The organism is Streptomyces sp. NPDC005266 (genome assembly GCF_040607655.1).
GTDB lineage: Bacteria > Actinomycetota > Actinomycetes > Streptomycetales > Streptomycetaceae > Streptomyces.
In genome coordinates this window covers 363,245-420,915 of sequence record NZ_JBEXHC010000001.1, presented here as the reverse complement: position 1 = coordinate 420,915, position 57,671 = coordinate 363,245, and the positions used below count along the sequence as shown (strand labels likewise).

Sequence of the window (57,671 nt, the reverse complement as noted above, 5' to 3'; positions counted from 1 at the left end):
GCCACCGCTGTGGCCTGCTCGGGCCCCGGACCGCTCGGCGGCCCCGGCGAGCTGCTGCTGGTCGCCGAGGAGCTGGGCGTCGGGCTCGGCGCGCGCTACGCGGGCATCCCCGGACCCGACCCGGGGCCCGGGATGCGGGTCGACAAGCCGCCGCACGTCAAGGTGCTGGCCGCCGGGCGGCCCACCCCGCTGTGGCATGTCGAGGGCACCCCGGACGACCGCGCGGTCTTCGCGGGCGAGGCGTGCGGGCTGTGGTTGTGGGCGATCGTCTGGCCCGAGCAGACCGGACTGCTGATGTACGACGAGATGGTGCTGACCGATCTGCGGGACGCGGGGGCCGAGGTGGACCTGGTGCCGTGCGGGGCGCTGTCGCCGCGGCTGCTGTCCTGACCTTCCGGCCGCGGTGGCCGCCCTCCCCCTGACGCGGGCATGCCCGAAGCTCCGGTTACCCTGGAGCGTCCCGTTCGTTGACCCGATCGCAGTGAGGAGTCCGTGTCGTGCGCATCGATCTGCACACCCACTCCACTGCCTCGGACGGCACGGACACCCCCGCGGAGCTGGTGCGGAACGCCGCGGCGGCCGGTCTTGACGTCGTCGCGCTCACCGACCACGACACGGTCGGCGGCTACGCGGAGGCGATCCGGGCGCTGCCCGCCGGGCTGACCCTGGTCACCGGCGCCGAGTTGTCCTGCCGGCTGAACGGCGTGAGCCTGCACATGCTGGCGTACCTCTTCGACCCGGCCGAGCCCGAGCTGTCCCGCGAGCGCGAGCTGGTGCGCGACGACCGGGTGCCGCGCGCGAAGGCCATGGTCGGGAAGTTGCGCGAGCTGGGCGTGCCGGTCAGTTGGGAGCGGGTCGCGGAGATCGCCGGGGACGGGGCCGTCGGGCGGCCGCACATCGCCACCGCGATGGTCGAGCTGGGCGTCGTCGACAGCGTCTCGGACGCGTTCGACTCGGAGTGGCTGTCCAATGGCGGCCGTGCCTATGTAGAGAAGCACGAGCTGGACCCCTTTGAGGCGATACGGCTGGTCAAGGGCGCGGGCGGGGTCACCGTCTTCGCGCATCCGCAGGCCGTCAAGCGTGGCCGGTGCGTACCGGAGAGCGCGATGGGCGAGCTCGCCGCCGCCGGCCTCGACGGCATCGAGGTCGACCATATGGACCACGACGAGCCCACGCGGGTGCGGCTGCGCGCCCTCGCCGCCGACCACGGGCTGCTGACCACCGGCTCCAGCGACTACCACGGCAGCCGGAAGACCTGCCGGCTCGGCGAGAACACGACCGATCCCGAGATCTACGGCGAGATCGTGCGCCGGGCGACCGGGGCGTTCCCGGTGCCGGGCGCGGGCGGCTGACACTCCCGTCCCGCGAGCCCACCCCTCCCTCGCCTTTCCGCGCCTTCCCTCACCCCCTCGTACCGCTCGCTCTCCTCCGCAAGGCCATCATCGTGTTCGACGCCGCTGTTTTCGGATCCCTTTTTCTCACCCTCTTTGTGATCATGGACCCGCCGGGCATCACGCCCATCTTCCTCGCGCTGACCTCCGGCCGCCCGGTCAGGGTCCAGCGCCGGATGGCCGGTCAGGCGGCGGCCGTCTCCTTCGGGGTCATCGCCGTCTTCGGCGTCGGCGGCCAGCAGATCCTCGACTATCTGCATGTCTCGGTCCCCGCGCTGATGATCGCGGGCGGGCTGCTGCTTCTGCTGATCGCGCTCGACCTGCTCACCGGCAAGAGCGACGAGCCGACCCAGACCAAGGACGTCAATGTCGCGCTCGTCCCGCTGGGCATGCCGCTGCTCGCCGGGCCGGGCGCCATCGTCTCGGTGATCCTCGCCGTACAGCACGCGCGCGGGGTCGAGGACCAGGTCGCGGTGTGGGTGGCGATCGCCGCCATGCATGTGGCGCTGTGGCTGACCATGCGCTACTCGCTGCTGATCATTCGCCTGATCAAGGAGGGGGGAGTGGTGCTGGTCACGCGTCTGTCCGGGATGATGCTCTCCGCGCTGGCGGTGCAGCAGATCATCAATGGGGTCATTCAGGTGGTGCACAGCACCTGAGCGACGCGAAGCGCCCCCGTACGGACCGTACGGGGGCGCTTCGCGTCGCTGAGCTGGGAGATGCCTCGCGGCACTACCGGGCTGCGGTGTCGGCTGGACGGATGTAGATGCGCTGGCCGATCGCGGCGGCCTGCTGCACGATCCGGTTGACGGAGGCGGCGTCCACAACGGTGCTGTCCACGGCGGTGCCGTCGACATCGTCGAGGCGCATGATCTCGAAGCGCAAGGCTTCTCCCTTCGTCTGATCCTCCTGAGGAGAACTGATGTGTACGGAGCGACTCGGCCTCGCTGCCGTGTGCTCCTGTACTTCTTCAACGACAGTGTCCCTCGAAAACATTCCCTACGCTAATGAAATTTTTTGCCAGTCTAAGTATCCGCTGGTAGCAGGTCCGGTTGTGCCCCTCACGCAGCCGCCCGGAGAATGAACCGCGTATGAGTGAAGCCATGCCTCCGGGCCAACCAGATCTCGCCTCGATCGTCGTGGGGATCGAGCGCACCAACGAGCTGCTGCAGCGCGTGCTCGCCGAGGTCGCGACCACACCGTCCACCCACGCGATCTTCGTCGACGCGGGGTACGTCTACGCCGCGGCCGGCCGGCTCGTCACCGGAACGGAGGATCGCCGGGCCTTCGAGCTCGACGCCGAGGGGCTCATCGAGGCGTTTATCGACAAGGCGCGGACGATCTTCCCGGACAGCAGGCTGCTGCGCGTCTACTGGTTCGACGGCGCCCGGCGCCGTATCCACACCCCGGAGCAGCAGAGCATCGCGGAGCTGCCCGACGTCAAGGTCCGGCTCGGCAACCTCAACGCCAACAACCAGCAGAAGGGCGTCGACTCACTCATCCGCTCCGATCTGGAGTCCCTCGCCCGGCACCGCGCCATCGGCGACGCCGTGCTGATCGGCGGGGACGAGGACCTCGTGTCCGCCGTCGAGGCGGCCCAGGGCTACGGGGCGCGCGTCCACCTGTGGGGCATCGAGGCCCTCGACGGCCGCAATCAGGCCGAGCCGCTGCTGTGGGAGGTCGACAGCCAGCGCACCTTCGACCTCGACTTCTGCAAGCCGTACGTCACCCGGCGGGCGACCGGCTACGAGCCGAACGGCGAGACGGCGCTGTGCGGGCCCGCGCCGACCCGGGAGGAGGTGCGCTTCGTCGGCGCGCGGATCGCCGCCCAGTGGCTCTCCTCGCGCGGCCGGGAGACCCTCGCGGAGCTGCTCCCGGGCCACCCCTACCTGCCCGGCTCGGTCGACCAGGAGCTCTTGATCGACGCGGAGGGCATGCTGCGGCTCTCGCTGCGCGCCCACGCGGATCTCAGGCGGGCGCTGCGGGACGGCTTCTGGGAGCATCTCCAGGCCCAGTACTGAGCCCTGCCGGAAGGTTTCTGCCCGGGGTGGGCGGACCCGGGGGTTTCAGCCCAGGCTCCGCCAGAAGGCGGTCAGCTCCTCGGCCGTGGCCCGCGGCTCCTCGGCGTTGGGGGAGTGCCCGGCGCCACGGATCACGGTCCGGTGGGCGGACAGCCGCTCAGCCATCTCGTCCATCAGCGACACCGGCCAGGCGTAGTCCACCTCGCCGGAGAGCACATGGATGCGCATCCGCACCCGCGCCAGCTCCCCGACCCGGTCCGGCTCGCCGTTCAGCTGCCGCCCCGTCGCGATCAGCTGTTCGGGTACGGTGCCGAGCCAGCGCCGACGGAGGAAATCCCGGACCCCGGGCGGGGTGGCCTCGTCGGCCGCCTCGGGCGGATCCAGCTCGCGCATCGCCTGCCAGACGGACTCCATGTCCATGACGGTCAGCGCGTCGATCAGCAGCTTGGTCCGGGCCTGCTGCGAGGCCGAGATGGCCGCCGGGCCCGAACTCATGATCGTCAGCGAGGCGAAGGCCCCCGGGTCGCGGATCACCGCGGACCGAGCGATCAGTCCGCCGAGCGAGTGACCGAGCAGATGGACGGGGCCCTCGGTCGCGGCGGTGAGCGCGGTGGCCTGCGCGAGCGCGTCCTTGGCCAGCTCGTCCTGCCGGTACGCCGCCTCCGTGCGGGGGCCGGGGGTCTCGTACTGCCCGCGCCCGTCCACGGCCACCGCCCGGAAGCCCGCCGCGGCGATCGGCTCCAGCAGCGCGACGAAGTCCTCCTTGCTCCCGGTGAACCCCGGCAGCAGGAGTACGGTCCCGCGCGCGGCCGCGGCGGGCCGCACTTCGTGCACGGCGAACTCCCCGCGCGTGGTCCTGAGGCGGTGCGCGCGGGCGCCCGCGGGCAGTGTGAGAAACGGCGGCCTGCTCATGGAGATGAGGCTATACAGCCCATGGCGAACGGCACGTGAACCGCCCGGGGCCCGATCCGGTTCTTTTCGCGGATCGGGCCCCGGGGCCGTGAGGTGGTGCGCTCAGCCCTCGGGCGTGGCCTCGGACCGGGCCGCCGCGCGGGTGCGCCGGCGGCGGACCGGCTTGGCCTCGCCCTCGGCGGGCGCCTCAGCCGTGGTCACCTGCGTCGCCTCGGCTGTCTCGGCTGCCTTGGCGCGGGTGCGGCGGCGCGGCTTGGCGGGGGCCTCGGCGGCCTCCTGCTGCGCCGGGACGGCCTCGGCCGTCTCGACCGTCTCCGTGGCCTTGGCCCGGGTGCGGCGACGGGGCTTCGCCGCGGCGGCCTCTGCCGTCTCCGTGCTGCCCTCGGCCGTCGCCACGGCCGCCTCGGCGGCGGTGGCGGCCTCGGCCGGGGCCTCGGTGGTCTTGGCGGCGCCGCGGGTGCGCCGGCGACGGGGCTTGGCGGGGGCGGTGGCCTCAGGGGTTTCCGGGGCTTCCGCCTCCGGCTGCGCCGCCTCCGCGGTGTCGACAGCGGCGGCGGGAGCCGCCTCGGCTCCGGTGGCCGCACCGCCACGCGTACGGCGCCGGCGGCGGGGCTGGCGCGGCGCGGTCGCGTCCTCGGCGGTCTCGACTGCGGACTCGGCCGCCGTCGGCGCGCCCGCCTCGTCCAGGGGTGCACCGCCGCGGGTACGGCGCCGCGTCCGGGGGGTGCGGGTGCGCGCGGGGCGCTCCTCGGTCTGGGCGGCGGCCTTGCGGCCACGGCCGCCACGGCCTCCGGTCTCGCCCAGGTCCTCCACCTCCTCGGCGGCCAGCCCGGCCCGGGTGCGCTCGGCGCGCGGCAGCACGCCGGTGGTGCCCTCCGGGATGTTGAGCAGCTCGTAGAGGTGTTCGGAGGTGGAGTACGTCTCCTCCGGGTCGCTGAACGGCAGGTCCAGCGCCTTGTTGATCAGCTGCCAGCGCGGGATGTCGTCCCAGTCGACCAGGGTGACGGCCGTACCCGACGCGCCCGCGCGGCCCGTACGGCCGATGCGGTGCAGATAGGTCTTCTCGTCCTCGGGCGACTGGTAGTTGATCACGTGGGTGACGCCCTCGACGTCGATGCCGCGCGCGGCGACATCGGTGCAGACCAGCACGTCGACCTTGCCGTTACGGAAGGCGCGCAGCGCCTGCTCGCGCGCCCCCTGGCCGAGGTCGCCGTGGACCGCGCCGGAGGCGAAGCCGCGGCGGGCGAGCTGATCGGCGATGTCGGCGGCGGTCCGCTTCGTACGGCAGAAGATCATCACGAGCCCGCGGCCCTCGGCCTGCAGCATGCGCGACACGACCTCCGGCTTGTCCATCGAGTGGGCGCGGAAGACATGCTGGGTGATGTTGGCCACGGTCGCGCCCTCGTCGTCCGGCGAGGTGGCGCTGATGTGCGTGGGCTGCGACATGTAGCGGCGGGCCAGGCCGATGACGGCGCCCGGCATGGTGGCCGAGAACAGCATGGTCTGGCGCTTGGCCGGAAGCATATTGATGATCTTCTCGACGTCGGGCAGGAAGCCCAGGTCGAGCATCTCGTCGGCCTCGTCGAGGACGAGTGCCTTGACGGAGGAGAGCCGCAGCTTCTTCTGGCCTGCCAGGTCGAGGAGCCGGCCCGGGGTGCCGACGACCACGTCGACGCCCTTCTTCAGGGCCTCGACCTGCGGCTCGTACGCGCGGCCGCCGTAGATCGACAGGACGCGGACGGCACGGACCTTGCCGGCGGTCAGCAGATCATTGGTGACCTGCTGGCAGAGCTCGCGGGTGGGGACGACCACGAGCGCCTGCGGAGCGTCGGTGAGCTGCTCGGGCTTGGCCCGGCCCGCCTCGACGTCCGCGGGGACGACGACGCGCTCCAGCAGGGGGAGGCCGAAGCCCAGCGTCTTGCCGGTGCCGGTCTTGGCCTGACCGATGACGTCGGAGCCGGCGAGGGCCACCGGAAGCGTCATCTCCTGGATGGGAAACGGGGACATGATGCCGACGGCCTCGAGGGCCTCGGCCGTCTCGGGAAGGATCCCGAGTTCGCGGAAAGTGGACAGGATGTTTGCCTCTTCTGTGAGACGCGGCGAGAGGCGGCGAAGGGGATCGCACAGCGCCCGGGTGCACCGGCCTGGGGACGGCCGGTTCGGCGCGGGACCACTGCCCTCGCTCGAGCGCACACGCCGCGAGCGGGTCCCTCCTGCCGCGCGCACGTGAGGCGCACGCCGCGTGGAGGGCGGTCGGTTTGGAGCCGATCGGGCCACCGACCGGGCATCCGCATTAGTGAACGACCCGCCGATACTCGGCGGGCGCGAATACCACTGTACCCCGGAAGTGCGCATCTGTGACCTGGCACCGGATACGGGGCGTCGCCGGTCCGGGCTGACCAGGGCCTTCCCCGGGGCGCGGAGCGGGCTATTGTGCGCTCCATGGAGACGTCTGACACGCCTGACACATCCGGGAAGCTCGCCGCCACCGCCGAGGACCACGCCGGGGAGAGCGGCGAGAAGAAGACCGCGGCGCCCACCGGGATCGCCGCCCAGGACTGGGAGCAGGCCGCCGCCGACCCGCAGTACCGGGCCGCCGTGGTGGATCTGCTCGGTGCCCTCGCCTATGGCGAGCTCGCCGCCTTCGAGCGGCTGGCGGAGGACGCCAAGCTGGCGCCCACGCTGGAGGACAAGGCGGAGCTGGCGAAGATGGCCTCCGCCGAGTTCCACCACTTCGAGCGGTTGCGGGACCGGCTGTCCGCGGTCGGCGAGGAGCCGACGGCGGCCATGGAGCCGTTCGCCGCGGCGCTGGACGGGTTCCACCGCCAGACCGCGCCGTCCGACTGGCTGGAGGGCCTGGTCAAGGCGTACGTGGGCGACTCGATCGCCAGCGACTTCTACCGTGAGGTGGCCGCCCGGCTGGACTCCGACACCCGCGCTCTGGTGCTCCAGGTGCTCGACGACACGGGCCACGCGAGCTTCGCGGTCGAGAAGGTGCGGGCCGCGATCGACGCCGACCCACGGGTCGGCGGGCGGCTGGCTCTGTGGGCGCGGCGGCTGATGGGCGAGGCGCTGTCCCAGGCGCAGCGGGTGGTCGCGGACCGCGACGCGCTCTCCACGATGCTGGTGGGCGGCCTGGCCGACGGCTTCGACCTGGCGGAGGTCGGCCGGATGTTTTCGCGGATCACCGAGGCGCACACCAAGCGGATGGCGGCGCTGGGCCTGGCCGCGTAGGCCCCGGGGCAGACGGCAGGGCTCCGGCGCCGGGTGCGCCGGAGCCCTGCCGCCTGTAGCGGGAGGGATTGCGCCGCCGGCCGGACCGAGCGCCTTACGCCGGGACCGAGCGCCTTACGCCGGGACCGAGCGCCGGCGGCGGGTCCTGGCGGCCGGGCGGATGAGCAGGGACAGCAGGGCCGCCGCGAAGCCCAGGGCGACGGTCAGCACGGCCACCGCATGGCCGGAGCCCAGCACCGTGTGGGCGATCAGGGCGCCGAAGAGCGCCGCGCCCGGGCCGGTGGACAGCACAAGGGTCCGTGCGGGCAGCCTGTGCGGGCGCCAGCGGTTCGCCCCGTACGCGACGGCGAGACCGATCAGTACCGAGCCGAGCGCTTCCCAAATGACCATGGCGCGTCCTTCCCGTGAGCGGATCGGGACCGAAGCGTGATCACGCCCCGGTCGTGCCGGTCTTACCCGGGCCCATGCGGGGGCAATCCTTTTGGCAGGAGCGGTCCGGGGCGGGACGGGTTCCCTGCCGGGCGCGGTGGCCAAACACGGCGGCGGGGCCCGGTGGAGAGCTGAGAGCGTCCACCGGGCCCCGCCGTCATTGCGAGCGGACCGCTCAGAGCGCGCCGAAACCGACCTTGCGGGTGGTCGGCTCACCGAGCTCGACGTAGGCGAGCCGGTCGGACGGAACCAGGACCTTGCGGCCGTGGTCGTCCACCAGGGACAGCACCTGAGCCTTGCCACCGAGCGCGTCGGCCACCGCGCGCTCGACCTCCTCGGCAGACTGCCCGCTCTCCAAGATGATCTCGCGGGGCGCGTGCTGCACGCCGATCTTGACCTCCACGGCTTTGTCCCTCCGACGGTCAGTTGGGTGCGCGGCCAGCCGCGCTGTACGCAGCACACATTAGCCGGGGACGGAGACCGTCAGGGGACCACGGGCGCACGCCCGCAGCGAACACGCGCTCTCCGGACGCCAGATGGCGCCGGGGGCTCAGTGTCCGGCCTGTCCGGCCTGTCCGCCCTGTCCGGCCTCGGCCCCGTGCAGCGGGAAGCCCGCGATGCCCCGCCAGGTGAGCGAGGTGAGCAACTGCACCGCGGTGTCCCGCGGGACCGTGCTCCCGCTGGAGAGCCAGTAGCGCGCGACCACCTGGGAGACCCCGCCGAGCCCGACGGCCAGCAGCATCGATTCGTCCTTGGACAGCCCGGTGTCCTCGGCGATCACCTCGCTGATCGCCTCGGCGCACTCGAGCGAGACCCGGTCCACGCGCTCGCGCACGGCGGGCTCGTTGGTCAGATCGGACTCGAAGACGAGCCGGAAGGCGCCGCCCTCCTCCTCGACGTACGCGAAGTACGCGTCCATGGTGGCGGCGACCCGCTGCTTGTTCTCGCTCGTGGAGGCGAGCGCGGTGCGCACCGCCTGCAGCAGGGCCTCGCAGTGCTGGTCGAGCAGGGCCAGGTACAGTTCGAGCTTTCCCGGGAAGTGCTGGTAGAGCACGGGCTTGCTGACTCCCGCGCGCTCGGCGATGTCATCCATCGCGGCCGCGTGGTAGCCCTGGGCGACGAAGACCTCCTGGGCGGCCCCCAGGAGCTGATTGCGTCGGGCTCGGCGCGGCAGACGCGTCCCTCGCGGGCGCGCCTCGGTCTCCTCGATGGCTGTCACGCCGCCTCCCAATGAATCTTCTGTGCACGGTGTCCACCGCGCCCGCCATCGTACTTTTGGGTAACAGGGGCGTGCGCCGTCCGTGCGGAGAATTTCACGGACCCGACTCTATGAAAAGCCCACAAATGGTACCGGTCACCGGTAGTCCTCCTCGTTCTCGTTCACCTCGACAACGCGGGCCTGCTCCGCGCGATCGGCCTCGTTCGCCTCCATCAGCTGGTTCTCGGTGACGGGCTCGTCGCGGTGGGGGCGCAGCTCGTAGTGCTGTTCGGCGGCGTCCGCCTCGGGGGCCTCGACGCTGAATTCGGCGGATTCGTCGATGTTCGCCAGGGCGTCCTCGAAGACGTCGTCGACGTCCTTCTCGAAGGGCTCGGGGTGGTTCCGGTCGGCTGACATGTACTCCCCTTTCCCAAGGGCCAGGTGATCGCCCCTGTGGTTTACGAGCCTAGGAGAGGTCACTTTCGGACGCTACGTGGTCTGTGAGGGCGAACACACGGTCGTGTGTGTGATCGTCTCGTAACATTGCCGCATGTCTTCGACCGAGCCGCCGAAAGCCCGCATCGTTGCCGCGGTACCGCCCGCGCGGTCCGTGCGGGTCGGGGCCGGCGAAAGACTGCGGACTACCAGTCTGCCCGGTCTCACCATGACCGTGCGGTCACGCCCGCCGACCGCCCCCGATGTGTCCCCCGCGCTCTTCGTCCACGGGCTCGGCGGCTCCTCGCAGAACTGGTCCGCGCTGATGGAACAGCTCGCCGACCGGGTGGACGGCGAGGCCCTCGATCTGCCCGGCTTCGGCGACTCCCCGCCCCCGGACGACGGCGACTACTCCATAAACGGCCATGCGCGCGCCGTCATCCGCCACCTCGACGCGAGCGGCCGCGGCCCCGTCCATCTCGTCGGCAACTCGATGGGCGGCGCGATCACCACGCGCGTCGCCGCGGCGCGGCCCGATCTGGTGCGCACCCTCACCCTGGTCTCGCCCGCGCTGCCCGAGCTGCGCCCGCAGCGCACCGCGGTGCCCACCGGGCTGCTCGCGGTGCCCGGAGTGACCCGGCTCTTCACCCGCATGACCAGGGACTGGGACGCGGAGCGGCGCACCCGCGAGGTGATGGTGCTCACCTACGGCGACCCGAGGCGGGTCAGCAAGGCGGACTTCGCGCTGGCCGTGGAGGAGTTCGAGCGCCGGCTCGCGCTGCCGTACTTCTGGGACGCTCTCGCCCGCTCGGCGCGCGGCGTCGTCGACTCCTACACCCTGGGTGGCCAGCACTCCCTGTGGCGGCAGGCCGAGCGCGTGCTCGCGCCGACGCTGCTCGTCTACGGCGGGCGCGACCAGCTGGTGTCCATCCGGATGGCGCGGCGGGCGAGCGCCACCTTCCGCGACTCGCGTCTGTTGACCCTGTTGGACGCCGGGCATGTCGCGATGATGGAGTATCCCGAAGCAGTGGCGCGCGGGATGCGCGAGCTGCTTGAGGATGTGGACGGTCGACAGGACCGGGACAGCCGGGAGGCACGGGCCGCCATACCGGCGCCCGGCGCGGACGGGAGCGGTGCGGCGCGTGGGTAAGCACAGCGCACGTGGCAGCCAGGAGGGCCGGGACGGCCGGTCCGCCACCGCGGGCTCGGGCCCGGGTCCCGATTCCGGCCCCGGCTCCGGCTCCGGCTCGGTGGAGTACCTCGCGCCCGGCGGGCCCAATATGGCCGACGGAGTGCCGGGGACGGGCCGTCGGCGGCGCGGCGGGCAGGGCGCCGCGGACCCCCAGGTGACGCCGCCGCATGGCCTGCCGCGCGTGCCGCACGGCCCCGGCACGCCCACGGCCCACACCAGGGGCGGCCACCCCGAGCACCGCGAACCGGGCGGCGGCTGGGGTGCCTTCGGCGGCCAGGCCACCGGTCCCGGCGGCCCGCGGACGTCCTCGGGCATGCGGACCATGGACGCGCCGCTGCGCCCCATGGCGGGCGGCGCGTCCGGTCTGATGCCCGGCCCGCGCAAGGAGTACCTGGAGGCGTTCGAGGCCCCCGACGCCGTGGACCGCGACGGTGGCGACGACGACGTATTCGCCGCCGGGGCGCCGGGTGCTGTCGTGCCCCCGCCGCGCCGCAAGGACCACGCCGCCACGCGCTCCGACGGCATCGGCGGCGGCGACGCCGGCCGGGGTGCCGGCCCGTACGGAGACGGGGGCGACGGCGACCCCGCGGGCAAGGGCACACACGGAGTCGCCAAGGGCGGCAAGGGGCGGACCTTCACCGGTGTCGCCGCCGCGGCCGTGACCACCGTGCTGGCCGTCGTGGTGGCCGGGCAGGTGGCGAGCGGGCCGCAGGACGGCGGCAAGGCGCAGGCCAAGGGCGGCACCGAGCGCGGCGGCGGCGACAATGTCGGCGTACCCGACGACGCACGCCCCCCGGCGCTCGGCTCCACGGCCTCGGTGGCCCCCGTCGCCTACGCCGAGAAGATGGCGGCGGTGTTCCCGCTGGAGCCGAAGCTGCGCGGGTCCGGCACGTTCGAGACCGTGGGCGGGCGCGACAAGGCGCCCGGCCAGGGCCGGCTGCTGCGCTACCGCGTGGACGTGGAGAAGGGGCTGCCGCTCGACGGCGGGCTGTTCGCCGAGGCCGTGCACAAGACGCTCAACGACGAGCGCAGTTGGGGGCATGGCGGCCGTCGCACGTTCGAGCGGGTCTCGTCCGGGCACGCCGACTTCGTGATCACCCTCGCGAGCCCCGGGACCACCGCGGTGTGGTGCGGGAAGTCCGGTCTCGACACCACCGAGGACAACGTCTCGTGCGACTCGGCTTCGACCGAGCGCGTCATGATCAACGCCTATCGGTGGGCGCAGGGCGCGAGGACCTTCGGCGACGACAAGATGCACTCCTACCGCCAGATGCTCATCAACCACGAGGTCGGCCACCGGCTCGGGCTCAACCACGAGACCTGCAAGAAGCAGGGCGCCCTCGCGCCGGTGATGATGCAGCAGACGAAGTTCCTGTCGACCGACGGGGTCAGCTGCCGGCCGAACGCCTGGCCGTACCCCGAGGGCGGATCCGGCGATCCGGCCCGCCCGTAACAGGTCGTACGGCGCTCAACAACGCCTGAAGTGCCAATAGGTCACGGGCGTTCACCCCTTTTGGTGGTGCGACGGACAACCGTCCGTCGCGCTATGGCCATGCGCGCATAACGTGCTGCCGCTGCCTGACGGCGGCCGCCGCCGATGACGGCGGCGGGACGGACGGCCCACTGGAAAGATCGGGGGTGCGCTCATGCGCGTGGGAATGCTTACGGAGGGTGGGTACCCGTACGCGATCGGTGACGCTCGGGTGTGGTGTGACCGGCTCGTGCGGGGACTCGCCCAGCACGAGTTCGAGGTCTACGCGCTGAGCCGGAGCGCCCGCCAGGAAGGCGGCGGCTGGGTCGAACTCCCCGAGCAGGTGCGCCGGGTGCACGCCGCGCCGCTGTGGGGCGAGCCGGCGGGCCGGGCGGGGCGCAGCGGCCACAGGGGCCCGGGCGGCCGTCGGCAGCGGCGCCGGTTCGCCGGGCACTTCGGGGAGCTGGCGGCGGCGATCAGCGCGCCCGACGGATCCGGGGCGACGGAGGGCTCCGCCCCTCAGGCGGACCGTTTCGCCAATGGTCTCTACGGCCTTGCCGAACTCGCCCGTGAGCACGGTGGGCTGCCCGCCGCGCTCCGGTCCGAGGAGGCCGTCCGCACGCTGGAGCGCGCCTGTCACACCCCCGGCGCGCCGCGCGGCGCGCACCAGGCGCGGGTCGCCGACCTGCTGGCCGTGACCGAGGCGCTGGAACGCGCGCTGCGCCCGCTGTCACTGGACTGGTACGGCGGTGACGGAAGCGATCCGGGGCTGTCGGCGGTGGACCTGTGCCATGCCGGCTCCGGTGGCACCGCCGCGCTCCCCGGGCTCCTGGCCAAGCGTTTCTTCGGCACGCCGCTGCTGGTCACCGAGTACGGCGTCCGGCTGCGCGAGCACTACCGGCAGTCCACGGCGGAGGCGGGGGCGACCGGGCCCGTACGCACCCTGCTGGCCGGCTTCCAGCGCCTGCTGGCCGCCGAGGCGTACGCCCAGTCCGCCCTCATCACCCCCGGCAACACCCACGCGCGGCGCTGGCAGGAGCGGTGCGGCGCCGACCGCGAGCGGCTGCGCACCGTCTATCCGGGCATGGACGCGGCCCGCTTCGCCGAGGTCGGCGAGGGCGCGGTCGCCGGCGGCGACGACCGGACGCTGGTGTGGGTGGGCCGTATCGAGCCCGCCAAGGACGTCATCGCCCTGTTGCACGCCTTCGCGGAGGTGCGGCGGTGGCAGCCGGACGCGCGGCTGCGCGTCGTCGAGACCCGGCGCGCCACGGACCCGGACGCGGACGGCTACCCGGACCACTGCCGGGCGCTCGCCGATCACCTCTTCCCCGACGAGGCGGCGAACGCCCACACCGCCGGTGACAACCCGGTCTCCTTCGAACGGATCGGCGACCCCGAGGTGTCGTCGCTGCCGGAGGCGTACGCGGCGGGCAGCGTCGTGGTGCTGTCCAGCGTGGTGGAGGGCTTTCCGGTCGGACTCGTCGAGGCCATGTTCTGCGGGCGGGCCACGGTCTCGACGGATGTCGGCGCGGTGTGCGAGGCCATCGGCGGCACCGGTCTCGTGGTGCCCCCGCGCAACCCGCGGGCGCTCGCAGACGCCTGCCTCGCGCTGTTGCGCGACCCCGCGCGCCGAGCGCGCCTGGGCGCCGCGGCACGCGCCCGGGCGCTGGAGCTCTTCACCGTCGAGCAGAACGTCGCGGCCTTCCGCTCCATCTATCTGGAGCTCATGTCGCACTGCCCGGTGCGGCGCGAGGAGGTCGGCGAGGGCGGCGAACCGCTGCCCTTCGCCCGCCCGCCCGAGGCCCATATTCCGGGCCGCTGGACCGTCGGTCGGCTCCCCGGCCCGGCGGACTCCCGACCCGCCGCCGACCACACCCCCACGTGGGCGGCCCCCCGTCCCTCGGCCACCACGGCGCCACGCGAGCCGCTGGGCGTGGGGCCGCAGGGCGTGGGGCCGCAGGGCGTGGGACCCCAGACCCAGGTGCCCGAGGAGGGAGCATGACCAGGTCCGAGCCGCCGGCGGGCCCCGCCCGCCGCGACACTCCCCGGAGCCCCGCCTCACCCGGCGGCTGGAACCCCCGCTCCCGCGAGCTCCTCGCCGCGCGGCGCCCGGACGAGCCGGCCCCTCCGGACGGTGCCACCGCGGGCCCGGTGCGGCGGGGGCCGGTGGATCCGGTGCGCGGGCTGATGCACCGGCACCGGAAGCTGTGCGCGCGGGCCGTCGACCCGCTGGAGATCGCCGCCGGGCTGGAGGCCCACGGGGTGACGGACCGCACCGCCGCCCGCTTCCGGCACCGGGATGTGTTCTCGCTCGCCGAGGAGCTGTACGCCCGCGTGCCGCGCGCCGAGGAGCCCGCACCCCCGGCCCCCGCGCCGACCGGGACGGCGGCGCGGCGGATGGCTCGGGGGGCGCTGCGGCTGCTGCCCGGGGCGCTGTGTACGGCGACCGTATACGCCTTGGTCAGGACCGAGGCCGGGATCCGTATGGCCGTCGGGGTGGCAGGTGCCGTCCTGGTGGCGGTCGCGCTGTGGCGATGCCTGTGCCGAGGGCCCTTGCGGGTCCGCGGGCGTGGGAGCGGGCGACGAGCGCGGCTCGCGGGGCCCCTGTGCACCGGCTGGCTCCTGTCGTACGCCGCCTGCGGCGACTGGCTGCTCACCGGGCTCCTGGAGGGCACGCCGGGGCCGTACGCCGCCGCGCCCGCCGCCGAGGCCGCCGTCGTCCTCGCCCTCGCCGTGGCGCCCGCTGCGTGGTGCGCCCGCTGGTTCGCCGTACTTGCGCGGCGCAGGCTGGCGGCGAGCCGTGGGCTGGCGGAGTTCGCGGCGGGGGCGCGGCCGCTGTGCGTGGGCGCCGTGGCGGCCTTCCTCCTCGGCCTGGTGGTGCTGGTGCCCGTGGCCCGGCTCACCCTGTCCGAGCCGCCGGCGGGCCCGGTCACGACGGCCGAGGCGGCCGTCGCCGCGCTGGGCGCGCTGCTCTTCCTCGCCCGGCTGCTCGCCGTCCACGGCTTTCGCCGGGCCGCGCTCACCGGCACCGCCGTGGCCTGGGCCGCCGAGGCGACGGCGCTCGCGGCCGCCCTGGCCGCCCGGCTGCCGGGCGGATCGCCGCTCGGCGAGCCCCTGGCGCGGCTGACCGCCGCCCATGGCACGGCCACCGTCCCCGCGGTCGCCGGCGGCGCCGCCGCGCTCGGGCTGCTGACGTACGCGATCGGCGCCCTGTCCCGCGCCTCCGCCCACACCGGCCCCCGTACGCACCACACCCCCACCGCGCCTCCCCGCGAGGCGCCCCAGTGAACCCGCCACCCCCCGCCGCCCCACTCCCATCCTTACGAGGAGCAACCACATGAGCGACGACATGACCGATCCGCGCGCCCTCACGGGGAGGCGTGCCCGATGAGAGTCCTGTTGCTCGGATCCGGTGGATATCTCGGCCGCTATGTCGCCGAACACCTGCTCGCCGACCCCGCCGTCCAGCTCACCGCGCTCGGCCGCGGCGACGACGCCGATGTGCGGTTCGACCTCTCCACCGGCAGCCCCGGTGCGCTCACCCGCTTCCTGAACGCGGTCCACCCCGGCGTCGTGATCAACTGCGCGGGCGCGACCCGCGGCGGCGCCCGCGAGCTCACCAGGCACAACACCGTCGCCGTCGCGACCGTCTGCGAGTCGCTGCGTCGCAGCGGCTGCGGTGCCCGCCTCGTCCAGCTGGGCTGCTCCTCGGAGTACGGGCCCTCGCAGCCCGGCTCGTCGACCGCCGAGGACGCCGTGCCGCGCCCCGGCGGTCCGTACGGGGTGAGCAAGCTCGCCGCGACCGAGCTGGTGCTGGGCTCCGGGCTGGACGCCGTCGTCCTGCGCGTCTTCTCGCCGGTCGGGCCCGGCACCCCGGCCGGTTCGCCGCTGGGCCGGCTGGCCGAGGCGATGCGGCGCGCCATGCAGTCCGGGGAGAGCGAACTGAAGCTGAGCGGGCTGGCGGTGCAGCGGGACTTCGTGGACGTACGGGACGTGGCCCGCGCGGTGCACGCGGCCGCGCTCTCGGCCGCGCAGGGCGTCGTCAACATCGGCACCGGGCGGGCCGTCCGGCTGCGTGAGGCGGCCACCGTCCTGGCCCGGGTGGCCGGCTTCGGCGGCACCCTGCACGAGATCGACGCCCCGCCGGGGCGCGGGGCGCTGCACCACACCCCGGTCGCCGCGATGCCCCATGTCCCGGCCCCGGCCCCTCCGCCCTCGCACGGCCCCGGTCCGGGCCATGGCCTTGGCCATCCGGCGGGGGCGGCCGAGCACGGCGCGGGCGGCAGCGCGGCCACCTACCCGTACCCCGACGGCTGCGGCAGCTGGCAGCAGGCGGATGTGCGCACCGCGCGCGACCGCCTCGGCTGGCGCTCCAGGATCCCGCTGGAGGAGTCGCTGGCCGACATCTGGATGGAGGCGGCATGTCGCATCTGATCTCCGAGGGGTCCCCACGCGGGGCCCCGGTGGCCGCCGCCGGGCTGGGCTTCGGAGTGCCGGGCCATGCCCACCCCCTGGTCGCCCCCACCGAGTGGGCCGAGCTCACCCGCCCCGACACCCCCCTGCACTGGGCGGTCCTCAATGTGGCGCGCGGCCCCGGCGCGCGCCGGGACCCGCACTGCCTCACGGCGGCGGCCCGGCTGCGGGCCGCGGGGGTGCGGATGCTGGGCCACCTGGACCTGCGGTGCGGCACCCGCCCGTTCGGTGAGCTGGTCGGTGACGCGGACCGCTTTCTGGACTGGTACCGGGTGGACGGCTTCTATCTGGACCGCTGCCCGGTGGACCGGCCGGATCTGCCGGAGACCGCCCGTACGGTCACCACGCTGCGGGCGATGCTCGCCGGGGCGTATGTCGTGCTCGGCCAGGGTGCCCATCCGTATCGGGGCTATATGGAGATCGCCGATCAGCTGGTGACCTTCCGTGGCGCGTGGGCGGACTACCGTTGGTCCCAGGTGGCGGAGTGGACGGCGGGGTATCCGCCCGAACGGTTCTGCCATCTGGTGCACGGGGTTCCCCGTGCGCATCTGGAAGAAGCACTGCGCATCGCCCGCTGGCAGGGCGCGGGAACGATCTATTTCACGGACCATACGGACCACCCGGGGCAGCGCACGAGCGCGGCGGCCCCGTGGGAGACGCTGCCCGGCTACTGGGACGAAATCGTCTCGCGCATCGGACCACGTGTCATGGAATGAGATGGGGCGTGGCAGTGTTACGAGAAGAAAACCTCCCCGCTCGCGCGGGGTGCGTTCCGTCTGCTCCCTTCCCTTACGGAGTCCCCGTGTCGCTGCCACCCCTGGTCGAGCCGGCTGCCGAGCTCACCGTCGACGAGGTCCGCAGGTATTCACGCCATCTGATCATCCCGGATGTCGGGATGGACGGGCAGAAGCGGCTGAAGAACGCCAAGGTGCTCTGTGTGGGCGCGGGCGGCCTCGGCTCGCCTGCCCTGATGTACCTCGCCGCGGCCGGCGTGGGCACCCTCGGCATCGTGGAGTTCGACGAGGTCGACGAGTCGAACCTGCAGCGCCAGATCATCCACAGCCAGGCGGACATCGGCCGCTCCAAGGCCGAGTCGGCCCGCGACTCGGTGCTGGGCATCAACCCGTATGTCAACGTCGTGCTGCACGAGGGGCGCCTCGAGGCCGACAACGTCATGGAGATCTTCTCCCAGTACGACCTGATCGTGGACGGCACGGACAACTTCGCCACCCGCTATCTGGTCAATGACGCGTGCGTGCTGCTGAACAAGCCGTACGTCTGGGGTTCGATCTACCGCTTCGACGGCCAGGCGTCCGTCTTCTGGTCCGAGCACGGCCCCTGCTACCGCTGCCTGTACCCGGAGCCCCCGCCGCCCGGCATGGTCCCCTCCTGCGCCGAGGGCGGCGTGCTCGGCGTGCTGTGCGCCTCCATCGGCTCGATCCAGGTCACCGAGGCCATCAAGGTGCTCACCGGCGCGGGCGACCCGCTGGTCGGCCGGCTGATGATCTACGACGCCCTGGAGATGACCTACCGGCAGGTCAAGGTCCGCAAGGACCCGGACTGCGCGGTCTGCGGCCCGAACCCGACCGTCACCGAGCTGATCGACTACGAGGCGTTCTGCGGCGTGGTGTCGGAGGAGGCCCAGGAGGCGGCGGCCGGTTCGACGATCACTCCCAAGCAGCTCAAGGAGTGGATCGACGACGGCGAGAACATCGACATCATCGATGTCCGCGAGCCGAACGAGTACGAGATCGTCTCCATCCCCGGCGCCCGGCTGATCCCGAAGAACGAGTTCCTGATGGGCGGCGCCCTCCAGGACCTTCCGCAGGACAAGAAGATCGTCTTGCATTGCAAGACGGGTGTCCGATCCGCGGAAGTTCTGGCGGTCCTGAAGTCCGCGGGCTTCTCCGACGCCGTCCACGTCGGCGGCGGGGTGATCGGATGGATCAATCAGATCGAGCCCGAGAAGCCGGTCTACTGACACATCCTTCGCGCAGGGGGCCGGACCGCCGTCGTGACGGCGGTCCGGCCCCCTCGCGCGTGCCCTATGCGCAGGTGGTGCCGCTCGCCGGCACCTTTCCGTCGAGCAGATAGGCGTTCACGGTCTTCGTCATGCAGGCGTTGCCGCTGTTGTACGCGCCATGGCCCTGCCCCTTGAAGGTGACCTCGACGCCCACGCCCTTGCCCAGCTCCTCGACCATCTTCCGCGCTCCCGCGTACGGAGTGGCCGGGTCGCCGGTGTTGCCCACGACCAGGATCGGCGCCGAGCCCTCGGCGCCGACGTCCGGCGTGTCGGTCCGGCCGGCCACCGGCCAGCCGGTGCAGCTGAGCATGCCCCAGGCCAGATATTCGCCGAAGACCGGCGACGCCTTGCGAAAGCGCGGCAGCTGGGCCTTCACATCGGTGAGGGTGTAACGCTGTTTGTCGTCCACGCAGTTGATGGCCACATTGGCGGGGTTGATATTGCTGTAGTGGCCGTCCTCGTCACGGCCGGACAAGGAATCCGACATCGCGAGGAGCAGATTGCCCTTGCCGAGGTTCATCGCCTCCTGAAGCCCCAGCGTCAGGTATCTCCAGCTCTCCCGGTCGTACAGCGCGGCGGCGATACCGCTCAGCGCCCCGTCCTGGGTGAGTTCGCGGCCGCTCTCGGTGGACAGCGGCTTCTTGTCGAGCCGCTTCAGGAACGAGACGATCCGCTCGGTGCCCTTCGCCGGGTCGCCGCCCGTCGGGCAGGCCGGACCCTTCTTGGCGCAGTCCTTCAGATAGTTGTCGAGCGCCAGCTGGAACCCCTTGGCCTGGCCGTAGGAGCCCTGCTCGGGGTCCTCGGCCGGGTCGACGACGGCGTCCAGGACCGCGCGTCCGACGTGCCGGGGGTAGAGATGGGCGTAGACGCCGCCGAGCTCGGTGCCGTACGAGATCCCGAAGTACGAGAGCTTGCGGTCGCCGAGCACCTGCCGCATCAGATCCATGTCCCGGGCCGCGCTGACGGTGTCCACATGCGGCAGGACCGCACCGGAATGCTTCTTGCAGGCGGCGATGAATGTCCTGGCGTCGGCCGTCGCCGCCTTGATCTCGGCGTCGTCGTCCGGGGTGCCGTCGACGGCGTCGGACGCGTCGGTCTCCTTGTCGCTCAGGCATTTCACCCCCGCGCTTTCGCCGACTCCGCGCGGATCGAAGCTCACCAGGTCATAGCGTGAGCGCAGCTTCGCGTAGTCCCCGGCGAAACCGGGGAGCGAGGCGACGCCGGAGCCGCCGGGGCCACCGAAGTTGAACACCAGGGAGCCGATCCGCTTGCCGGGGCCGGTGGCCTTGGCGCGGATCATGGCCAGATCGATCGTTTCTCCCTTCGGCTTGGCGTAGTCCAGCGGCGCTTTGAGCGTGGCGCATTCCCATTCGCTCCCCGGCTTGTCACCGGTGCCCTGCGTGGCGGTCGGTGCCGGGCAGGAGGCCCAGTCAGGCTTCTGGCCGGTGAGCGAGGCCGGCAGGCCGGGGCCCGACGGACCGGAGTCCGACGGACCGGCCGGAGCCGGTGCCGAGGGACTGGACGACGCCTTGCCCCGCTCCTTTCCGCCGTCGCCGTCGCAGCCCGCGACGGTGACAAGGGCGACCACGACGGTCGCGGAGACCAGCGCCCTGGTCCGTATGGTGCGTGGGGAACTCGACATAGCCGGTGATCCTATGAGGACGGAATGCGGGGAGTGTCCGCGCAAGTTCTCAATGCCGTCACGATTCCCCCGGATCTAGCTGCACACTTTGCCCTTTTCCGGCACTTTCCCGTTCAGCAGATAGGCGTTGGCGGTGTTGCGTACGCAACCGCTTCCGCTGTCGTACGCCCCATGGCCCTCGCCCTTGTAGGTGAGCTCCACCCCGACCCCGGGCCCCAGCTCCTCCGCCATCCGCCGCGCCCCCGAGTACGGCGTGGCCGGATCCCCGGTGTTGCCGATGACCAGGATCGGCGCGGCGCCCGGGGCGCTGACGTCGGGCGTCGTCCAGGTGCCGCGGACCGGCCAGTCGGTGCACTGGGTGAGGCTCCAGCCCATGAAGTCACCGAAGACCGGGGACGCCCGGCGGAAAGTGGGCAGCTTCCGCTCGATGTGCCGGACGGTATAGCGCTCTGTGTAGTCGGCGCAGGTGATGGCGGTCAGCGAGGACTGAAGGGTGCTGTAGTCGCCGTCGGGGTCGCGTCCGTTCATGGCGTCGCCGAGGGCCAGCAGGATCCTGCCGTCGCCCTGCTCGGCGCCTGCGACGCCCTGGGTGAGGTACTGCCAGTAGTCGCGTGAGTAGAGGGCCTGAGCGATGCCCGCGGCGGCCAGTGACTGGGTCAGCTTCCGGCCGCCGATGCCGGGCACCGGATGGGTGTCGAGCCGCTTCAGCAGCCTGAGGATCTCGGCCTGAGTGGGACAGGTGGCGTCGGCGCTCTTGTGACATGACTTCAGGTAGTCGCCCAGCGCGAGTTGAAACCCCTTGGCCTGCCCGAGCGCGCCCTGTTCGGGCGTCTGCTGGGGGTCGACGACACCGTCGAAGAGCGCACGCCCGACGTGCTGGGGGTAGAGGTGGGCGTAGACGCCGCCGAGTTCGGTGCCGTAGGAGATGCCGAAGTAGTGCATCTTCTTGTCCCCGAGGACGCGGCGCATGAGGTCCATGTCGCGGGCGGCGTTGGTGGTGCCGACATGGGGGAGGGCCTTCCCGGAGTGCTGCTCGCAGCCGGTGACATAGGTCTTGAGCCGGCGGATCAGCCCCTTCACCTCCGAGCCGTCGTCCGGGGTGGCGTCGGCGGCGTAGTAGGCGTCGAGCTGCCGGTCGCCCAGACAGCGCACCCCGCTGCTGCGGCCGACCCCGCGCGGATCGAAGCTGACCAGGTCGTAGCGGGTGCGCAGGTGCTGGTAGCTGGTGGCCAGGGCCGGAAGGGTGGCCACGCCCGAGCCGCCGGGGCCGCCGAAGTTGAAGATCAGCGAGCCGATGCGATGACGGCGGTCGGTGGCCTTCGCGCGGATCATGGCGATGCCGATGACGTCGCCGTCCGGCTTCCGGTAGTCGAGCGGGACATGGAGCGTCGCGCACTCCCACTCCCTGCCCGGGGGCCTGGTGGCGGCCCCGTCCTCGCTGTCGGAGGGGGTGGGGCAGGCGGCCCAGTCGAGCTTCTGGTGGGCGGAGGTGTCCGGCCTGCCGTCGCCCCCGCCGCACCCGGCGGCGGAGGCGGCCAGCAACAGGGCGGCGGCGGACAGCGCACCGGTGCGCAGAGGTCGGGACACGGCGGCTCTCCCGGGATGGCGGCGTACCGCCATCCTCAGGGCCGTGACGGCAGCCCGCGCGCACAGCGCGGACGTACGGGTGAGGGGGGACCGCCCACGGTCCCGCCCGGCTCGCCGGGGTACCGAGGGGCCCGGTGGCGCCTGCAGCGGCCCTACAGCGCCTCTTCGCGGGTGAGGTGGGTGAAGGCCAGCCAGCCGGGCAGCACCGGCAGCCAGAAGACCATCAGCCGGAAGAGCAGCACCGCGGGCGCGGCGGTCTCGTACGGCAGCCCGGCGAAGGTCAGACCGGCGATCAGGGCGGCCTCGACCGCGCCGACGCCGCCGGGGGTGGGCGCGGCCGACCCCAGGGCGTTGCCCGCGAGGAAGACGACCGCGATGCTCGCGTAGCTCAGCTCGCCGCCGAACGCCCGGATCGACGCGTCGAGGCACATCACGTTCGCGGCGGTCAGCAGCAGCATGCCGCCGATGCCGACGAGCAGCTTCTTGGGCCGCTGCAGGACGTCCAGCATGCGCGGCACGACGCCCGCGAACAGCGACCGCACCCGGGTGGAAACGAACTTCCGCAGGACGGGAACGGCGGCCACCACCAGCGCCAGTACGGCGGCCGTCAGCAGCCCGGCGATCACGGTCCGGGACGGCGAGAGCGTCGGGGTGCGCTCGGTGCCGGTGATATAGCCGAAGGTCAGCAGCAGCACGATATGGCTGGCGAGCCCGAACAGCTGGGAGGCGCCGACACTGGCCACCGCGAGCCCCGGCCGGACCCCCGCCCGCTGCAGGAAGCGCGTGTTGAGCGCGACGCCACCGACCGCGGCGGGCGCCACCAGCTTCACGAACGAGGCGGCGACCTGCGCCAGCACCGTACGCCAGAAGGGCACCTTCTCCGGGACGAAGCCCAGCAGGCTCATGGCCGCGGCCACATAGGTCAGCGCCGAGAAGGCGAGCGCGAAGACCACCCAGATCCAGTTGGCCTCGCCGACCACGGCGCCCAGCTTGATATGGGTGAACTGGGAGAGCAGGAAGTACGCGGCGAAGGCGCCCGCGCAGAAGCTGACCAGGGTGCGCGGCCTGATCCGCTCCAGCCGTACCGGCTCTATCGGCGCCTGCGGTCGCACCAGCAGCACCTGCTGCCGGATCTGGGCGAGCAGATCCTCCTCGCGGGCCTCCTCCAGGGCCTCCTCGATCGCCCGCTTCTCCGCCTGCTTCTCGGCCTTCTGGATCTTGCGGCCGCTGGTGGCCGCATCCACCTGCCGGGCCTCCGCGGCCTGTCTGGCCTCCGCCTCGCGCCCCTCCTTGGCCTCCTTGGCGGCCCGCGACGCCTCCAGGACGGCTTCCCGCTGACGCTGGGCCCGCTCCCGCGCCAGCTGGCGCAGGGTCGCCCGGGTGCCGCGGCCGAGCGCGAGGGGCTGCAGCAGCGGAAGGCTGTCGGCGACCGCGTCCGGGCCGAGGACCGCGACCGCGGCGGCCACCGAACGCTCGGCGCCCACGCGCAGCCCGAGCGTGGTGAGCAACTGCGCGACGTCCATCCGCAGCACCAGATCGCCGGCCGCGATCTCACCGCCGCGCAGATCGGTCAGGACGACCCGGCCGGAGCGGTCGACCAGCAGGGCGTCGCTGTCCAGCCGCCGATGGGCGATCCGCCGCGACTGGAGCGCCTGCACCTGGTGCCAGGCCCCAGCCAGCAACTCATCGGTGATCGCCTCGTCCGGCACGGCAGGCAGCGGACGGCCGCCGATGTGCTCGTAGACGAGCATCACGGCGTCCGGGCCGAGCTCGGAGGTGGCGATCAGCTTGGGCGCGTTGGCGCCGGCCGCGATGGCCGCGTAGGCGAGCAGCGCCTCCTGCTCGAGCGCCTGGCGCAGCGACTGGAGACTGCGGGGCGGGGTGATCGTCCGCAGCGTCAGCCGCTGCCAGACGCTGTAGAAGAACCCCTGGGCCTGCTGTTCGCGGTCGACGACGGTGACGTCCAGCGGCGGGCCGTTCTCCAGGGTGACCAGATAGCGGCGGCCCCGCTCGCCCTGGTTGCCGTGGTCGTCCGCGGGCTCCTCGGCGCGCGCCGCGCTGACCGGGTTGAAGCCGACCCGGCGCAGCCCGGCGAGCAGATTCTGACCGGTGGGCCGGACATTGGGGGAGCCGACGGCGTAGAGCGTGCCGTAGGCGACCGTCCAGCCGATCAGCACGGTGATGGCGATCGAGAACGGGGTGGTGTAGCCGCCGACCAGCACCGCGAAGGCGTCGAGCAGCAGCACGCCCCACATGGCCACCCGCCAGCGCGGGCGCCGTGCCATGCCGACGGCGGTCATATAGGCGATGACGGGGGCGAGATAGCCGTGCACGGGGTCGCTCAGGGTGCCGCCGGGCGCGGTCTGGGTGAGCGCCTCGCGGATCGAGGGGGGCGCGCCGCGCGCGACCCACAGATCGGTGGCGAGGGAGACGCCGTGGGCGAGGACCGCGGCCAGCACGCCGTCGGCGATGCGCAGCCCGTCCCGTTTGATCAGGCGCTCGAAGGCGAAGGCCACCGGGAGGACCAGGACGGCGACGCTGGCCGTGAGCCCGGCGAGGTCGATCAGCAGTGGGGGCGCCTGGTTGGCGCCGTGGCCGATGTCCTTCTCCAGGCCCGCGGTGGTGCCGTGCGCGAAGGCCGCGATGGCCAGGACGACGCCGATGCCGAGGACGCCGAGCAGCAGCCGCAGCAGATCGGCGGGGCGGTGGACGCGGGCGGGCAGCAGCGGCTCGTCGCCCGAGACCCGGTCGACTTGGCCCTGGCTTCCACCGTTGGGTTCGTCACAGTCGCCGGAGCCCCGCGCGTCGTCGCGGGCGTCGTCGCGGGCGTCCGGCTTCCGGGTCTCGCCGGGGCCGTCCGGCTTCCCGGCGTCGTCGGGGGCGTCGGGGGCGCCGGGCGGGGCGTCGGGGCGCGACAACGCCTCAGGGGTGCGTGCCTCCTTTTCCGGAGGCTGCGCACCCTGCTGCTCGGCTGTCTCTTCTTGGTCTCGTATCACCAGTCACCGCCCGGAAGATGGTGGCATGCCCGGGCTGTGCAGGAGGGCATCAGGGTGCATTTCTGGGGGCGTGAGCCTTGGATCGTACGCCCCGTACTGGATTCCCGCACTCAGCGTGATCGAACCCAGCCACCGCCCGGAAATCCTCGGTCGGCACCGTTGACGGGCCTCTGGGCACCGTTGACGGGCCTCTGGGCGGGGTTCACGGGCCTCTGGGCGGGATCGTCGGCGGGGTGCGGCAGGATGGTTCGGATGAGCGGGGAGAGCCAGGAGCCGGGAGCCGAGGACAGGGCTGCCGAGCTGCCCGCCTACGCGGAGCGAGTGCTGGAGGTGGCCGAGCTGATTCCGGCCGGCCGCGTGATGACCTACGGGGACGTCGCCGAGTGGCTGGAGGAGGGCGGGCCGCGCCAGGTGGGCCGGGTGATGGCGCTCTACGGGGGCGCCGTGCCCTGGTGGCGCGTGGTGCGCGCGGACGGGGCGCTGCTGCCCGGCCATGAGCTGCGCGCCCTCGGTCACTACCGCGAGGAGGGCACTCCGCTGCGCTCGGCGGCCCGCTCGGCCGAGGGCCATCTGCCGCGGATCGACATGGCCAGGGCGCGCTGGTCCGGCGGTGACCTCGGCCCCTAGGGAGGGTCCGCGGAGCCGTCCACAGCCATTCGGGTGACGCCCCGCGTCACATGAGAGGCTGTCCCGCACCCAGCCAACCCACCAGGACCGGCGATCCACGTGAGCACCTCCTCCTCGTCCCTTCCCCGGCAGCGGCGGGCGCGGCAGCCGACCTCACGGCAGCCGTCCCCGGGCGTCTACCGCCTGCTCCGGCGGCGGCCGGCGCCCGGCGCCCTTCCTGTGCTGGACGCACGGCAGCGCGCCGTGGTTGAGCACCGGGGCGGTCCTTTGCTGGTGCTCGCCGGTCCTGGCACGGGCAAGACGACCACGCTCGTGGAGGCGGTTGCCCGGCGGGTGCGCGAGGGCGGGGACCCGGAGCGAATCCTGGTCCTCACCTTCAGCCGTAAGGCGGCCGTCGAGCTGCGCGACCGGATGGCCGCGCGGCTGGGCGGCGCGGCCGCGCCGCAGGCCACGACCTTCCACTCGTTCTGCTACGCACTGGTCCGCGCCCACCAGGACGTCGATCTCTTCGCCGATCCACTGCGGCTGCTCTCCGGACCCGAGCAGGACGTCGTCGTCCGCGAACTGCTCGCGGGCCAGGCCGAGCTCGCGCGCGAGGGGCGCGCCTTCGCCCGCTGGCCGGACGAGCTGCGTGCCTGCCTGACCACCCGCGGCTTCGCCGACGAGGTCCGCGCCGTGCTCGCCCGCAGCCGGGAACTGGGCCTCGGGCCACGGGCACTGGGGGACTTCGCGGCGCGCACCGGGCGCCCCGACTGGGGCGCGGCGGCCGCCTTCCTCGCCGAGTACCTCGACGTCCTGGATGCCCAGGGGGTGCTGGACTACGCGGAGCTGGTGCACCGCGCGGTGCTGCTCGCCGAGCGGCCCGGCACGGCGGCGGAGCTCGCCGCGCGCTACGACGCCGTGTTCGTGGACGAGTACCAGGACACGGACGCGGCCCAGACGCGGCTGCTGCGCGCGCTGGCGGGCTTCGACGGCGCGGGGCGATCCACACCGCCTCCAGGCGGCGGCCGGGCGGCGGGTGGGCGCACCCTCGTGGCCTTCGGTGACCCCGACCAGTCGATCTACGCCTTCCGCGGCGCCGACGTGGGCGGCATCCTCGGCTTCCCCGACGCGTTCCCGCGGGCGGACGGCAGACCGGCGTCCGTGGCGGTCCTGACCACCTCCCGCCGCTCGGGCGCCGGCCTGCTCGCGGCGACCCGGCTGATCGCCCGCCGGATGCCGCTCACCCGGCTGCCCGCCGACGCCGTTCGCGCGCACCGGGAGCTGTCGGCGATCCGCGACGGGGGGCGTGTCGAGGTGAACACGTATCCGACCCCGGGCGCCGAGCTCGACAACATCGCCGACATCCTGCGCCGTGCCCATCTGGAGGACGGGGTGCCCTGGGGTGAGATGGCTGTCCTGGTGCGCGCCGGGGGGCGCTCGATCCCCGGCGCGCGCCGGGCGCTCACCTCCGCCGGGGTTCCCGTCGAGGTGGACGGCGACGACATCCCGCTGCGCCAGGAGCCCGCGGTGGCCCCCCTGCTGACGGCGCTGCGCGCCGCCGCCACGGCCGCGTTGCCGGACGGCGGAGGGCTTGCCCTGGACGTCGAGACCGCGCTCACCCTGCTCACCTCGCCACTCGGCGGCATGGACGCCGCCGATCTGCGCCGCCTGGGCCGCGCGCTGCGCGAGGAGGAGCGGTCCGCCGGACGCGCCGTGCCGCGCCCCTCGGACGAGCTGCTCGCCGAGGCGCTGGCCGAGCCCGAGCGGCTGGCCGTCCACGACCCGTCGTATGCGCGCGGAGCCCAGCGCCTTGGCCTGCTGCTGCGCACCGCGCACCAGACCCTGGCCAGGGGCGGGACCGCCGAACAGGCGCTGTGGGAGCTGTGGGACGGAACCCCCTGGCCCGCCCGGCTGGAGCGGGCGGCAGAGCGTGGCGGGGCCGCCGGGCGGAACGCGGACCGGGACCTGGACGCGGTGTGCGCGCTGTTCGAGATCGCCGCGCGCGCGGAGGAGCGCACCGGCGGCCGCGGCGCGCTCAACTTCCTGGAGGAGATCGAGGCCCAGGACATCGCCGCCGACACCCTCTCGGGCCGGGCGGTCCGCCCCGACGCCGTACGGCTGATGACCGCCCACCGCTCCAAGGGGCTGGAGTGGCGGCTGGTGGTGGTCGCGGGCGTGCAGGAGGGGCTGTGGCCCGATCTGCGGCGGCGCGGCTCGCTGCTGGAGGCCGACCGGATCGGCCGGGACGGGCTGGCCGAGCCGCTGCCGCCGGGCGCGCTGCTCGCCGAGGAGCGGCGGCTGTTCTATGTGGCGGCGACCCGGGCGAGGGAGCGACTGGTGGTAACCGCCGTCAAGGCCGCCTCCGAGGACGGGGACCAGCCCTCCCGCTTCCTGGCCGAGCTGGGCGTCCCGCCGGTCGATGTCACCCAGCGGCCGCGCCGCCCGCTGTCCGTCGCCGCACTCGTCGCCGAGCTGCGCGCCACCACCGTCGACCCGGACGCCTCCGAGGCGCTGCGGGACGCCGCCGCGCGGCGCCTGGCACGGCTCGCGGCGCTGCGCGACGAGGACGGCCAGCCGCTCGTCCCGGCGGCCCACCCCTACCGCTGGTGGGGGCTGTACGAGCCGACGCACAGTGCGGTACCGCTGCGCGACCGCGACCAGCCCGTGGCCCTGTCCGGCAGCGCGCTCGACCAGCTCGTGAACACCTGCTCGCTCCAGTGGTTCCTGGGACGTGAGGTGAAGGCGGACGCCCCCTCGACGGCCGCCCAGGGCTTCGGCAACGTGGTCCATGTCCTGGCCGATGAGGTCGCCTCCGGCCGCACCCCGGCCGATCTCGCGGTCCTGATGGAGCGGCTGGACTCGGTATGGGACGCGCTCGCCTTCGACGCCCCCTGGAAGTCACGGCAGGAGAAGGAGCACGCACGGGCGGCGCTGGAGCGCTTTCTGCGCTGGCATGTGATGGAGCGCGGCGGCCGCACCCCGGTCGCCACGGAGCACGGCTTCGACGTCACGCTCGATGCGGACGCCTATAAGGTGCGCATCCGCGGCAGTATGGACCGCGTCGAGCGGGACGGCGAGAGCCGTGCGTACGTCGTCGACTTCAAGACCGGCAAGCAGTCCGTGACCCGTGGCGACGTCGAACGCCACCCCCAGCTCGCGGTCTATCAGCTGGCGGTGCGCGAGGGCGCCGTCGACGAGCTCTTCGACGGCGCCAGGCCCGAGCCGGGCGGCGCGGAGCTGGTCCAGCTGCGGCAGGGCGCCGCCAAGAAGGACGGCGGCGACACCGTGCCCAAGGTCCAGGCCCAGGACCCGCCGGACGGCGACTGGGTCGGCGAGCTGCTCGCCACGGCGGCCGGGCGCGTCCTCGACGAGCGGTTCACCCCGAGCACGGGGGAACACTGCAACCGCTGTGCCTTCCGCGGCTCGTGCAGCGCCCGCGCGGAGGGCCGTCACGTGGTGGACTGAGCCCGACAAGGCGGCGCCGGGGAAGGGGCCGGGGGCCGCTGTCGGTGGGCACCGATAGCCTCACTGGGGTGTCAGCACGCATCACCGATCCCCAAGAGCTCAAGGAGCTTCTCGGGGTCCCGTTCACCCCGGAGCAGATGGCGTGCATCACCGCGCCGCTCGCCCCACAGGTGATCGTCGCCGGAGCCGGCTCCGGCAAGACCACGGTGATGGCCGCGCGCGTCGTCTGGCTGGTGGGCACCGGACAGGTCGCGCCCGAGCGGGTGCTCGGCCTCACCTTCACCAACAAGGCCGCCGGGGAGCTGGCGGAGCGGGTGCGCAAGGCCCTGGTCACGGCAGGTGTCGTGGACACGGACCCAGCCCCCGGCCCGGATCCGGGCGCCGATGGCCAGGGCGAGCCCAGCATCTCCACTTACCACGCCTTCGCCGGACAGCTGCTGAAGGAGCACGGGCTGCGCATCGGCCTGGAGCCGAGCACCCGGCTGCTCGCCGACGCCACCCGCTTCCAGCTCGCCGCGCGCGTGCTGCGCTCGGCCCCCGGCCCGTATCCGGCGCTCGTGCGCCCCTTCGCCGACCTGGTCACCGATCTGCTCGCGCTCGACGCCGAGCTCGCCGAGCACCTCGTTCCCACCAAGCGGCTGCGCACGTACGACACCGAGCTGCTGCGCACGCTGGACGGGGTGCGGCTGAGCAACGAAGCGCTGCGCAAGGTGCCGGAGGCCGCCCGCGCCCGGCTGGAGCTGCTGGGCGTGGTGGAGGCGTACCGCGAGGAGAAGCGGCGCCGCGATCTGCTCGACTTCGGCGACCAGATCGCCTACGCGGCCACCCTCGCCCTCAGCAGTACGGAGGTCGGCCGGATCCTGCGCGAGCAGTTCGCGGTCGTCCTCCTCGACGAGTACCAGGACACCTCCGTCGCCCAGCGGCTGATGCTGTCCGGCCTCTTCGGCGGCGGCACCGGCCACCCCGTCACCGCCGTCGGCGACCCCTGCCAGGCCATCTACGGCTGGCGCGGCGCCTCCGTGGCCAACCTCGACGACTTCCCCGAGCACTTCCCGCACGCCGACGGCCACCCCGCGCACCGCTTCGCGCTCAGCGAGAACCGGCGCAGCGGCGGCCGCCTCCTGGACCTCGCCAACGGGCTGGCCGCCCCGCTGCGCGCCCTGCACGAGGGCGTCGAGGCGCTGCGCCCCGCCCCGAGGGCCGAGCGGGACGGGATGGTGCGCTGCGCGCTGCTGCCCACCCATGGCGAGGAGCTGACCTGGCTCGCCGACTCGATCGCCCATCTGGTGCGCACCGGCACCCCGCCCGGGGAGATCGCGGTCCTGTGCCGTACGGCCGGTGACTTCGCCCAGATCCAGGGCGCGCTGGTGGAACGCGATGTTCCGGTGGAGGTCGTGGGGCTTTCGGGGCTGCTGCACCTGCCGGAGATCGCCGATCTCGTGGCCGTCTGCGAGGTCCTCCAGGACCCGGGGGCCAACGCCGCGCTGGTCCGGCTGCTCACCGGGCCGCGCTGGCGGATCGGCCCCCGCGATCTGGCGCTGCTCGGCCGCCGCGCCCGCGCGCTGGTCTCCCACGGCGGCCCCGGTGACGACGGGGACGATCCGGACCGCCGGCTCGCCGAGGCCGTCGAGGGCGTCGACCCGGCCGAGGTGATCTCGCTCGCCGACGCGCTCGACACCTTCCTCGAGGCGGGCGGCGGCCCGGACGACGGGCTGCCCTTCTCGGCCGAGGCCCGGGTGCGGTTCGCCCGGCTCGCCGCCGAGCTGCGCGAGCTGCGCCGATCGCTGGCCGATCCGCTCATGGACGTCCTCCACCGGGTGCTGGCCACCACCGGTCTGGAGGTCGAGCTGTCCGCCTCGCCGCACGCCCTGGCCGCCCGCCGCCGCGAGACGCTGAGCAACTTTCTGGACGTCGCCGCCGCCTTCGCCGGCCGACCGGGCGCCGCCGTGGAGGGCGAGGCCACACTCCAGGGCTTCCTCGGCTTTCTGCGCACGGCCGAGCAGTACGAGAAAGGGCTCGACAACTCCCTGCCCGGCGGGGAGAACACGGTCAAGGTGCTCACCGCGCACAAGTCCAAGGGGCTGGAGTGGGACGTGGTGGCGGTTCCCGGACTGGTCGCCAAACAGTTCCCGAGCGAGCAGGCCCGCGAGTCCTGGACGGCGAACGCCAGAGTCCTGCCGCATGAGCTGCGCGGCGACGCGGAGACCCTGCCGGACGTCCCGGACTGGGACAGCAAGGGGATCGCCGCCTTCAAGGACGCCATGAAGGAGCATCAGCGGACCGAGGAACTCCGGCTGGGCTATGTCACCTTCACCCGGCCCCGCTCCCTGCTGCTCGGCTCCGGCCACTGGTGGGGCCCGACCCAGAAGCGGCCGCGCGGCCCCTCCGCCTTTCTGGACGCGCTGCGCGTCCACTGTGAGCAGGGATACGGCGAGGTCGAGGCGTGGGCCGAGGCGCCGGAGGAGGACGCGGAGAATCCAGCCTTGCGGGAGGCGTCCGCCGACCGGGCCTGGCCGCTGCCGCTCGACCCCACCTCCCTGGCCCGCCGCCGCCGCGCCGCCGATGTGGTCCTCGGCCATCTGGCGCGCATCGAGGCGGAGGACCAGGGCCCGGTGGAGGAGGACGCGGATGCCGTGAACGGGCCGTCCGGGCACGACGCCGATCACCCCTCGGCCGGACGGGGCCGGGCTCCGGCGCCCGCGGCCGACCCGGAGTGGCCCGAGCCGCCCGACGAGCCGTACGAGGATCCGTACTACGGCAGCCACGACGGCCCGGACCTCGACGGCCCGGACCTCGACGAGCCGGACCTCGACGAGCCGGACCCGGACGAGCCGGACCCGGACGAGCCGGACCTCGACGAGCCGGACCCCGACGAGCCGTCCGTCCCGGATCCGTACGGGGACGCGTACGAGGCTGCGTCCAAGGACCCGGGCAACGGCTCCTACGGCGAGCCGGAGCCCGCCCCGGCGCCGGACGGCGGTCTGCTGCCCGAGGAGGCACGCCTGGCCGCCTCCTGGGACCGCGATCTCGACGCGCTCGCCGGAGAGCTGCGCCGCGCCCGCGCGACCGTGCACGAGGTGCCCGTGCCGCACACCCTGAGCGCCTCACAGCTGCTGCGGCTGGCCGCTGACCCGGACGGCTTCGCACGGGAGCTGGCCCGCCCCATGCCACGGCCGCCGCGACCCGCGGCACGCCGCGGCACCCGCTTCCACGCCTGGGTCGAATCGCGCTTCGAGGAGCTGCCGCTCCCGTTCCTCGGCCCGGACGAGCTGCCGGGCGGCGAGGACGAAGAGGCGGAGATCGCGGACGAGCGGGATCTGGCCGCGCTCAAGGAGGCGTTCACGCGCACGCCGTACGCCCGGCGCACCCCGCATCGCGTCGAGGCGCCGTTCCAGCTCACCCTCGCAGGCCGTACCATCCGTGGCCGGATCGATGCCGTGTATCGCGAGCCGGCGGTGGCGGGCGCCGAGGGCGGGCGGGGCGGCGGATACGAGATCGTCGACTGGAAGACGGGCCGCTCCCAGGACGCCGACCCGCTCCAGCTGGCCGTCTACCGCCTCGCCTGGGCCGAGCAGCAGGATCTGCCCCTGTCGGCGGTCACGGCGGCCTTTGTGTACGTGCGCAGCGGTGAGGTCGTCCGCCCGGCCGCGCTGCCCGGCCGTGCCGAGCTTGAGCGCATCCTGCTCGGCGAGAGCGGCGCGGAGACGGAAATCGACAACAACAACGACAACAACGGCCACAACGGCAACAACGGCAACAACGACAAGAGCGCCGCCGATTCGCTGACTGAGAGCGAGCGCACATGAGCGCTGCGGAGCCCCCGGCTCTCGTTTCCGCGCGGGCCGGATAGGCTCACATGCATGAGCAACACCCCGGATGCGGACAATGCTGTCCGCGCCTTTGTGGACGGTCATCGCGCCGGCTTCCTCGACGATCTCTCCGAGTGGCTGCGCATCCCCTCCGTATCCGCCGACCCCGCGCGCGCCGATGACGTCCGCCGCAGCGCCCGGTGGCTGACGGAGCACCTCACCGCGACGGGGTTTCCGGTGGCCGAGATCTGGGAGACCGCCGGGGCCCCGGCGGTCTTCGCCGAATGGCCGTCCGGTGATCCGGACGCCCCCACGGTGCTCGTCTACGGCCATCACGACGTCCAGCCCGCGGCTCGCGAGGACGGCTGGCACACCGATCCGTTCGAGCCCGTCATCAAGGACGGCAGGCTCTACGCCCGCGGCGCCGCCGACGACAAGGGGCAGGTCCTCTTCCACACCCTGGGGATACGCGCCCATCTGGCCGCGACCGGACGCGGCGCGCCCGCCGTGAACCTCAAGCTGCTGATCGAGGGCGAGGAGGAGTCCGGCTCCCCGCACTTCCCCGAGCTGCTGCGGGCCCATGCCGGCCGGCTCACCTGCGACACCGTGATCGTCTCCGACACCGGTATGTGGTCCGAGGACACCCCGACCGTCTGCACCGGCATGCGGGGCCTCACCGACTGCCAGATCGATCTCCGCGGCCCCGACCAGGACATCCACTCCGGCTCCTTCGGCGGCGCGGTCCCCAACCCGGCCACCGAGGCCGCCCGGCTGGCCGCCGCCCTCCACGACGACGACCGCCGGGTGGCGATTCCGGGCTTCTACGACGGCGTCGTGGAGCTGACCGACCGCGAGCGCGAGCTCTTCGCCGAGCTGCCCTTCGACGAGGCGGGCTGGCTGCGCACCGCGCATTCGCACGCCACGCTCGGCGAGGCGGCGTACTCCACCCTCGAGCGGATCTGGGCCCGGCCGACGGCCGAGGTCAACGGGATCGCCGGGGGATATCAGGGCCCGGGCGGGAAGACCATCGTGCCCTCGGCAGCCCGGCTGAAGCTGTCCTTCCGGCTGGTGGCGGGCCAGGACGCGGAGAAGGTCCAGGCCGCCGTGCGGGGCTGGGTGGCCGACCGGCTCCCGGCCGGTATCCGCCACGAGATCATCTTCTGGGGCGCGACGCGCCCCTGTCTGACCCCGCTGGACCACCCCGCCCTCCAGTCGGTCGTACGGGCCATGGGGCGCGCCTTCGGCCAGAAGATCCGCTTCACCCGCGAGGGCGGCTCGGGGCCCGCCGCCGATCTGCAGGACGTCCTGGACGCACCGGTGCTCTTCGTGGGCATCTCGGTGCCGTCCGACGGCTGGCACGCGCCGAACGAGAAGGTCGAGCTCGACCTTCTGATGAAGGGCGCCGAGACGGCCGCCTACCTCTTGGGCGATCTGGCGGAGAATGGCCGGGTATAGCCGCCCATGTATGTAAAACCACCCGTTTCGCAGGGGGAGTTGGAAGCAGCCGTGACCACCTGGACCGACCACACCGCCGACCGGCCGATCGCGCTCAGCGCCGCGAGCGGTATCGACCGCGCGGCTCACCACCGCTTGGACGAGGCGTGGCTGGCCGCGGCGTGGAGCCACCCGACGACGCGCGTCTTCGTGGTCTCCGGTGGCCAGGCCCTGGTCGACGACACCCCGGACGGCCGGACCGAGCTGGTCATGACTCCGTCCTTCGAGGCCCCGCCCACCGAGACGCACCGCTACTTCCTGGGCACCGACCAGGACGGTGTGCGCTATTTCGCCCTCCAGAAGGACTCCCTGCCGGGACGGATGGACCAGTCCGCGCGCCCCGCGGGGCTGCGCGAGGCGGGCGCGCTGCTGTCGGAGCGGGACGCGGGGCTGCTGGTGCACGCGGTGGCGCTGGAGAACTGGCAGCGGCTGCATCGCTTCTGCTCACGCTGCGGTGAGCGCACCGTGATCGCGGCGGCGGGCCATATCCGCCGCTGCCCGGCGTGCGGCGCCGAGCACTACCCGCGGACCGACCCGGCCGTGATCATGCTGGTGACGGACGAGCTGGACCGGGCGCTGCTGGGTCGGCAGGTGCACTGGCCGGAGGGGCGCTTCTCGACGCTCGCGGGCTTCGTGGAGCCGGGCGAGTCGATCGAGCAGGCCGTGATCCGCGAGGTGGCGGAGGAGGCGGGCGTCCAGGTCGGCGACGTCGAGTACGTGGCAAGCCAGCCGTGGCCGTTCCCGTCCAGCCTGATGCTCGGCTTCATGGCGCGCGCCACGTCCTCCCGGATCCAGGTCGACGGGGAGGAGATCCACGAGGCGCGCTGGTTCTCGCGGGACGAGCTGCGGGCCGCGATCGAGTCCGGGGAGGTCCTGCCTCCGTCCGGTATCTCGATCGCGGCCCGGCTGATCGAGCTCTGGTACGGCAAGCCGCTGACGCGGGGCTGACTCAACCCCCGATCTTCGCCTTGACCTGGGCGAGGCGAGGGTTGGTCAGGGTGAAGCCGTCGGGGAAGAGGGCAGTCGGGCACGGTCTGCGGCGTTCCCTCCATGCGGGAGCGGCCGGGGAGAGCTGCGTGAGTAAGTGCCACATCCCGGTAACCCTGGTACTTCGCGAGTCGGTCGGCAGACAGCCGGTCACCGCCGATGAACGCGCGGTCGGGCGTGTAGCGCATGCGGTACACGTCGCTTTCTCGCATTCCGGGTCTCCCGGCAGCTTCCGCAACGGTGCGCCCACGGCTTCCCGCTCACGTCGACAGTCCTTGCTGCGTTCGATGCTTCTGGCCTTCGGCCAGCACGGTCAAGATCCCCGGCTTTCCAGACACGGTCAGGATCCCCGGCTTTCCGAAACAGGAAAGACCCCGGAGTACACAAAACCCCCGATCAGCTCCAGGCCGATCAGGGGTTGTGCGTCACGCCGGTCAGACGCCGAGCGCCTGCTTCACCTGGGCAAGGCTCGGGTTCGTCATGACGACCTCAGCGCCACCACTGGAGGGAACTACCTGAACAGTGGGCACGGTCTGGTTGCCGCCGTTCGCCTTCTTCACGAAGGCCGCCGACTCCGGGTCCTGCTCGATGTTGATCTCGGTGTAGGCGATCCCCTCGCGGTCCATCTGCCCCTTGAGGCGGCGGCAGTAGCCGCACCAGGTGGTGCTGTACATCGTCACAGTGCCGGACATCGGTCTTCGCTCTCCTCGAGGCTCGGTGGGATGGGCAGAGGAAGAACGCTTACCCCCGCTCGGGTCATTCCCGGAGCGCCGAGCCGGATTCGTACGACCGGTCGGGCACGGCTGTGGACAACCGGCGCGGGGTCTCAGGGGACCTGGCAGCATGGCGGGGTGACAGCAGCAACGTCCTCCACTCTGTTCCCGCACGGCTCCACGCCCGGTGCGTACGCGGGCACGCCCCGTGACGCCGACGCGGTGCTCGAGGGGCTCGACCCCGAGCAGCGCGAGGTGGCGACGTCCCTGCACGGCCCGGTGTGCGTGCTGGCCGGGGCCGGCACCGGCAAGACCCGTGCGATCACCCACCGGATCGCCTACGGGGTGCGCGCGGGGATACTCCAGCCCGCCAGTGTGCTCGCCGTCACCTTCACCAACCGCGCGGCGGGCGAGATGCGCGGCCGGCTGCGGCAGCTCGGCGCGGGCGGGGTGCAGGCCCGTACCTTCCACTCGGCGGCCCTGCGCCAGCTGCAGTACTTCTGGCCCAAGGCGGTGGGCGGGGAGGTGCCGCGGCTCGTCGAGCGGAAGGTGCAGCTGGTCGCCGAGGCCGCCGCGCGCTGCCGGGTCCGGCTGGACCGCAATGAGCTGCGGGATGTGACCGGAGAGATCGAATGGTCCAAGGTCACCCAGACCGTCCCCGAGGACTATCCGGCAGCGGCTGCCAAGTCCGGCCGGGAGGCCCCCCGCGACCCCGCCGAGATCGGCCGGATCTACGGCACCTATGAGCAGCTGAAGCGCGAGCGGGGCGTGATCGACTTCGAGGACGTTCTGCTGCTGACGGTCGGCGTGCTCCAGGAGCGGCCGGACATCGCCGACCAGGTGCGCCGTCAGTACCAGCACTTCGTGGTGGACGAGTACCAGGACGTCAGCCCCCTGCAGCAGCGGCTGCTGGAGCTGTGGCTCGGCGACCGGCAGAGCCTGTGCGTGGTCGGCGACGCCAGCCAGACCATCTACTCCTTCACCGGCGCCACCCCCGACCATCTGCTGAACTTCCGTACCCGGCACCCCGGGGCCACTGTGGTCAAGCTGATCCGTGACTACCGCTCCACCCCGCAGGTCGTCCATCTGGCCAACGGTCTGCTCTCCCAGGCCCGCGGCCGGGCCGCCGAGCACCGGCTGGAGCTGGTCTCGCAGCGGGAGGCGGGCCCCGACCCGGTTTACGCCGCCTATCCGGACGAGCCGGCCGAGGCGGAGGCCACGGCCCGCCGGATCCGCGAGCTGATCACCCCGGTCGAGCAGGGCGGCGGTGGCGTTCCGGCGAGCCAGATCGCGATCCTCTACCGGGTCAACGCCCAGTCGGAGCTCTATGAGCAGGCGCTGGCCGACGCCCAGGTGCCCTACCAGCTGCGCGGCGCCGAGCGGTTCTTCGAGCGTCCCGAGGTGCGCGAGGCGGGGCTGCTGCTACGGGGCGCGGCCCGCGCGGGAAGCGCCGATCCCGTGCTGGCGGACGAAGACGTCCCGTCCCAGGTGCGGGCCGTGCTGTCCACCCGTGGCTGGACGGCCGAGCCCCCGGCGGGATCCGGCGCGGTGCGCGACCGCTGGGAGTCCCTGGCCGCCCTGGTGCGGCTCGCCGAGCAGTTCTGTGAGAGCCGCTCGGCGGCGGGCGTCCGGGTGACGCTGTCCGATCTGGTGACGGAGCTCGACGAGCGGGCCGCCGCGCAGCACGCCCCGACCGTCGAGGGTGTGACGCTCGCCTCACTGCACGCCGCCAAGGGGCTGGAGTGGGACGCGGTCTTTCTGGTGGGTCTGACCGAGGGCATGATGCCGATCACCTACGCCAAGACCGATGAGCAGATCGAGGAGGAGCGCCGGCTGCTCTATGTGGGCGTCACCCGGGCCCGCCGCCATCTGAGCCTGTCCTGGGCGCTCTCACGCGCCCCCGGGGGCCGCGCCACCCGTCGCCCCACCCGCTTTCTGAATGGGCTGCGGCCCGGCTCCGCGGCCCTGGGCGCCCGCCCGGCGGGTGGCGGCGGCGGGATCGAGCGCGGTGCCGCCGGCGGCACGGGCGGCGCCGCGGTGCGCAAGCGGCGTGGCCCCGTCCACTGCCGGGTCTGCGGGAGGACGCTGACCGACGCGGGCGAGATGAAGCTGATGCGCTGTGAGGACTGCCCGTCCGAGCTGGACGAGGCGCTCTACGAGCGGCTGCGCGACTGGCGGGCGGAGCAGGCGGGGCTGCTGGGGCAGCCGGCCTTTTGTGTCTTCACCGACAAGACACTGCTCGCGATCGCCGAGGCCGTTCCGGGAACCGAATCGGAGCTCTCGGGCATCTCTGGTGTCGGAAGACGGAAACTCGGCAGGTTCGGCGCGGATGTTCTCGCGCTGTGCGCGGGCCGGGAACTGCCCTTGGCGCGCGACGGCGAAGGGGCCGTCGGGCCCGGGGACAGCCAATCGGGTGACCCTCGGCAGAACTCGACGGAAAAATAGTTTGCGCGCGTGGAGGGCGTACCCATAGCCTTCCGAGCACGGAGACAACGGCCCTTCCGGGAACCGGGGAATCCGTGCTGTACTTGAACACCCGGACTGGTCTTGACCAGTCCCCTGAGACGCCGAGAGGAGGCGGAGACCAGTGATCAGCTTCATGAAGACCGTCAAAATGACCGATCGATCGGTCGTCGCCACCTGCCCGCTCGGCTCCGCGCTGCCTGGCACCGGCATGTCCGGCGCCATGGAAGCGCGCCTCAGTGAGCGACCGATCCAGGCACCTGCGGTAGCGGCAGCGGCACGGGCAATTGCCTATGCCTTTGCGGCCAATGGTGCCGGATCCCGGATGACGCAGCAGCACCACAAGACGTGGGCCCTCCGCAGGCTCGAACCCTGGAGTTATCCAGCCTGATCCAGGATCAGGTCGGCACCTTCCAGGGCCGCGGAACCCACACCGGGATCCGCGGCCCTTTTGATTTGCCAGAGCCCGGCCACCAGCCGGACCGAAGAGACGAGGAACACACCACCGTGCAACTCAACGCGCACGCCCCGTCCGTAGCAGCCGACCTGAACCGCCCGCCCGACTCCTCGGAGGACTCCTTGACCCCCCTCACCGCCCTCACCGAACTCGATGAGGCCATCGAGAACCTGGGTGTCGCCGTCCCGTGCCGCTCGTACGACCCGGAGGTCTTCTTCGCCGAGTCCCCGGCCGACGTCGAGTACGCGAAGTCGCTGTGCCAGACCTGTCCGCTGCGTGAGGCATGCCTCGCCGGGGCCAAGGACCGCCGTGAGCCCTGGGGTGTCTGGGGTGGCGAGCTCTTTGTCCAGGGCGTGGTGGTGGCCCGCAAGCGGCCGCGTGGCCGTCCGCGCAAGAACCCGGTCGCCGCATGAGCACCCTCGGCACCATCGATCGCCCAGCGACGCACGACCCCAAGAAGCAGGTCCCAACGATGACCCCACCGGTCTCCGACACCCCCGCACGCCATAGCTCCGGCGCGCCCGAGTCGCGCCAGAACAGGAACCGCGAAATGCAACTCATCCCAGAAGCCCTGGCTCGTGCGCATATGCACGACCGGCTGCACGAGGCCGAGTCCGAACGCCTGGCCGTCCGGCTCGCCGCCGCCCGCCGTATGCAGCGCCGTGCGGAGCGTGCCTCGCTCCGCGCCCGCCGCGCTCTGGCCATGGCGGTCATGCACTGAGTGAAGCTCTGACGCTGTGACGAACAGGGCACAACGAAGGGCCGGTCCCGGTGGACCGGCCCTTCGGCTGTGCCCGCGCCTTCAGGCGGAGGTCTCCGCCGCCTGCTCCTCGGGCTCCGGGTCCCGGGCGAAGCCGGGCACCCACGCTTCGAGTTCCTCCCGCAGCCGCACCGTCGCCCCCAACTGGCACAGCACCCCGATCGTGCTCAGGGTGACCCGGTGGATCAGCAGATAGGCGGGCGGCAGATTGAGCTGATTGCCCAGCTCATAGACGGGCGAACGGCGGTCGGCCACCCGCCCCGCCTGGCTCCGTATCCACTCCCGGTCGAAGGGGAACGCCTCGACCTGGGCCGGTTCGAGCATGGGCAGCAGAAAGTCCAGCAGGTCGTCCGGGTCGATCTCGATCGTCGGCTTGACGAACCCCTCGTCGCGCATCAGCTCATGGACGCCCTTGGCGTCGCCGTCCAGCGCCATCCGCAGCGCGCGGCCGATGGGCTCCGGAAGCCCCTCCGGAAGCCGGTTCACCGAGCCGAAGTCCAGCACGCCCAGCCTCCACCGCTCCGGCGGGCCGTCCGGGTCGTCCCCGGTCAGCAGCCGGAAGTTGCCCGGATGCGGATCGGCGTGCAGCAGCCCGGTGCGGGACGCACCCGAGAAGAGAAAGCGGGCCAGCAACTGACCCGCCCGGTCCCGCTCCTCGGGCCGGCCCTCCGTTATCACCTCGGAGAGCGGGACCCCCTCCATCCATTCGGTGATCAGCACCTGGTCGCTCTGGTGCACCACATCCGGCACCACGATCTCGGAGTCCTGCGAGTACTCCACCGCATGGGCGCGCTGGGACCGCGCCTCCAGCTCGTAGTCCAGCTCCTCGGCGACCCGGTCGCGCAACTCCGCGATCAGCGGCTTGATGTCCAGCCCCGGCACCAGCGGCCCGAGCACCCGGGCGAACCGGCTCAGCTGGTTGAGGTCGGACAGCAGCGCCTCGCCCGCGCCCGGGTACTGCAGCTTGACCGCCACCTCGCGCCCGTCATGCCAGACCGCGCGGTGCACCTGCCCGATCGAGGCGGCTGCCGCCGGCTTGTCCTGGAACTCCTGGAAGAGCTCAGGCCAGTCCGGGCCGAGCCGCTCCGCCAGCGCCGCGTGGACCGTGCGCGTCGGCATGGGAGGCGCCGCCTCCTGAAGCTTGGTCAGGGCCGCCCGGTACGGCCTGGCTATCTCCTCGGGCAGCGCCGACTCGAAGACAGACATCGCCTGTCCGAGCTTCATGGCCCCGCCCTTGAGCTCGCCGAGGACCTTGAACATCTGCTCGGCGGTGCGCTGCTGCACCTCGCGCGCGACCATCTCCGCCGGCCGCCCCCCTATCCGCTTCCCGAGCCCCCAGGTGGCGCGCCCCGCGAATCCCAAGGGCAGCGCCGCCAGTTTGGCGGTACGGGTGATCGCCTTGCGCGGCAGATCGGACATGCGCCCCTCCAACTACAACTGAGCCACCCCGGGGGTGGCCCCCGGGCCCCGTCGCCCCATCCCCGGACGTCGGTCACCCGGACATTGTCGCGTGCGGTGCCTCTACGGCCGAGGCATATACCGCATCCTCCTCCCCGGCCGCTCCGCAGCCGCAGCCGGGATGCGCTTCGACCGGCCGCGACTCCCAGACCAGGGCCGGAAGCGCCAGCTCCCACCGGGCTCCGGCCGCCGGGGAGGGCCGGCCGTCGAGGAAGGCGAGCGCCTGCACCGCTGTGATCCCCGCCACCACCATGGCCAGCGCCGTGTCACAGGCGGGGGCGGCCCGGCGGCGGCCGGACCTCCACTGCGCGAGCATCCTCGGCCACTCCGGCTCCCGCTCGGCCCGGCCCGCGGCGGCGCAGCCCGCACACGGGGTGATGCCCGGCACCACCAGCGGCCCCACCACTCCCGTGGCCTCGATGACCCCCGCATACAGATGGGGCGTCCCGGAGGCGAGCAGCGGCTCGGCGGCCACCGGATCCGGTGCGTAGGCGGCGAGCCCGTCACGCGGGGCGATCACCACCAGCGCCAGCCCCGGCTCGCCGCCGGACGCGGGCTCCCGCGCCGCCCGGCGCGGCAGCGGGCCGGGCGCGGTCTGCCGCACCAGACGGCGCGCGGCCAGGTCCCGCCGCTCGCCGACCCGCTCGGCGGGCAGCCCGCCGGGAGCCACATCCCAGGGCTCGACACAGCCCCCGTCCACCACATCGACCTGTCCGACGCCCGAGGCCGAGAGCATGGCGGCGACCGCCGACCCGACCCGCCCCGCGCCGCGCACCTGCACCCGCATCGCGCGTCGCGCGGCGAGCAGCCGCGCCGCGGCACCCGGCTGCGGGTGCAGCACCGACAGCGACGCCGCGTCCGGCCGCAGCCGGTCCAGGGCGGCCGCGGGCTCCCCGCCGTCCCTCGGCTCGTCCAGCAGCCCGGCCGCCGTCAGCCGGTCCACCAGTGCGTCGGCCCGACCCTCCGGCAGCCCGAGGGCCCGGGCCTCCTGCCGCAGCAGCGGCAGGCCGCGGGTGCCGTCCAGCAGCTCCAGAAAGCTGCCCGTCGCCGTGTCCACCGGGCCCATCACCACCGCGTGCGCCCGGGCCACCCCGAACTGCACCGTGTCCCGGCTCCGCCAGCCGCGCCGCAGCGCGGGCTTGAGCATGGGATGCATGCCGCCCCCCGTCGATGGTCTTCGTCGGTCGGTCCGCCTTCGTCCGTCGAACCGCCCCCAGGATGCGGTCCGGCACCCGGCCGCCGCCGAGCGTTGTCCACAGGCCGCGAAATTAGTCGTACAAGTCGTGCACACCCTGGAGTGGTTCGCCCCGGAACCGGTGCGGGGCGGGACTTCACCGGCCGCCAGCGGGTAACGTCGGGGCGTGCCCGCCGACCCGTCCTCCCGCATCGTGGGGGAGAGCCCCTCGCGCCGCGCCGCCCGAGCACCGCGCACCGCCCCGAGCCCGCAGGACCAGGGCGCGGAGGCGGGCGCGGTCGAGGTCCGCCGGAGCGCCCGACGGCGCAGGACGGTCTCCGCCTACCGCGAGGGCGACCGCACCGTCGTCCTCATCCCCGCCCGGATGTCCGAGGCGGAGGAGCAGCGCTGGGTGACCGTCATGCTCGAGAAGCTCGCGGCGCAGGAGAGCAAGCGGATGCTGGGCGACGCCGAGCTGGCCGCCCGCGCCGAGTGGCTGTCCGAGCAGTACCTGGGCGGCCGGGCGCGGCCCGTCACCGTCCGCTGGGTCACCAACCAGAACACCCGGTGGGGGTCGTGCACCCCGGCCGAGGGCAGCATCCGGCTCTCCCACCGGCTCCAGGGCATGCCGGAGTACGTCGTGGACTATGTCCTCCTCCATGAGCTGGCCCACTTGCTGGTGCCCGGCCACGGTCCGCGCTTCTGGCGGCTTCTGGAGGCGTATCCGCGCACCGAGCGGGCGCGGGGATATCTTGAGGGCGTGGTCGCCGCCGGGCGGCTGCCGCACCTCTCCGGGAGCGGAGACGAGCAGAGCTGAGGAACCGCGCCCCGCTTCCCGGCGTCGCTCATAGTCGGCGGCAGCGACTAGCCTGGCGCGCAACGCACACACCGGTATCGGGATGGGGGACGGTCGTTACGTATGGCCAGGGAATTCCAGCGCGGCCACAAGGCCAAGATCAGTGACCTGACGGCCGGGAGGGATCTGTACGTCGGCGTGCAGATCGCCGGCCCCGGCCTGAGCTTCGACATCAGCTGCTTCGGTCTCGACGCCGACGAGCGGTTGTCGGACGACCGCTACTTCATCTTCTTCAATCAGCCGAAATCACCTGAAGAAGCGATACAGCAACTCGGGGCGCAGGCCGGTGACACCGAGTCGTTCCGGGTGACCCTCGATGCCATGCCGTCCCATATCCACAAGCTCTCCTTCACCGCGACCATCGACGGCGCGGGCCAGATGTCGCAGATCGGCCCCGGCTACCTCCGGATCGTCGCGGGCGGCGAGGAAGTGGCCCGGTACGCCTTCAGCGGTGCGGAGTTCTCCACCGAGCGTGCGGTGATGCTGGGCGACTTCTACCTCAAGGACGTCTGGCGGTTCGCAGCCGTCGGGCAGGGCTTCGACGGCGGACTGGACGCGCTGCTCAAGAACTTCGGCGGCGAGGTCGCCGAGGAGGAGCCCGCCGCCGCGCCCGCCCAGGGCGCCGCGCCCGGTTTCGCGCCGCCCGGCGGCCCGGCGGCCCCGGCCCCGGGCTTCGCGGCCCCGGCCGCCCCCGCGCCGCCCGCGCCCCAGCCCGCCCCCGCCTTCGGCGCGCCCCCGGGAACGCCGCCCCAGGGAACACCGCCCCAGGGAACACCGCACCACACGCCGCCCCAGGGGGCGCCTCCGCAGGGCACCCCGCCGCCGGCCCCTCAACCCGCCCCCGGGACGCCGCAGATGCACGGCGCGCCGACCATCGCCGCGCCCATCGTGCCGCCCGGCCAGGCCCCGCCGCCCGCACCGCCGGGGCAGTTCCCCGGCCAGCAGCCGCAGTTCGGCCAGACGCCGGGTCAGGCCCCGCCCGCCCCCGCCCCGTACGGACAGCCGCCCGCCCAGCCGTACCCCGGCCAGCCCGCCCCGTACGGACAGCCGCAGGGCATGGGCGGCGCCCCCCAGGGCGGCGCCCCCCAGACCCCCCAGGGCGGCGCCCCAGGTGTCCAGGGCGCGCTCGCCAAGTTCCGCGAGGCGCCCACCGGCCAGCGCTGGACCCCGCAGAATCCCCGGCTGATGCGGGTCGACCTCGGCGTCGGCGGTCAGCCTGTGCTCGCCCGCCAGGGCACGATGGTGCTCTACCAGGGCAAGGTCGAGTTCAGCTACAAGGGCGCCGGTTTCCGCGGCCGGATCGTCGGCAACGCGACCGGCCAGGAGATGCAGCTGATGCGCTGCAGCGGCCAGGGCCAGGTCTTCCTCGCCGAGAACGCCGCCGAGCTCCACCCGATCGAGCTCCAGGGCGACGCGATCTGTGTCGCCGCCGAGAACGTGCTGGCCTTCGACGAGTCGCTGCACCACGAAGTGCGCCGCATCGAAGGCCATGGCATCCCCGGCGGCGCGCTGTTCACCATGCAGTTCCAGGGCACCGGCACCGTCGTCGTGAAGACCGAGGGCACCCCGGTCGTCCTCCCCGTCACCCCGACGACCTTCGCCGACAGCAACGCCATCGTGGCGTGGTCCGCAGGTTCGCAGGTGATCATCTCCAGCCAGGTGCGGCTGCGCCGCAGCGCCTACCCCGGCCACAGCGGGGAGACCGTGAACCTCCAGTTCCGCGGTGCGCCCGGCAACTTCATCGTCGTCCAGCCCTATGAGGTCTGAAGGCACCGTCATGGACCAGCAACTGATCACGGGCTATGCCCCTGCCCCGGTCGCCGCCCGTATGGAGAACCACGGCGCCAGCATGCTCAAGGTCGCCATGCAGAGCGGCCAGGACCTCTTCGCCCGCACCGGCTCGATGGTGGCGTACGAGGGCTTCGTGCAGTACGAGCCGAACCCGCCCGCGGTGCGCCAGATGGCCTCCCAGTGGCTGACCGGTGAGGGCGCCCCCCTCATGAGGTGCAGCGGCGACGGGCTGCTCTACCTTGCCGACTACGGGGCGAATGTCGTCTGCATCAATCTGAACGGCGACGCGCTGTCGGTCAACGGCACCAATCTGCTCGCCTTCGACGCGCACCTCCAGTGGGGCGTCGAGCGGGTCAAGGGCATCGCCAAGTTCGCGGGACAGGGCCTGTTCAACGTGGGCGTCTCCGGCAACGGATGGGTCGCCCTGACCTCCCGGGGCACCCCCATCGTCGTCGACTGCGGACGCGGTGAGGACGAGACCTATGTCGACCCGGACGCCCTCGTCGCCTGGTCCACCGGCCTCAAGGTGAAGGGCAAGCGCAGCTTCAAGGCGTCGTCCCTGATCGGCAGGGGCAGCGGCGAGGCGTATCAGCTCGGCTTCTCCGGGCAGGGCTTCGTCGTCGTACAGCCCAGTGAGGACAGCACCGACCGGCTCCGGGCGCGGGGCTGAGGGGGAGGGAGACAGCATGCAGAGCCCGCTCTTCGGCTTCACGGAGAACCAGACCCAGGACCGTTACGCGTTGCAGAACCCGCAGCTGCTGCGGGTCGCCCTCAGCGGCCATGAGGATGTGCTCGCCCGTAAGGGCAGCATGGTCGCCTATCAGGGGCTGATCGAGTTCGACGGCGAGTACCAGACGCCGGGGCAGCAGCGGGCCCGTGCCCGCACCGGCGAGGCGCTCGATCTGATGCGCTGCTCCGGGCAGGGCACGGTCTATCTCGCCAACCTCGCCCAGCACATCCATGTGGTGGACGTGGACCACGACGGGCTGACCGTCGACAGCTCCTATGTCATCGCCCTCGACTCCACGCTCCACTGGGAGGCGATCGCGGTGGACAGCCAGTACGGAATCTCCGGCTCCGGCAAGTACAACGTCAATATCTCCGGCCGGGGCAAGGTCGCGCTGATGACCTCGGGTCAGCCGCTGATGCTCCAGGTCACGCCCGACAAGTACGTCAACGTGGACGCGGACGCCATCGTCGCCTGGTCCAGCTCGCTGCGGGTCCAGATGCAGGCACAGACGCACTCCTCGGGCGTCTGGCGGCGGCGCGGCAACACCGGGGAGGGCTGGGAGCTCAGCTTCCTCGGCCAGGGCTACGCCCTCGTCCAGCCCAGCGAGCTCCTCCCGCCGCAGAACGCGGTGCTCGGCGGCGGCGTGGCCGCGCAGTTCGGCATGGGCCAGCAGGGTGCCCGGGGACAGAACCAGGGCAACATCTTCAGCAACTGAACAGCTGAGCCTCGGCGGGCCCCGCACCGCGGCGGGCCCCGCACCACCGCGGTGCGGGGCCCGGCCATGTGCTCGGCTCAGACCAGTGCCCGGGTACGGGTCACCAGATGCCGCACCGACGCGTCGGCCACGTCCGCCACCGCGTCGTAGGCGAACCAGCGCAGATCCAGCGACTCATCGCTGATCGCCGCCACCGCGCCCCGCGGCGCCACCGCCGCGTACTGCACATCCAGGTGCCAGGCGCACGGCGTGTGGTGCCGGTCGAGCCGCACCGGGCCGCCCGGCAGCAGGGTCAGCCCCTCGATGCCGGACTCCTCGGTGGCCTCGCGCAGCGCCGCGTCCGCGAGGGTGGCGTCGTCCGGCTCGCAGTGGCCGCCCATCTGGAGCCACATCCCCAGCTTCCGATGCAGGGTGAGCAGCACCCGCTCACGGTTCGGGTCGATCACCAGCGCGCTCGCCGTGAGATGCCCGTCCCGGCAGGCTTTCCACAGACCGTCCGGATACGCGGCCAGATGGTCGCCGTACTCCAGCCGCAGCCGCTCCTGTTCGGCGTCGGGCGCGGGCCACTGGGCGAGGACCCGCGCCGCGTCGGTGTGAAGACTCACCTCTCGCCGTCGCCCCGGTCGCCCTTGCCGTCGCTCTCGCCGCCGTCCTCATGGCCGCCGGCGTCGTCCTTGTCGCGGTCGTCCGACGCCTTCGGGGCCCCGCCGCCCGCCGCCTCGCCGAGCATCTTGTCCAGCTCGGAGAAGTCCAGCTGCTCGCGGTGGACGAAGCCGTCCGGGTCGTCGAGGTCCTGCGCGGTCGGCAGCATGTCGGGGTGCCCCCACAGCCCGTCGCGTCCCTCCATACCGCGGGCGTCGGCCAGCGAGGCCCACAGCCGGGAGGCGTCCCGCAGCCGGCGCGGCCGCAGCTCCAGGCCGATCAGCGTGGCGAAGGTCTGCTCGGCGGGCCCGCCGCTCGCCCGGCGCCGCCGCAGCGTCTCGCGCAGGGCGCCCGCGGACGGCAGATGGGGCGCGGCCGCGGCGTGCACCACCGCGTCCACCCAGCCCTCCACCAGGGCGAGGGCAGTCTCCAGACGCGCCAGCGCGGCCTTCTGCTCGGGGGTGTCCTCCGGCTGGAACATGCCCTGCTGAAGGGCTTCCTGCAGCTGCTCGGGGTGGGTCGGGTCGAGCTGGCCGACCGCGTCCTCCAGCTTGGCCGTGTCGACCTTGATCCCGCGCGCGTACCCCTCGACGGCGCCGAAGAGATGCGAGCGCAGCCACGGCACATGCGCGAACAGCCGCTGATGGGCCGCCTCGCGCAGCGCCAGATACAGCCGGACCTCTTCCTTGGGGACGCCGAGGCCGGCGCCGAGCGCGGCGATGTTCACCGGGAGCAGCGCCGCCTTGCCCGCCGGGCCGAGCGGCAGCCCGATATCGGTCGAGCCGACCACCTCGCCGGCCAGCACGCCGACCGCCTGCCCGATCTGGGTGCCGAACATGGCGCCCCCCATGGAGCGCATCATCCCGAGCAGCGGGCCGGCCATGGCCTGCATCTCCTCGGGGAGCACATCGCCCATGGCGGCACCGACCCGCTCGGCGACCGGGTCCACCAGGTCCTTCCACACCGGCAGGGTCGCCTCGACCCACTCGGCGCGGCTCCAGGCCACCGCGGCGGCCGAGCCCGAGGGCAGCGAGGTGGCGCCGTCCAGCCACAGGTCGGCCAGGCGCACGGCTTCCTGGACCGCGTCGCGGTCGGCGGTGCCGACGCTCTCGTCCTTGGTGCCGTCGGCGGTGCCGCGCGCGACCGTCTGCCGCGCGATGTCCTTGGCCATGTCCCAGTTCACCGGGCCGCCCTCGTACGAGAGCATCTGCCCGAGCTGCTGGAAGGCGGCGCCAAGATCGCCCGGGTTCAGCGATCCGAACATCGCGGCGAACGGATTCTCCGCGCCGCCGGCTCCGCCCGCGCCGCCGGACCCGAAGGGATTCGCGGGGCCCTGCTCGCCGCCCTGGCCGCCCTTCTTCTTGCCGTCGTCGCCGTCCTCCGGCTCCTCCGGCGGAAGGCCGAATCCAAATGGGGAGTCACTCACGGGTTTCCTCGGCTCGTTGGGCCACCGGCCCCGGGCCGGCGGCGGATGCCCGACATCACCCCCCAGCCTAGACACCTCGCCGGTTTCCGGGCTCGGTGCTTCGCTGATCGCCGCCCTGCGGCAGGATGGACGTCACCTGGTATGCACGCGTCGGTGCGCTGCGTACTGAAGACAACCGCTGGAGACGCCCGGTGAGTTCCCCAGACCGAGAAGTTCGCCCTGCGCGAAACGATACGGCCCGTACCGCACGACGAACCGTCGTGGCGGTCACCGGTGCCGCCTCGGGCCCCGGTGCCCTGCTCACGCAGCGGCTCGCGGAGTCCGAGGAGATCAAGCATGTGGTGGCCATCGACGAGCGCCGCGGTGAGGTGACCGAGGCGCAGTGGCATGTGCTGGACGTCCGCGATCCGGCCATCGCGGAGAAGCTGCGCGGCGCCGATGTCGTGGTGCACCTCGCGGTCGACCTCGATCTGGGGACCGACCCCGCCGCCCGCACCGCGTACAACGTGCGCGGCACCCAGACCGTGCTGACGGCCGCGGCGGCCGCCGGGGTCCACCGGGTGGTGCTGTGCACCTCCGCGATGGTCTACGGGGCGCTCGCCGACAACGACGTTCCGCTCGCCGAGGACGCGGAGCTGCGGGCGACCGCCGAGGCCACCGGGGTCGGCGATCTGCTGGAGATCGAGCGGCTCGGGGAGCGTGCGCCCCGCGCGCACCCCGGGCTGAATGTCACCGTGGTGCGCCCCGCGATCCTGGTCGGCGGCACCGACACCGCGCTGACCCGCTACTTCGAGTCGCCGCGTTTGCTCGTCGTCGCCGGATCCCGCCCCACCTGGCAGTTCTGCCATATGGAAGACCTGGTCAGCGCGCTGGAGTACGCCGCCCTGGAGAAGGTCGAGGGCGAGCTCGCGGTGGGCTGCGAGGGCTGGCTGGAGCAGGAGGAGGTCGAGGAGCTGTCCGGAATCCGGCGCATGGAGTTGCCGTCGGCGGTCGCGCTGGGCGCCGCCTCCCGGCTGCACCGGCTGGGGCTCACGCCGTCCCCGGCCGGCGATCTCGCGTACACGATGCACCCCTGGGCGGTCAGCGGCAGCAGGCTGCACGGGGCGGGCTGGCGGCCCCGCTGGACCAATGAGGAAGTCCTCGCCGAGCTGCTGGAGGAGGTATCCGGCCGCCATACGGTCGCCGGCCGGCGGCTGGGCCGCAAGGACGCCACCACGCTCGGCGCCGCGGGCGCGACCGTGGCCCTGGTGGGCACCGCCGCGATCGTGCGGCGCGCCCGCAAGGCACGGCGCAGGGCCTGAGAGGGCCCGCTTCGGACAAGAGTTTCCGCGATCCGGTATTTCATGGGAACGGGGCGGTGCGGCACGATGGACGGCATGGCACATCCGTACGATCACCCGGGCGAGCACGCGGCGGACGACCCCATCCGGCTGCTCGCCGTCCGTGACACCCCGCTGTCCGTGGACGAGGTGTTCGGGGCGGTCGGCGACGCCGCCGCGGGCGGCACGGCGCTCTTCGTGGGCACCGTACGCAACCACGACGGGGGCGCGGAGGTGGGCGCCCTCGGCTACTCCGCCCATCCCACCGCCGAAGCCGAGCTGCGCCGCGTGGCCGAGAAGGTCGCGGCCGACTTTCCGGTGCGTGCGCTGGCCGCCGTGCACCGGGTGGGGGATCTGGTGATCGGCGATCTGGCCGTGGTGGTGGCTGTCTCCTGTCCGCACCGCGCGGAGGCGTTCGCCGCCTGCCGTCGTCTGATCGACGACCTCAAGCGTGAGGTCCCGATCTGGAAGCATCAGACGTTCGCGGACGGTACCGAGGAATGGGTCGGGGCATAAGGCGCGGACGAGCCTGTGGCGCCCGGTGGGCTCTGAAGGGTGTACTCCGCTTGCGTAACCCGCACCCTGCCGTGAGCGTTGAGCTGGCAGAGCATTAATCTGCTGATCTGTCAGTCGCTGTTCTTCAGTCGCGGTTCTTACAGGGGACGGGAGGCCGCTGTGGGTGCGCTTCTCTGGTTGCTCATACCAGTGTTCGCGGCGATAGCCGCGCTCATATACGCCGGTATCGCCGCCCGCGCCGGCAAACGCAAGAGCGGGGGAGACGTCGAGGAACTGGCTGGATACGCGCGCTTCCGTGAGGCGATGGAGCGCGGGCACGCCGATTCGGACGCCGCCTGAGCGCCCGCCGACGCCCCTCAGACGGACGGCCCCGGGGGTGGACTGATGCACGCGTCCCGTACTGTCGTTCCATGCCACGCCGCACTGCGACGATGCTCGCCTCCCTTCTGATGCTGATCGCGCTGCTTTGCGCCGGGGTGTTGATTCCGGTGCCGTACGCGGAGATGTCGCCGGGACCGACGTACAACACCCTGGGTGAGCACAACGGCGAGTGCGTTCTGCAGGTCTCCGGTCACAAGGACTGTGAGACGACCGGCGGGCACCTCAACATGACCACCGTCCGGGTCACCGGCTCCGAGTACCGGATGAACCTCGTGGAGGCCGTCTACGGCTGGCTGGCGCACGATGACGTGGTCGTGCCGCACAGCACCCTCTACCCGGACGACAAGACCCCGGACGAGGTGAACCAGCAGAACGCCGAGGAGTTCACCCAGTCCCAGGAGAGCGCCAAGGTGGCGGCGCTCAAGGCGCTGAAGAAGCCGGTCACCGCGCATGTCATCGTCGGCATCGTGGTGAAGGGCAGCCCGTCCGAGGGCCGGCTGCACGCGGGCGATGTGATCAAGTCGGTGGACGGTACGGCGGTGCGCGCGCCCGAGGACGTCGCCAAGCTGGTCACCAAGCACAAGCCCGGCCAGAAGGTGGTCTTCGCGGTCGTGCCGGCCAAGGCGGCCGCGGCGGCGGAGAAGGCCGGCAAGCAGCCCACCGGCGAGAAGCGGGTCACCCTCACCACCAAGAAGGCCGACCAGGGCCCGGCCCGGGCCATCGTGGGGATTCAGGCCGGGACCGACTACACCTTCCCGGTCCGCATCGACATCAAGCTGGCCGACGTGGGTGGGCCCAGCGCGGGTCTGATGTTCGCACTGGGACTCGTGGACCGGATGTCGCCCGGCGATCTGACCGGCGGCAAGTTCATCGCGGGCACCGGCACCATCGACGACAAGGGCACCGTCGGCCCGATCGGCGGGATCGAGATGAAGACGATCGGCGCGCGGAACGCGGGCGCCCGCTTCTTCCTCACGCCCAAGGAGAACTGCGCGGCCGCGGCCAAGGATGTGCCGGACGGCCTGCGGCTGGTGAAGGTGCACACCATCGACGACGCCCTGAGCGCCCTGAAGAAGATCCGTAAGGGGGACACCGCAGGCCTGCCGACATGCTCGGCGAGCTGAGGCGGCGCGCCCCCTCGCGGGCTCCGCTCCCGGGGTCAGTCGGTGGCGAAGGTGGCGGCCAGCGCGTCCGCGAGCCCCGGCACCAGACCGGCCCCGGTCAGCACCTCCGTCGGGGAGTCCTTCTCGCGCAGCCGCACGGCGGCGTCGCGCGACCCGTCCCGTAGGACGGCGACCGTCATCCGGACCTCCTGGCGCTCCGGGTGCTTGGCGACCCAGTCGGCGAGCCGGGACTCGTCCAGGTCCTTGGGGACGGAGTCCTCGGCGGACGGCGGCAGCATCAGCCGCTCCACGGTCATGGCGCAGCCGATCACGGCGTCGGGCCAGGCGATGGTGGCGAGGAACTCGTCGAGCGGGGTGCCGGCGGGCAGCTCGTCCTGCTCGATAGGGGTCAGTGCGGCGGCTGCCTCACCGCCTTCGTCCAGGCCGAGCTGGGCGGCGAGGCCGGGCTCCTGGGCGCGCAGCTGGGCGGTGTCGACAAGGGCGAAGAGCCGGGCGGGCTGGTCCCAGCCGAGTCCGGAGGCGTACTCGTCGATCTCGAGAACGGCTCGGGTCAGCGGATTGGCGGCCAGCGGGTCGGTTCCGGGGGTTGCGTTGGACATGGTTCATATCGTGCCCTGATCGGACCCGGAAACGGGAACTGAGTAAAGCCTGAGTAAGTTGCATCAGGTGGGCCCTCCTGTGTCCGGGCCCCTCAATCGACAGCGAACTTCGAGGTGCGCACCTTGGCTTTCCAGATGCCGGACCGCGGCGGAGGCCCGACGGGGCCGCGGATCAGAGTCGGCCGACCGTCCCGGCGTGTCCGGACCCTGCTCATGACCCTGGGTGTGCTGGCCGTGCTGGCCATGCTCTTCGTCATGTTTGCCGGTTTTTGGGCGGATTGGCTCTGGTATCGCTCACTTCATTACTCTTCGGTCTTCAGCACCACGCTGAAGACCAAAATCGGCCTGTTCTTCGTCTTCGGCGTGCTGATGGCGGCGGCCGTCGGGGTCAACATCTGGCTGGCGCACCGGCTGCGGCCGCCGCTCAGCGCGATGTCGCTGGAGCAGCAGAGCCTCGACCGCTACCGGATGGGCATCGCCCCGTTCAAGAAGTGGGTGTTGCTCGCGGTCACCGCCCTGGTCGGGCTGATCGCGGGTGCCTCCGCGGCCGGCCAGTGGCGGATCTGGCTGCTGTGGGTCAACGGTGTGCCGTTCGGCCAGAAGGACCCGCAGTTCCACAAGGACGTGGCGTTCTTCGCTTTCGATCTGCCCTGGTACCGCTTTCTGCTGAGCTTCGGCTTCGCGGCCACGGTGCTCTCGCTGATCGCCGCCGCCCTGGTGCACTACCTCTACGGCGGGCTGCGGGTCACCAGCCCGGGAGCCCGCGCGACCGCGGCGGCCACCGGCCATCTGTCGGTGCTGCTGGGTGTGTTCGTCGCCCTCAAGGCGGTCGCGTACTGGCTGGACCGGTACGGCCTGGCGGTGAAGTCGAGCGATTTCAAGGCGACCGGCAACTGGACGGGTCTGCGCTATGTGGACGCCAACGCCTATCTGCCCGCGAAGACGATCCTGTTCTGCATCGCGGTCATCTGCGCGCTGCTCTTCTTCGCCACGCTGTGGCGGCGGACCTGGCAGCTGCCGGTCATCGGCTTCGGGCTGATGGTGCTCTCGGCGATCCTCATCGGCGGGCTCTACCCGGCGATCGTGCAGAAGTTCCAGGTCCAGCCGAACGAACAGGCCAAGGAAGCGCCGTACATCCAGAAGAACATCGAGGCCACGCGGAAGGCGTACGGCATCGATGACTCCAAGGTGGCGGACTACTCGGGCCGGACCGACGACAAGGGCGGCGCCGAGCTCCGGCAGACGGCCGACGCGACGGCCAGCTACCGGCTGATCGATCCGAGCATCGTCTCGCCGACCTTCCAGCAGCTCCAGCAGAAGCGCAAGTACTACCAGTTCCCCTCGACTCTGGACGTCGACCGCTACAAGGGGCCCGACGGCAAGGATCAGGACACCGTCGTCGGGGTGCGTGAGCTCAACCTCAACGGCATCCCGAAGCGGAACTGGATCAACGACCACTTCACCTACACCCATGGTTACGGTGTGGTGGCGGCCAAGGGGGCCACCCCGGACCCCAAGTCGGACCAGGCGGGGGCCCCGGCCTTCACCGAGGCCGGGCTGCCCACCACCGGGCGTCCCCCCGGGAGCGGGATCGGCACCTACGAGCAGCAGGTCTACTACGGCGAGAAGACCGAGCAGTACTCGATAGTCGGCGGTCCCCAGAAGGAGCTGGACTACGAGGACAACGGCGAGAGGACCACAAGCTACAAGGGCAAGAGCGGGGTCAGCCTCTCCAATCCGGTCAACCGCGCCGCCTACGCCGTGGCCTTCGGCGAGCCGCAGATCCTCTACTCGGGCGCCATCGGCGACGGCTCGCGAATTCTCTACAACCGCACGCCCAAGGAGCGCGTCGAGAAGGTCGCCCCCTGGCTGACCATCGACGGTGATGCCTATCCGGCGGTGGTCCACAACCGCATCAAGTGGGTCGTCGACGCGTACACCACGACCAACGGCTATCCGTACGCGTCGCGGACGACGCTGGGCGACAGCACGGCCGACTCGCTGAGCGGCGACGACCGCTCGGTGGTCGCGCAGCAGAACAAGGTCAACTACATCCGGAACTCGGTGAAGGCGACCGTCGACGCCTACGACGGATCCGTCGACCTCTACGAGTGGGACACCAAGGACCCGGTGCTCAAGACCTGGGAGAAGGCGTTCCCCGGCACGGTCAAGCCGAAGGGGCAGATCAGCAGCCAGCTGAAGGAGCATCTGCGCTATCCGCAGGATCTGTTCAAGGTCCAGCGCGAGTTGCTGACCCGCTACCACGTCACCGACCCCAAGCAGTTCTACAGCGGCAGTGACGCCTGGCAGGTGCCGGATGACCCGACCCGCAAGGACGGCAGCGCGGTCCCGCCGTACTACCTGAGCATGAGGATGCCCGATCAGCGGTCGCAGGCCTTCTCGCTGACGACGACCTTCACGCCCAACGGCCGGCCCACGCTCGGGGCGTTCATGTCGGTCGACGCCGACGCCAAGAGCAAGGACTACGGCACGATAAGGATGCTCAAGGTCACCAATGACGTGCCCGGTCCGCAGCAGGTGCAGAGCAAGCTGAACGGCACGCCCGAGGTCGCCGAGTTCGTCCGCAACCTGAGAGGCACCGACTCGGACATCGAGTACGGCAATCTGCTGACGGTCCCGTTCAACGGCGGGTTCCTGTATATCGAGCCGGTGTACGCCCGGGGCGGCAACTCCAACTACCCGCTGCTGAAGAAGGTGGGAGTCTCCTACAACGGCAACGAGCCGGTCTTCAAGGGCACCTTGGGCGAGGCTCTGGACGCCGTCTTCGGAGAGTCGTCCGACGAGCAGCGGCCGCCCGGCGACGGCACCCAGAAGCCGAGCGCCGACCCGACGGTGCAACAGGCCCTCAAGGACGCCCAGCAGGCGTGGGAGGACAGCCAGCGGGCCCTGGAGCAGAAGCCGCAGGACTGGCAGGCGTACGGCAAGGCCCAGAACGAGCTCAAGGAGGCGCTGGACAAGGCGGCCAAGGCGGAGCGGAAGGCCGCCGGGAAGCAGGGCGCCAAGCAGGGGCGGAAGCAGAACCAGCCACAGAGCCAGGGGGCGCCGGGCAAGGGCGGCTGACCGCCCCCACCTGGGGCAACGGCCGAGCGGCCGGACCTGCGCGCCGTGGTACGGTGGTGTCACAACGGCGCGGGGTGGAGCAGCTCGGTAGCTCGCTGGGCTCATAACCCAGAGGTCGCAGGTTCAAATCCTGTCCCCGCTACTGACAGACAAGGCCCGGATCCGCAAGGATCCGGGCCTTGTTGTGTGTTCTGTGAGCGTCCACTCGGGGAATGCGATTACAAGCGTTTGGGTTGTCTCTCTGTGGGCATGTCGACAAAACGCTGAAGTGACCTCCCTGGCTGCGGTATACCAGGTGTACGCCGGATGCGAGAGATGCCACGATGGGATTTATGGGGGACAGGGTCAGTCTGTTGGAAACAGGGCGTTTTGCGCACACGCATGACGATGCCGAGGAAGAGACGCGGCACCGGCGTGCGGCCGAGTCCGGCGACACCGCCGCGATGAGCGCACTCGGCGCGCTGCTGCTGCGCCGTGGCGACCTCGATGGCGCCGAACCGCATCTGCGCGCCGCCTCGGCCGCGGGCGACCGCGCCGCCGCCAACAACCTCGGCGTCCTGCTGCACCAGCGTGGCTACGCCGACGAGGCGGCCGGCTGGTGGCGCGTCGCCGCCGTCGCCGGATCCGCCGCCGCGGCCCACGCCCTCGGCCGCCACCACCGTGAGCGGGGCGATGAGCCCGCCGCCGAGTACTGGCTGCGCCAGTCCGCCGAGTCCGGGCACACCCTGGGCGCGTACGCGCTCGCCGATCTGCTGGAGCACCGCAGCGACATCGGTGCCGAGCGCTGGTTCCGTACGGCAGCCGAGCGCGGCCACCGCGAGGCCGCGTACCGGCTCGCCCGCATCCTCGACCGCACCGCCGACGAGGAGGCCGGGGCCGAGCCCCGCGGCGGCGGCGTTGACGCGGAGCCGGAGGAGGCCGAGCAGTGGTACCGGCAGGCCGCCGCGCGCGGCCACCGGCGCGCCGCCCTGCACCTCGGCACGCTGCTGGAGAAGCGCGGTGAGAGCCAGGAGGCCGGCCGCTGGTACCTGATGTCCGCCAAGGACGGCGAGCCCCGCGCGGCCTGCGCGCTCGCCTTCCTGCTGCGGGACGCGGGCGACACCGACAGCGCCGCCGTCTGGTGGCACCGCGCCGCCCAGGACGGCGACGGTAACGCCGCCAACGCGCTGGGCGCACTGCACGCCGACCGCGGCGAGACCCAGACCGCCGAGCGCTGGTACCGGGCCGCGCTCGACGCCGGGGACATCAACGGCGCGTACAACCTCGGGCTGCTCTGCGCCGAGCAGGGCCGTACCGCGCAGGCCGAGCAGTGGTACCGCCGCGCCGCCTACGCCGGGCACCGGGAGGCCGCCAACGCGGTCGCCGTACTGCTGCTGCAGCGCGGTGACGCGGCGGGGGCCGAGCCCTGGTTCTCCAAGGCGGCCGAGGCGGGCAGCGTCGACGCCGCGTTCAACCTGGGGATCCTGTACGCGGGCCGGGGGGAGGAGCGGGCCGCCCGGCAGTGGTACGAGCGGGCCGCCGCCGCCGGGCACACCGAGGCGGCGCTCCAGGTCGGCATCGCCCTGCTGCGGGACGGCGACGGCCAGGCGGCCGAGCGCCATCTGCGGTGCGCGGCCGGCCGCGGCAGCGCCGAGGCAGCCTTCCGGCTGGCCGCGCTGCTGGACCGCTCGTCGGTGGGTGACGGTGCGGGGCACGGCACCGGGACCGGTTTCCGCACCGGGGCCCGGCTGGGCGGCGGCCCGGCGGCGGACGAAGCCGAGGACGGGTCCGTGCCCGACGTCCCCGAGTACGAGGAGTGGTACGAGCGGGCCGCGCGCCAGGGCCATCGGCGTGCCCAGGTGCGCGTGGGCATGCTCGCGGCCGCCCGCGGCGATGTGGTCGAGGCCGCGCGCTGGTACCGCATGGCCGCCGAGGCGGGCAGCAGCAACGGCGCGTTCAACCTGGGGCTGCTGCTGGCCCGGGAGGGCAGCGAGCCGGAGGCCGCCCTGTGGTGGACCCGCGCTGCCGGGGCCGGGCACGGCCGTGCCGCCCTGCGGCTCGCGCTCCTCGCGGCCCGCAGGGGTGCGCTCACCGAGGGGCAGCGGTGGTGCGCCCGGGC

47 protein-coding genes, 1 tRNA gene and 1 pseudogene (1 of these 49 cut by a window edge) are annotated in these 57,671 nt (G+C 72.6%); 32 read left to right on the top strand and 17 right to left on the bottom strand.

Annotated elements, in window-relative coordinates; translation table 11 throughout:
* The 3 genes from ABZU99_RS01890 to ABZU99_RS01880 form a co-directional block, all read left to right on the top strand.
* Nucleotides 1-390: the 3' portion of a DUF6758 family protein gene (locus ABZU99_RS01890; RefSeq protein WP_355943277.1), read on the top strand. It extends 249 nt beyond the left edge of the window; the window shows 390 of its 639 coding nt (coding positions 250-639); its start codon lies off the left edge, out of view; it ends in the stop codon at nt 388-390.
* 107 nt (nt 391-497) lie between these two features.
* Nucleotides 498-1,352: a PHP domain-containing protein gene (locus ABZU99_RS01885; RefSeq protein ID WP_355943275.1), complete on the top strand. Its 855-nt coding sequence runs from the start codon at nt 498-500 to the stop codon at nt 1,350-1,352.
* Nucleotides 1,353-1,444: 92 nt separating this feature from the next.
* The gene (locus tag ABZU99_RS01880; protein ID WP_355943273.1) at nt 1,445-2,050 is read left to right on the top strand and encodes a MarC family protein; all 606 of its coding nucleotides are present in this window, start codon (nt 1,445-1,447) and stop codon (nt 2,048-2,050) included.
* Between the two features lie 73 nt (nt 2,051-2,123).
* On the opposite strand, the gene ABZU99_RS01875 is transcribed toward ABZU99_RS01880, so the two are convergent.
* A complete protein-coding gene (locus ABZU99_RS01875; RefSeq protein ID WP_099871903.1) occupies nt 2,124-2,276 on the bottom strand; it encodes a hypothetical protein in 153 nt (50 codons plus the stop codon).
* Nucleotides 2,277-2,482: 206 nt separating this feature from the next.
* Between ABZU99_RS01875 and ABZU99_RS01870 the strand changes: the two genes are divergently transcribed.
* Nucleotides 2,483-3,412, top strand: coding sequence for an NYN domain-containing protein (locus ABZU99_RS01870; RefSeq protein ID WP_356049680.1), 930 nt, complete (start codon nt 2,483-2,485; stop codon nt 3,410-3,412).
* Between the two features lie 45 nt (nt 3,413-3,457).
* Here ABZU99_RS01870 and ABZU99_RS01865 read toward each other — a convergent pair whose 3' ends face one another.
* Both ABZU99_RS01865 and ABZU99_RS01860 read right to left on the bottom strand, forming a co-directional pair.
* The gene (locus tag ABZU99_RS01865; RefSeq protein ID WP_356049678.1) at nt 3,458-4,324 is read right to left on the bottom strand and encodes an alpha/beta hydrolase; all 867 of its coding nucleotides are present in this window, start codon (nt 4,322-4,324) and stop codon (nt 3,458-3,460) included.
* A 102-nt stretch (nt 4,325-4,426) separates the two neighbouring features.
* On the bottom strand, nt 4,427-6,331 hold the full coding sequence (locus tag ABZU99_RS01860; protein WP_356049676.1) for a DEAD/DEAH box helicase: 1,905 nt from the start codon (nt 6,329-6,331) through the stop codon (nt 4,427-4,429).
* Between the two features lie 426 nt (nt 6,332-6,757).
* On the opposite strand from ABZU99_RS01860, the gene ABZU99_RS01855 reads away from it, so the two are divergent.
* A complete protein-coding gene (locus ABZU99_RS01855; RefSeq protein WP_355943267.1) occupies nt 6,758-7,558 on the top strand; it encodes a ferritin-like fold-containing protein in 801 nt (266 codons plus the stop codon).
* Between the two features lie 114 nt (nt 7,559-7,672).
* Here ABZU99_RS01855 and ABZU99_RS01850 read toward each other — a convergent pair whose 3' ends face one another.
* The 4 genes from ABZU99_RS01850 to ABZU99_RS01835 all read right to left on the bottom strand — a co-directional run bounded on the left by ABZU99_RS01850 (nt 7,673) and on the right by ABZU99_RS01835 (nt 9,602).
* Complete coding sequence (locus ABZU99_RS01850; protein WP_355943265.1) at nt 7,673-7,948, bottom strand: hypothetical protein; 276 nt, start codon at nt 7,946-7,948, stop codon at nt 7,673-7,675.
* A gap of 214 nt (nt 7,949-8,162) precedes the next feature.
* Complete coding sequence (locus ABZU99_RS01845) at nt 8,163-8,390, bottom strand: DUF3107 domain-containing protein (protein WP_355943263.1); 228 nt, start codon at nt 8,388-8,390, stop codon at nt 8,163-8,165.
* Nucleotides 8,391-8,537: 147 nt separating this feature from the next.
* Nucleotides 8,538-9,206, bottom strand: a complete 669-nt coding sequence (locus tag ABZU99_RS01840; protein ID WP_356049673.1) for a TetR/AcrR family transcriptional regulator — start codon at nt 9,204-9,206, stop codon at nt 8,538-8,540.
* Nucleotides 9,207-9,341: 135 nt separating this feature from the next.
* The gene (locus ABZU99_RS01835; RefSeq protein ID WP_356049671.1) at nt 9,342-9,602 is read right to left on the bottom strand and encodes a hypothetical protein; all 261 of its coding nucleotides are present in this window, start codon (nt 9,600-9,602) and stop codon (nt 9,342-9,344) included.
* 133 nt (nt 9,603-9,735) lie between these two features.
* On the opposite strand from ABZU99_RS01835, the gene ABZU99_RS01830 reads away from it, so the two are divergent.
* From ABZU99_RS01830 to moeZ, 7 genes are all read left to right on the top strand, one after another.
* Nucleotides 9,736-10,770, top strand: coding sequence for an alpha/beta hydrolase (locus tag ABZU99_RS01830; RefSeq protein WP_355943258.1), 1,035 nt, complete (start codon nt 9,736-9,738; stop codon nt 10,768-10,770).
* Nucleotides 10,754-12,265, top strand: a complete 1,512-nt coding sequence (locus tag ABZU99_RS01825) for a DUF3152 domain-containing protein (RefSeq protein WP_356049669.1) — start codon at nt 10,754-10,756, stop codon at nt 12,263-12,265. The genes ABZU99_RS01830 and ABZU99_RS01825 overlap by 17 nt, the downstream gene beginning before the upstream one ends.
* Before the next feature lie 193 nt (nt 12,266-12,458).
* Entirely contained in the window at nt 12,459-14,285 is a 1,827-nt protein-coding gene (locus ABZU99_RS01820; protein ID WP_356049667.1) for a DUF3492 domain-containing protein, read from the top strand.
* Nucleotides 14,282-15,571 (top strand): hypothetical protein, encoded by a 1,290-nt coding sequence (locus ABZU99_RS01815; RefSeq protein WP_356049665.1) that lies wholly within the window; start codon nt 14,282-14,284, stop codon nt 15,569-15,571. The genes ABZU99_RS01820 and ABZU99_RS01815 overlap by 4 nt, the downstream gene beginning before the upstream one ends.
* A gap of 99 nt (nt 15,572-15,670) precedes the next feature.
* Nucleotides 15,671-16,717, top strand: a complete 1,047-nt coding sequence (locus tag ABZU99_RS01810) for an NAD-dependent epimerase/dehydratase family protein (protein WP_355943251.1) — start codon at nt 15,671-15,673, stop codon at nt 16,715-16,717.
* Complete coding sequence (locus tag ABZU99_RS01805) at nt 16,705-17,472, top strand: spherulation-specific family 4 protein (RefSeq protein ID WP_356049663.1); 768 nt, start codon at nt 16,705-16,707, stop codon at nt 17,470-17,472. Before ABZU99_RS01810 ends, ABZU99_RS01805 begins: the two co-directional genes overlap by 13 nt.
* Nucleotides 17,473-17,558: 86 nt before the next feature.
* Nucleotides 17,559-18,737: an adenylyltransferase/sulfurtransferase MoeZ gene (moeZ, locus tag ABZU99_RS01800; RefSeq protein WP_355943247.1), complete on the top strand. Its 1,179-nt coding sequence runs from the start codon at nt 17,559-17,561 to the stop codon at nt 18,735-18,737.
* Between the two features lie 64 nt (nt 18,738-18,801).
* Here the strand turns inward: moeZ and ABZU99_RS01795 are convergent, their stop codons facing one another.
* The 3 genes from ABZU99_RS01795 to ABZU99_RS01785 all read right to left on the bottom strand — a co-directional run bounded on the left by ABZU99_RS01795 (nt 18,802) and on the right by ABZU99_RS01785 (nt 25,004).
* Nucleotides 18,802-20,421, bottom strand: a complete 1,620-nt coding sequence (locus ABZU99_RS01795) for an alpha/beta hydrolase (RefSeq protein WP_356049661.1) — start codon at nt 20,419-20,421, stop codon at nt 18,802-18,804.
* A gap of 75 nt (nt 20,422-20,496) precedes the next feature.
* The gene (locus ABZU99_RS01790) at nt 20,497-22,008 is read right to left on the bottom strand and encodes an alpha/beta hydrolase (RefSeq protein ID WP_355943243.1); all 1,512 of its coding nucleotides are present in this window, start codon (nt 22,006-22,008) and stop codon (nt 20,497-20,499) included.
* Nucleotides 22,009-22,160: 152 nt separating this feature from the next.
* A complete protein-coding gene (locus ABZU99_RS01785; RefSeq protein WP_356049659.1) occupies nt 22,161-25,004 on the bottom strand; it encodes a lysylphosphatidylglycerol synthase transmembrane domain-containing protein in 2,844 nt (947 codons plus the stop codon).
* A 252-nt stretch (nt 25,005-25,256) separates the two neighbouring features.
* Here ABZU99_RS01785 and ABZU99_RS01780 point away from each other — a divergent pair, with 252 nt between their 5' ends.
* From ABZU99_RS01780 to nudC, 5 genes are all read left to right on the top strand, one after another.
* Complete coding sequence (locus tag ABZU99_RS01780) at nt 25,257-25,631, top strand: MGMT family protein (protein ID WP_355943239.1); 375 nt, start codon at nt 25,257-25,259, stop codon at nt 25,629-25,631.
* 99 nt (nt 25,632-25,730) lie between these two features.
* Nucleotides 25,731-29,078 (top strand): ATP-dependent DNA helicase, encoded by a 3,348-nt coding sequence (locus ABZU99_RS01775; protein ID WP_355943237.1) that lies wholly within the window; start codon nt 25,731-25,733, stop codon nt 29,076-29,078.
* 68 nt (nt 29,079-29,146) lie between these two features.
* Complete coding sequence (locus ABZU99_RS01770; protein WP_356049656.1) at nt 29,147-32,884, top strand: ATP-dependent DNA helicase; 3,738 nt, start codon at nt 29,147-29,149, stop codon at nt 32,882-32,884.
* A 54-nt stretch (nt 32,885-32,938) separates the two neighbouring features.
* Nucleotides 32,939-34,342, top strand: coding sequence for a M20/M25/M40 family metallo-hydrolase (locus ABZU99_RS01765; RefSeq protein ID WP_356049654.1), 1,404 nt, complete (start codon nt 32,939-32,941; stop codon nt 34,340-34,342).
* 51 nt (nt 34,343-34,393) lie between these two features.
* Nucleotides 34,394-35,329 carry an NAD(+) diphosphatase gene (gene nudC / locus ABZU99_RS01760; RefSeq protein WP_355943231.1) on the top strand — a complete coding sequence of 312 codons (936 nt, stop codon included), beginning with the start codon at nt 34,394-34,396 and terminating at the stop codon, nt 35,327-35,329.
* 1 nt (nt 35,330) lies between these two features.
* Here nudC and ABZU99_RS01755 read toward each other — a convergent pair.
* A pseudogene (locus tag ABZU99_RS01755) lies at nt 35,331-35,408 on the bottom strand (NrdH-redoxin); the annotation flags it as partial.
* 394 nt (nt 35,409-35,802) lie between these two features.
* Nucleotides 35,803-36,060 carry a mycoredoxin gene (locus ABZU99_RS01750; protein ID WP_355943229.1) on the bottom strand — a complete coding sequence of 86 codons (258 nt, stop codon included), beginning with the start codon at nt 36,058-36,060 and terminating at the stop codon, nt 35,803-35,805.
* 159 nt (nt 36,061-36,219) lie between these two features.
* Between ABZU99_RS01750 and ABZU99_RS01745 the strand changes: the two genes are divergently transcribed.
* The 4 genes from ABZU99_RS01745 (at nt 36,220) to ABZU99_RS01730 (ending at nt 39,722) form a co-directional block, all read left to right on the top strand.
* Nucleotides 36,220-38,526 carry an ATP-dependent DNA helicase UvrD2 gene (locus ABZU99_RS01745; RefSeq protein ID WP_356049651.1) on the top strand — a complete coding sequence of 769 codons (2,307 nt, stop codon included), beginning with the start codon at nt 36,220-36,222 and terminating at the stop codon, nt 38,524-38,526.
* Between the two features lie 142 nt (nt 38,527-38,668).
* The gene (locus tag ABZU99_RS01740; protein WP_355943226.1) at nt 38,669-38,935 is read left to right on the top strand and encodes a hypothetical protein; all 267 of its coding nucleotides are present in this window, start codon (nt 38,669-38,671) and stop codon (nt 38,933-38,935) included.
* A 116-nt stretch (nt 38,936-39,051) separates the two neighbouring features.
* Nucleotides 39,052-39,414: a WhiB family transcriptional regulator gene (locus ABZU99_RS01735; RefSeq protein WP_355943224.1), complete on the top strand. Its 363-nt coding sequence runs from the start codon at nt 39,052-39,054 to the stop codon at nt 39,412-39,414.
* Nucleotides 39,411-39,722 (top strand): hypothetical protein, encoded by a 312-nt coding sequence (locus ABZU99_RS01730; RefSeq protein WP_356049648.1) that lies wholly within the window; start codon nt 39,411-39,413, stop codon nt 39,720-39,722. Before ABZU99_RS01735 ends, ABZU99_RS01730 begins: the two co-directional genes overlap by 4 nt.
* 81 nt (nt 39,723-39,803) lie before the next feature.
* Here the strand turns inward: ABZU99_RS01730 and ABZU99_RS01725 are convergent, their stop codons facing one another.
* Nucleotides 39,804-41,180, bottom strand: coding sequence for an AarF/ABC1/UbiB kinase family protein (locus tag ABZU99_RS01725; RefSeq protein ID WP_356049646.1), 1,377 nt, complete (start codon nt 41,178-41,180; stop codon nt 39,804-39,806).
* 73 nt (nt 41,181-41,253) lie between these two features.
* Entirely contained in the window at nt 41,254-42,375 is a 1,122-nt protein-coding gene (locus tag ABZU99_RS01720) for a ThiF family adenylyltransferase (RefSeq protein ID WP_355943218.1), read from the bottom strand.
* Between the two features lie 205 nt (nt 42,376-42,580).
* On the opposite strand from ABZU99_RS01720, the gene ABZU99_RS01715 reads away from it, so the two are divergent.
* The 4 genes from ABZU99_RS01715 (at nt 42,581) to ABZU99_RS01700 (ending at nt 46,485) form a co-directional block, all read left to right on the top strand.
* Entirely contained in the window at nt 42,581-43,210 is a 630-nt protein-coding gene (locus ABZU99_RS01715) for a M48 family metallopeptidase (RefSeq protein ID WP_356049644.1), read from the top strand.
* A 102-nt stretch (nt 43,211-43,312) separates the two neighbouring features.
* Nucleotides 43,313-45,016, top strand: coding sequence for a TerD family protein (locus tag ABZU99_RS01710; protein ID WP_356049642.1), 1,704 nt, complete (start codon nt 43,313-43,315; stop codon nt 45,014-45,016).
* 10 nt (nt 45,017-45,026) lie between these two features.
* Complete coding sequence (locus ABZU99_RS01705) at nt 45,027-45,710, top strand: AIM24 family protein (protein ID WP_355943213.1); 684 nt, start codon at nt 45,027-45,029, stop codon at nt 45,708-45,710.
* A 16-nt stretch (nt 45,711-45,726) separates the two neighbouring features.
* Nucleotides 45,727-46,485: an AIM24 family protein gene (locus tag ABZU99_RS01700; protein WP_355943211.1), complete on the top strand. Its 759-nt coding sequence runs from the start codon at nt 45,727-45,729 to the stop codon at nt 46,483-46,485.
* A gap of 77 nt (nt 46,486-46,562) precedes the next feature.
* On the opposite strand, the gene ABZU99_RS01695 is transcribed toward ABZU99_RS01700, so the two are convergent.
* Both ABZU99_RS01695 and ABZU99_RS01690 read right to left on the bottom strand, forming a co-directional pair.
* Nucleotides 46,563-47,090 (bottom strand): NUDIX hydrolase, encoded by a 528-nt coding sequence (locus tag ABZU99_RS01695; RefSeq protein WP_355943210.1) that lies wholly within the window; start codon nt 47,088-47,090, stop codon nt 46,563-46,565.
* Nucleotides 47,087-48,553 carry a zinc-dependent metalloprotease gene (locus ABZU99_RS01690; RefSeq protein WP_355943208.1) on the bottom strand — a complete coding sequence of 489 codons (1,467 nt, stop codon included), beginning with the start codon at nt 48,551-48,553 and terminating at the stop codon, nt 47,087-47,089. Before ABZU99_RS01690 ends, ABZU99_RS01695 begins: the two co-directional genes overlap by 4 nt.
* A 191-nt stretch (nt 48,554-48,744) precedes the next feature.
* Between ABZU99_RS01690 and ABZU99_RS01685 the strand changes: the two genes are divergently transcribed.
* The 4 genes from ABZU99_RS01685 to ABZU99_RS01670 all read left to right on the top strand — a co-directional run bounded on the left by ABZU99_RS01685 (nt 48,745) and on the right by ABZU99_RS01670 (nt 51,893).
* On the top strand, nt 48,745-49,854 hold the full coding sequence (locus tag ABZU99_RS01685) for an SDR family oxidoreductase (RefSeq protein ID WP_356227668.1): 1,110 nt from the start codon (nt 48,745-48,747) through the stop codon (nt 49,852-49,854).
* A 66-nt stretch (nt 49,855-49,920) separates the two neighbouring features.
* Nucleotides 49,921-50,388 (top strand): molybdenum cofactor biosynthesis protein MoaE, encoded by a 468-nt coding sequence (locus tag ABZU99_RS01680; protein ID WP_355943205.1) that lies wholly within the window; start codon nt 49,921-49,923, stop codon nt 50,386-50,388.
* A 159-nt stretch (nt 50,389-50,547) separates the two neighbouring features.
* Nucleotides 50,548-50,727, top strand: coding sequence for a hypothetical protein (locus tag ABZU99_RS01675; RefSeq protein WP_355943204.1), 180 nt, complete (start codon nt 50,548-50,550; stop codon nt 50,725-50,727).
* A 71-nt stretch (nt 50,728-50,798) separates the two neighbouring features.
* Nucleotides 50,799-51,893, top strand: coding sequence for a S16 family serine protease (locus tag ABZU99_RS01670; RefSeq protein ID WP_355943202.1), 1,095 nt, complete (start codon nt 50,799-50,801; stop codon nt 51,891-51,893).
* 35 nt (nt 51,894-51,928) lie between these two features.
* Here the strand turns inward: ABZU99_RS01670 and ABZU99_RS01665 are convergent, their stop codons facing one another.
* On the bottom strand, nt 51,929-52,492 hold the full coding sequence (locus ABZU99_RS01665; RefSeq protein WP_355943200.1) for a PPA1309 family protein: 564 nt from the start codon (nt 52,490-52,492) through the stop codon (nt 51,929-51,931).
* A 135-nt stretch (nt 52,493-52,627) separates the two neighbouring features.
* On the opposite strand from ABZU99_RS01665, the gene ABZU99_RS01660 reads away from it, so the two are divergent.
* From ABZU99_RS01660 to ABZU99_RS01650, 3 genes are all read left to right on the top strand, one after another.
* Nucleotides 52,628-55,573 carry a UPF0182 family protein gene (locus ABZU99_RS01660; RefSeq protein ID WP_355943660.1) on the top strand — a complete coding sequence of 982 codons (2,946 nt, stop codon included), beginning with the start codon at nt 52,628-52,630 and terminating at the stop codon, nt 55,571-55,573.
* A 68-nt stretch (nt 55,574-55,641) separates the two neighbouring features.
* Nucleotides 55,642-55,715 (top strand) — tRNA-Met (locus ABZU99_RS01655).
* A 181-nt stretch (nt 55,716-55,896) separates the two neighbouring features.
* The coding region (locus ABZU99_RS01650; RefSeq protein ID WP_356227666.1) for a tetratricopeptide repeat protein at nt 55,897-57,671 on the top strand (1,775 nt) is incomplete at its 3' end.

Bases quoted from the DNA above. Each gene is read 5' to 3' on its own strand.
- ABZU99_RS01820 (WP_356049667.1), top strand. From the start codon at position 12,459: ATGCGCGTGGGAATGCTTACGGAGGGTGGGTACCCGTACGCGATCGGT.
- ABZU99_RS01710 (WP_356049642.1), top strand. From the start codon at position 43,313: ATGGCCAGGGAATTCCAGCGCGGCCACAAGGCCAAGATCAGTGACCTG.
- ABZU99_RS01765 (WP_356049654.1), top strand. From the start codon at position 32,939: ATGAGCAACACCCCGGATGCGGACAATGCTGTCCGCGCCTTTGTGGAC.
- ABZU99_RS01810 (WP_355943251.1), top strand. From the start codon at position 15,671: ATGAGAGTCCTGTTGCTCGGATCCGGTGGATATCTCGGCCGCTATGTC.
- ABZU99_RS01835 (WP_356049671.1), bottom strand. From the start codon at position 9,602: ATGTCAGCCGACCGGAACCACCCCGAGCCCTTCGAGAAGGACGTCGAC.
- ABZU99_RS01870 (WP_356049680.1), top strand. From the start codon at position 2,483: ATGAGTGAAGCCATGCCTCCGGGCCAACCAGATCTCGCCTCGATCGTC.
- ABZU99_RS01860 (WP_356049676.1), bottom strand. From the start codon at position 6,331: ATGTCCCCGTTTCCCATCCAGGAGATGACGCTTCCGGTGGCCCTCGCC.
- ABZU99_RS01725 (WP_356049646.1), bottom strand. From the start codon at position 41,180: ATGTCCGATCTGCCGCGCAAGGCGATCACCCGTACCGCCAAACTGGCG.
- ABZU99_RS01795 (WP_356049661.1), bottom strand. From the start codon at position 20,421: ATGTCGAGTTCCCCACGCACCATACGGACCAGGGCGCTGGTCTCCGCG.
- ABZU99_RS01670 (WP_355943202.1), top strand. From the start codon at position 50,799: ATGCCACGCCGCACTGCGACGATGCTCGCCTCCCTTCTGATGCTGATC.
- ABZU99_RS01660 (WP_355943660.1), top strand. From the start codon at position 52,628: ATGCCGGACCGCGGCGGAGGCCCGACGGGGCCGCGGATCAGAGTCGGC.
- ABZU99_RS01730 (WP_356049648.1), top strand. From the start codon at position 39,411: ATGAGCACCCTCGGCACCATCGATCGCCCAGCGACGCACGACCCCAAG.
- ABZU99_RS01850 (WP_355943265.1), bottom strand. From the start codon at position 7,948: ATGGTCATTTGGGAAGCGCTCGGCTCGGTACTGATCGGTCTCGCCGTC.
- ABZU99_RS01750 (WP_355943229.1), bottom strand. From the start codon at position 36,060: ATGTCCGGCACTGTGACGATGTACAGCACCACCTGGTGCGGCTACTGC.
- ABZU99_RS01805 (WP_356049663.1), top strand. From the start codon at position 16,705: ATGTCGCATCTGATCTCCGAGGGGTCCCCACGCGGGGCCCCGGTGGCC.
- ABZU99_RS01665 (WP_355943200.1), bottom strand. From the start codon at position 52,492: ATGTCCAACGCAACCCCCGGAACCGACCCGCTGGCCGCCAATCCGCTG.
- ABZU99_RS01780 (WP_355943239.1), top strand. From the start codon at position 25,257: ATGAGCGGGGAGAGCCAGGAGCCGGGAGCCGAGGACAGGGCTGCCGAG.
- ABZU99_RS01700 (WP_355943211.1), top strand. From the start codon at position 45,727: ATGCAGAGCCCGCTCTTCGGCTTCACGGAGAACCAGACCCAGGACCGT.
- ABZU99_RS01720 (WP_355943218.1), bottom strand. From the start codon at position 42,375: ATGCATCCCATGCTCAAGCCCGCGCTGCGGCGCGGCTGGCGGAGCCGG.
- ABZU99_RS01815 (WP_356049665.1), top strand. From the start codon at position 14,282: ATGACCAGGTCCGAGCCGCCGGCGGGCCCCGCCCGCCGCGACACTCCC.
- ABZU99_RS01705 (WP_355943213.1), top strand. From the start codon at position 45,027: ATGGACCAGCAACTGATCACGGGCTATGCCCCTGCCCCGGTCGCCGCC.
- ABZU99_RS01680 (WP_355943205.1), top strand. From the start codon at position 49,921: ATGGACGGCATGGCACATCCGTACGATCACCCGGGCGAGCACGCGGCG.
- ABZU99_RS01865 (WP_356049678.1), bottom strand. From the start codon at position 4,324: ATGAGCAGGCCGCCGTTTCTCACACTGCCCGCGGGCGCCCGCGCGCAC.
- ABZU99_RS01830 (WP_355943258.1), top strand. From the start codon at position 9,736: ATGTCTTCGACCGAGCCGCCGAAAGCCCGCATCGTTGCCGCGGTACCG.